The organism is Arcicella sp. LKC2W (genome assembly GCF_034931005.1).
In the GTDB taxonomy this organism is placed as follows: Bacteria; Bacteroidota; Bacteroidia; order Cytophagales; family Spirosomataceae; genus Arcicella.
The window spans coordinates 1-57671 of the sequence record NZ_JAYGIN010000025.1 but is presented as its reverse complement, the minus strand read 5'-3'; the positions used below and the strand labels follow the sequence as shown (position 1 = coordinate 57671).

At 35.5% G+C, this 57671-nt stretch carries 43 protein-coding genes (1 of these 43 running past the window's edge); 25 read left to right on the top strand and 18 right to left on the bottom strand.

Going from position 1 to position 57671, the window contains the following annotated elements:
* From VB796_RS19120 to VB796_RS19110, 3 genes are all read right to left on the bottom strand, one after another.
* Window positions 1–350, bottom strand: partial view of a hypothetical protein gene (locus tag VB796_RS19120; protein WP_323348189.1) — the 5' portion only. It extends 163 nt beyond the left edge of the window; 350 of the gene's 513 nt are visible here — the first part of the coding sequence; the start codon lies at window positions 348–350; its stop codon lies off the left edge, out of view.
* A gap of 127 nt (window positions 351–477) precedes the next feature.
* Entirely contained in the window at window positions 478–2961 is a 2484-nt protein-coding gene (lon, locus tag VB796_RS19115; protein WP_323348188.1) for an endopeptidase La, read from the bottom strand.
* 289 nt (window positions 2962–3250) lie between these two features.
* A complete protein-coding gene (locus tag VB796_RS19110; protein ID WP_323348187.1) occupies window positions 3251–7066 on the bottom strand; it encodes an SNF2-related protein in 3816 nt (1271 codons plus the stop codon).
* A gap of 171 nt (window positions 7067–7237) precedes the next feature.
* On the opposite strand from VB796_RS19110, the gene VB796_RS19105 reads away from it, so the two are divergent.
* Both VB796_RS19105 and VB796_RS19100 read left to right on the top strand, forming a co-directional pair.
* Window positions 7238–9397, top strand: a complete 2160-nt coding sequence (locus VB796_RS19105) for a ComEC/Rec2 family competence protein (RefSeq protein WP_323348186.1) — start codon at window positions 7238–7240, stop codon at window positions 9395–9397.
* 119 nt (window positions 9398–9516) lie between these two features.
* A complete protein-coding gene (locus tag VB796_RS19100) occupies window positions 9517–9948 on the top strand; it encodes a Dabb family protein (RefSeq protein ID WP_323348185.1) in 432 nt (143 codons plus the stop codon).
* 127 nt (window positions 9949–10075) lie between these two features.
* Here VB796_RS19100 and VB796_RS19095 read toward each other — a convergent pair whose 3' ends face one another.
* On the bottom strand, window positions 10076–11977 hold the full coding sequence (locus VB796_RS19095) for an ABC-F family ATP-binding cassette domain-containing protein (RefSeq protein ID WP_323348184.1): 1902 nt from the start codon (window positions 11975–11977) through the stop codon (window positions 10076–10078).
* 102 nt (window positions 11978–12079) lie between these two features.
* On the opposite strand from VB796_RS19095, the gene VB796_RS19090 reads away from it, so the two are divergent.
* The 7 genes from VB796_RS19090 (at window position 12080) to VB796_RS19060 (ending at window position 22260) form a co-directional block, all read left to right on the top strand.
* Window positions 12080–12286 (top strand): hypothetical protein, encoded by a 207-nt coding sequence (locus VB796_RS19090; RefSeq protein ID WP_323348183.1) that lies wholly within the window; start codon window positions 12080–12082, stop codon window positions 12284–12286.
* A 6-nt stretch (window positions 12287–12292) separates the two neighbouring features.
* Window positions 12293–12568, top strand: a complete 276-nt coding sequence (locus VB796_RS19085; RefSeq protein ID WP_323348182.1) for a type II toxin-antitoxin system RelE/ParE family toxin — start codon at window positions 12293–12295, stop codon at window positions 12566–12568.
* Between the two features lie 50 nt (window positions 12569–12618).
* Complete coding sequence (locus tag VB796_RS19080) at window positions 12619–13833, top strand: NADH-quinone oxidoreductase subunit D (protein ID WP_323348181.1); 1215 nt, start codon at window positions 12619–12621, stop codon at window positions 13831–13833.
* Between the two features lie 228 nt (window positions 13834–14061).
* Window positions 14062–15990, top strand: a complete 1929-nt coding sequence (locus tag VB796_RS19075) for a KUP/HAK/KT family potassium transporter (protein WP_416233531.1) — start codon at window positions 14062–14064, stop codon at window positions 15988–15990.
* 216 nt (window positions 15991–16206) lie between these two features.
* Entirely contained in the window at window positions 16207–19146 is a 2940-nt protein-coding gene (locus VB796_RS19070) for a DEAD/DEAH box helicase (RefSeq protein WP_323348179.1), read from the top strand.
* 259 nt (window positions 19147–19405) lie between these two features.
* Window positions 19406–20767 carry a sigma-54 dependent transcriptional regulator gene (locus tag VB796_RS19065; RefSeq protein ID WP_323348178.1) on the top strand — a complete coding sequence of 454 codons (1362 nt, stop codon included), beginning with the start codon at window positions 19406–19408 and terminating at the stop codon, window positions 20765–20767.
* Between the two features lie 158 nt (window positions 20768–20925).
* Window positions 20926–22260, top strand: coding sequence for a HAMP domain-containing sensor histidine kinase (locus VB796_RS19060; RefSeq protein WP_323348177.1), 1335 nt, complete (start codon window positions 20926–20928; stop codon window positions 22258–22260).
* A gap of 108 nt (window positions 22261–22368) precedes the next feature.
* Here the strand turns inward: VB796_RS19060 and VB796_RS19055 are convergent, their stop codons facing one another.
* Window positions 22369–24321 (bottom strand): hypothetical protein, encoded by a 1953-nt coding sequence (locus tag VB796_RS19055; protein WP_323348176.1) that lies wholly within the window; start codon window positions 24319–24321, stop codon window positions 22369–22371.
* A 141-nt stretch (window positions 24322–24462) separates the two neighbouring features.
* Between VB796_RS19055 and VB796_RS19050 the strand changes: the two genes are divergently transcribed.
* Window positions 24463–25743 carry a HAMP domain-containing sensor histidine kinase gene (locus VB796_RS19050; protein WP_323348175.1) on the top strand — a complete coding sequence of 427 codons (1281 nt, stop codon included), beginning with the start codon at window positions 24463–24465 and terminating at the stop codon, window positions 25741–25743.
* A 107-nt stretch (window positions 25744–25850) separates the two neighbouring features.
* Here the strand turns inward: VB796_RS19050 and VB796_RS19045 are convergent, their stop codons facing one another.
* A complete protein-coding gene (locus VB796_RS19045; protein WP_323348174.1) occupies window positions 25851–26990 on the bottom strand; it encodes an acyl-CoA dehydrogenase family protein in 1140 nt (379 codons plus the stop codon).
* 174 nt (window positions 26991–27164) lie between these two features.
* On the opposite strand from VB796_RS19045, the gene VB796_RS19040 reads away from it, so the two are divergent.
* Complete coding sequence (locus VB796_RS19040) at window positions 27165–27926, top strand: enoyl-CoA hydratase/isomerase family protein (protein ID WP_323348173.1); 762 nt, start codon at window positions 27165–27167, stop codon at window positions 27924–27926.
* Between the two features lie 131 nt (window positions 27927–28057).
* Here the strand turns inward: VB796_RS19040 and hisH are convergent, their stop codons facing one another.
* The 3 genes from hisH to VB796_RS19025 form a co-directional block, all read right to left on the bottom strand.
* A complete protein-coding gene (gene hisH, locus VB796_RS19035) occupies window positions 28058–28642 on the bottom strand; it encodes an imidazole glycerol phosphate synthase subunit HisH (protein ID WP_323348172.1) in 585 nt (194 codons plus the stop codon).
* Window positions 28643–28816: 174 nt separating this feature from the next.
* Window positions 28817–29743, bottom strand: coding sequence for an AraC family transcriptional regulator (locus tag VB796_RS19030; RefSeq protein WP_323348171.1), 927 nt, complete (start codon window positions 29741–29743; stop codon window positions 28817–28819).
* Between the two features lie 341 nt (window positions 29744–30084).
* Window positions 30085–31239, bottom strand: a complete 1155-nt coding sequence (locus VB796_RS19025; RefSeq protein WP_323348221.1) for an acyl-CoA dehydrogenase — start codon at window positions 31237–31239, stop codon at window positions 30085–30087.
* A 242-nt stretch (window positions 31240–31481) separates the two neighbouring features.
* On the opposite strand from VB796_RS19025, the gene VB796_RS19020 reads away from it, so the two are divergent.
* The 4 genes from VB796_RS19020 (at window position 31482) to VB796_RS19005 (ending at window position 36601) form a co-directional block, all read left to right on the top strand.
* Window positions 31482–32882 (top strand): MBL fold metallo-hydrolase, encoded by a 1401-nt coding sequence (locus tag VB796_RS19020; protein WP_323348170.1) that lies wholly within the window; start codon window positions 31482–31484, stop codon window positions 32880–32882.
* Window positions 32883–33166: 284 nt separating this feature from the next.
* Window positions 33167–34447, top strand: a complete 1281-nt coding sequence (locus tag VB796_RS19015) for a DUF349 domain-containing protein (protein WP_323348169.1) — start codon at window positions 33167–33169, stop codon at window positions 34445–34447.
* Between the two features lie 285 nt (window positions 34448–34732).
* The gene (locus VB796_RS19010; RefSeq protein WP_323348168.1) at window positions 34733–36160 is read left to right on the top strand and encodes a DUF1800 domain-containing protein; all 1428 of its coding nucleotides are present in this window, start codon (window positions 34733–34735) and stop codon (window positions 36158–36160) included.
* Window positions 36161–36223: 63 nt separating this feature from the next.
* On the top strand, window positions 36224–36601 hold the full coding sequence (locus tag VB796_RS19005; RefSeq protein ID WP_323348167.1) for a MerC domain-containing protein: 378 nt from the start codon (window positions 36224–36226) through the stop codon (window positions 36599–36601).
* 59 nt (window positions 36602–36660) lie between these two features.
* Here VB796_RS19005 and proC read toward each other — a convergent pair whose 3' ends face one another.
* The 4 genes from proC to gatB form a co-directional block, all read right to left on the bottom strand.
* Window positions 36661–37461 carry a pyrroline-5-carboxylate reductase gene (gene proC / locus VB796_RS19000; RefSeq protein WP_323348166.1) on the bottom strand — a complete coding sequence of 267 codons (801 nt, stop codon included), beginning with the start codon at window positions 37459–37461 and terminating at the stop codon, window positions 36661–36663.
* Window positions 37462–37511: 50 nt separating this feature from the next.
* Entirely contained in the window at window positions 37512–37898 is a 387-nt protein-coding gene (locus tag VB796_RS18995; RefSeq protein ID WP_323348165.1) for a four helix bundle protein, read from the bottom strand.
* A gap of 98 nt (window positions 37899–37996) precedes the next feature.
* On the bottom strand, window positions 37997–39139 hold the full coding sequence (locus tag VB796_RS18990) for a TlpA disulfide reductase family protein (RefSeq protein WP_323348164.1): 1143 nt from the start codon (window positions 39137–39139) through the stop codon (window positions 37997–37999).
* Between the two features lie 89 nt (window positions 39140–39228).
* On the bottom strand, window positions 39229–40683 hold the full coding sequence (gatB, locus tag VB796_RS18985) for an Asp-tRNA(Asn)/Glu-tRNA(Gln) amidotransferase subunit GatB (RefSeq protein ID WP_323348163.1): 1455 nt from the start codon (window positions 40681–40683) through the stop codon (window positions 39229–39231).
* Between the two features lie 228 nt (window positions 40684–40911).
* On the opposite strand from gatB, the gene VB796_RS18980 reads away from it, so the two are divergent.
* From VB796_RS18980 to VB796_RS18955, 6 genes are read left to right on the top strand one after another with little or no spacing between them, the layout of a single operon-like run.
* On the top strand, window positions 40912–41451 hold the full coding sequence (locus tag VB796_RS18980) for an RNA polymerase sigma factor (protein WP_323348162.1): 540 nt from the start codon (window positions 40912–40914) through the stop codon (window positions 41449–41451).
* Entirely contained in the window at window positions 41448–42050 is a 603-nt protein-coding gene (locus VB796_RS18975; protein ID WP_323348161.1) for a hypothetical protein, read from the top strand. The genes VB796_RS18980 and VB796_RS18975 overlap by 4 nt, the downstream gene beginning before the upstream one ends.
* Before the next feature lie 53 nt (window positions 42051–42103).
* The gene (locus VB796_RS18970; protein WP_323348160.1) at window positions 42104–42628 is read left to right on the top strand and encodes a hypothetical protein; all 525 of its coding nucleotides are present in this window, start codon (window positions 42104–42106) and stop codon (window positions 42626–42628) included.
* A gap of 25 nt (window positions 42629–42653) precedes the next feature.
* On the top strand, window positions 42654–43037 hold the full coding sequence (locus tag VB796_RS18965; protein ID WP_323348159.1) for a hypothetical protein: 384 nt from the start codon (window positions 42654–42656) through the stop codon (window positions 43035–43037).
* Window positions 43038–43052: 15 nt separating this feature from the next.
* Window positions 43053–44348 (top strand): hypothetical protein, encoded by a 1296-nt coding sequence (locus tag VB796_RS18960; RefSeq protein ID WP_323348158.1) that lies wholly within the window; start codon window positions 43053–43055, stop codon window positions 44346–44348.
* Window positions 44349–44361: 13 nt separating this feature from the next.
* Window positions 44362–44991: a hypothetical protein gene (locus VB796_RS18955; protein ID WP_323348157.1), complete on the top strand. Its 630-nt coding sequence runs from the start codon at window positions 44362–44364 to the stop codon at window positions 44989–44991.
* 104 nt (window positions 44992–45095) lie between these two features.
* Here the strand turns inward: VB796_RS18955 and VB796_RS18950 are convergent, their stop codons facing one another.
* Complete coding sequence (locus VB796_RS18950) at window positions 45096–47666, bottom strand: zinc-dependent metalloprotease (RefSeq protein ID WP_323348156.1); 2571 nt, start codon at window positions 47664–47666, stop codon at window positions 45096–45098.
* A gap of 219 nt (window positions 47667–47885) precedes the next feature.
* On the opposite strand from VB796_RS18950, the gene VB796_RS18945 reads away from it, so the two are divergent.
* Window positions 47886–51059, top strand: coding sequence for a glycoside hydrolase family 3 N-terminal domain-containing protein (locus tag VB796_RS18945; RefSeq protein ID WP_323348155.1), 3174 nt, complete (start codon window positions 47886–47888; stop codon window positions 51057–51059).
* Window positions 51060–51229: 170 nt separating this feature from the next.
* Here the strand turns inward: VB796_RS18945 and VB796_RS18940 are convergent, their stop codons facing one another.
* Together VB796_RS18940 and VB796_RS18935 are read right to left on the bottom strand one after the other, a co-directional pair.
* A complete protein-coding gene (locus tag VB796_RS18940) occupies window positions 51230–51517 on the bottom strand; it encodes an antibiotic biosynthesis monooxygenase family protein (RefSeq protein ID WP_323348154.1) in 288 nt (95 codons plus the stop codon).
* A gap of 35 nt (window positions 51518–51552) precedes the next feature.
* The gene (locus VB796_RS18935; RefSeq protein WP_323348153.1) at window positions 51553–52608 is read right to left on the bottom strand and encodes a ferredoxin--NADP reductase; all 1056 of its coding nucleotides are present in this window, start codon (window positions 52606–52608) and stop codon (window positions 51553–51555) included.
* Between the two features lie 338 nt (window positions 52609–52946).
* On the opposite strand from VB796_RS18935, the gene VB796_RS18930 reads away from it, so the two are divergent.
* Both VB796_RS18930 and VB796_RS18925 read left to right on the top strand, forming a co-directional pair.
* Window positions 52947–54176 carry a D-alanyl-D-alanine carboxypeptidase/D-alanyl-D-alanine-endopeptidase gene (locus VB796_RS18930; RefSeq protein ID WP_323348152.1) on the top strand — a complete coding sequence of 410 codons (1230 nt, stop codon included), beginning with the start codon at window positions 52947–52949 and terminating at the stop codon, window positions 54174–54176.
* Between the two features lie 93 nt (window positions 54177–54269).
* Window positions 54270–55067 carry an alpha/beta hydrolase family protein gene (locus tag VB796_RS18925; protein ID WP_323348151.1) on the top strand — a complete coding sequence of 266 codons (798 nt, stop codon included), beginning with the start codon at window positions 54270–54272 and terminating at the stop codon, window positions 55065–55067.
* Between the two features lie 31 nt (window positions 55068–55098).
* Here VB796_RS18925 and VB796_RS18920 read toward each other — a convergent pair whose 3' ends face one another.
* Window positions 55099–55719, bottom strand: coding sequence for a hypothetical protein (locus tag VB796_RS18920; RefSeq protein WP_323348150.1), 621 nt, complete (start codon window positions 55717–55719; stop codon window positions 55099–55101).
* Between the two features lie 84 nt (window positions 55720–55803).
* Complete coding sequence (locus VB796_RS18915; protein WP_323348149.1) at window positions 55804–56049, bottom strand: hypothetical protein; 246 nt, start codon at window positions 56047–56049, stop codon at window positions 55804–55806.
* A 237-nt stretch (window positions 56050–56286) separates the two neighbouring features.
* Here VB796_RS18915 and prfA point away from each other — a divergent pair, with 237 nt between their 5' ends.
* Window positions 56287–57363 (top strand): peptide chain release factor 1, encoded by a 1077-nt coding sequence (gene prfA, locus VB796_RS18910; RefSeq protein WP_323348148.1) that lies wholly within the window; start codon window positions 56287–56289, stop codon window positions 57361–57363.
* The last annotated feature ends 308 nt before the right edge of the window (window positions 57364–57671 follow it).

Here is a 57671-nt window from a genome sequence, read left to right as displayed (position 1 = left end):
TAGTCGCCTTCGCCATGAATAAAGCTTAATCTACAAGCAAAGGCAATTAAACAGCCTGCAACTTTATCATATTTTCGATTTTCACTTTTATTATGGGGTGCTACTTCTATAAATGCCATATAAGGTTCAATCTTATCCTTCATCTTGAATATTAGACAGCCTTCTATAATATTGGATGTTTCTTCACAGATTAGGACAAATGTTTTAAACCCCTTTGTTTTTGAGTGTTTTTTAAAATTAAACCTCCACGCTTCGGTTATTGAAGGAAGAACTATTTTGTTTTGTGCAGTATCTATAATCTCTGCATCAACAAAAATATTATCATTTACATTTAGTATTTTTATTTTCATTTATATGTGTCAACTAAGCATACAAAGATATAATATTTAATTATACAAAATGTATAATTTTGTGCAAAAATAGTTGCTATTCTATAAAAATAAAAAAAGCCCAAACGTAGTCTGGGCTTTTCGATTCTTATAATGCTAATTCCTTCTTTTCTTCTGGAAAAATAAAATGAATGGGTTTCGATACCTTTTCTTTCAGCAAAGCGATTTCTAACACTTCATCTACATAATCTACATAATGAAATTTAACGTCTGCAATATACGAAGGCGTAATTTCCTCAATGTCTTTTCTGTTTTTATAACAAAGGATAACTTCTTTAATACCAGCACGTTTGGCAGCTAAAATCTTCTCTTTGATACCGCCAACAGGTAAAACTTTTCCACGTAGCGTAACTTCGCCTGTCATTGCTAAGTGTGGTCTTATTTTACGTTGGGTTAATGCCGATGCAATTGAGGTTGTCATGGTAATACCTGCCGATGGCCCATCTTTTGGCACTGCTCCTGCGGGTACGTGAATATGAAGATTATAATTATCAAAAATTCTGTAATCAATTTCATAATCATCAGCATGAGCCCGTAAGTATGAAAGTGCCGCCATTGCCGATTCTTTCATTACATCACCTAACTGTCCAGAAAGCGTTACGCCACCTTTTCCACGATTTAGAATTGATTCGATAAATAAAATATCGCCTCCAACGGGTGTCCAAGCCAAGCCTGTTACTACGCCTGCGGTATCGCTGGTTTCGTATAAATCTTGGTCATACATTTCTTGACCTAATAATTTAACAACTTCTTCGGGTCTAACTGTTTTCGGATATTCCTCTTCCATCGCAATTGATTTGGTGATTTTCCGAATCAATTTTCCTACTTGTTGCTCCAATTTACGCACGCCTGATTCTCTGGTATAACCTTCTACCAATTTTTGCAAAGCTGCATCGGTAATGGTCAAAGATTTATTGTCTAAACCATGTTCTTGTTTTTGCTTTGGAACAAGGTGTTTTTTGGCAATCTGCACCTTTTCTTCCATCGTATAACCACTGATGTCAATGATTTCCATACGGTCACGGAGGGCAGGATGAATACTGTCTAATGAATTGGCAGTGGCGATGAACAAAATTTTAGAAAGGTCGTATTCAACCTCTAAATAATTATCCATAAATGCACTATTTTGCTCAGGGTCAAGGACTTCCAAAAGTGCTGACGATGGGTCGCCACGGTGGTCTGCTCCAACTTTATCAATTTCGTCTAAGATAAAAACTGGATTGGCTGAACCTGCTTTTTTAATGTTCTGAATAACTTTTCCTGGCATTGCACCAATGTAAGTTTTGCGGTGTCCTCTGATTTCAGATTCATCGTGTAAACCACCCAATGCCATTCTTACGTATTTTCTACCTAATGCTTTGGCAATTGATTTTCCGAGAGACGTTTTTCCAACTCCTGGAGGGCCATAAAGACATAAAATTGGGGCTTTCATATTGCCCTTAATTTTCAGAACTGCTAAATATTCAATGATTCTTTCTTTGACTTTTTCAAGTCCAGAATGGTCAGAATCAAGAACCTTTTGAGCTTTTTTGAGGTCGAAATTATCCTTCGTGATTTCGTTCCAAGGCAAATCTGTCAATAATTCAACGTAATTCATCAACATTGGATATTCTGCCGACATTGAGTTGGTACGTTGTAATTTATTCAATTCTTTCTGAAAATGGTCGCCAACTTCTTTATTCCATTTTTTATTAGCTCCCTTTGCTCGAACTTTATCAAGTTCAGCTTCTGGATTTTCAACGCCTAATTCCTCTTGCAAAACTTTTATTTGCTGACGAAGGTAATAATCACGTTGTTGTTGGTCAATGTCGCTGCTTGCTTTGCTCTGAATTTCTCGTTTAATTTCTAATAAATCAATGTCATTCATCATCAATTCTAATAAACGACGAGCTTGGTCGAGTCCATTCGGAATTTCTAATAATTGCTGTTTTTCAGAAACTTCTGCGTTTACATTGGCAGAAAGAAAATGAATTAGAAAGTTGGGCGATTCGATATTATCGAGAGCAATTTGAGCTTCACGAGGTATTTCTGGATTCAAGAATAAAATTCGAGAAGCCATTTCACGCAAAGATTGAATTAAAGCTTTATTTTCTTTATTCAATTTTGCAGGAAGATTATCTTCAATATAGGCAACTTTTGCAATGAGATTTGGCTCTGTTTTGGCGTATTCTTGTACCTCAAAACGCTTGCGTCCTTGCACAATAATCGTAGTATTTCCACCAGGTAAAACAATCATTTTTAAGATATGTGCTACCGTTCCGATTTTATATAAATCTTCTCCTGTTGGTTCTTCTTTATTAGGATTTGCCTGTGCAATTACTCCCAAAGTACGATTTCCTTTATATGCTTTTTTAACCAAACGAACCGATTTTTGTCTTCCAACGGTCACAGGAATGACCATGCCTGGAAATAAGGCAATATTGCGAACAGGCAAAATGGGTAATTCATCTGAAAGTACCCCTAATTTTTCATCATCAATTTCTTCTCCTCCGAGCGGGATTAGCTCAATGTTATCAAAATCAGTTATTTCGGCAAGTCTAAGATTATTCAAAAAATTTTTATCGTAACTCATATTGTTCTGAAAGTAATTAAAATTGGTTGGTGAATAGCGTTTGAGGTATGGCTATTTTTAGTGGTTTTGATTTTATAATTTTTTTGCAAAAAGCTTTATTTATGATTCTCAATATTTAAACTGAAATTTCTGCCACTATGACATAACATATAAAATTAATGTTAAAATTCCCAATCACAAAAGTGATTTATTAAATGGTCAAACCCTGTGCCATTTGACAAACTGGCAGGGCTTGAATGTGCGGTAAGTCTCAAGTTCCAACACTAAATCCCAACGCCTACTCAGTACATTAAGAAAACAAATCAATAATATCATTTTGAGATAACTTTTTCAAGAAACCGTCCTCTGTACTAATAATATCTTTGGCGATGTCTCGCTTTTTATCTTGAAGCAGTAAAATTTTCTCCTCAATGGTATCCTTACAAATCATACGATAAGCAAATACCTTCTTCTTTTGTCCAATACGGTGCGTTCTGTCAATGGCTTGTTGCTCAACCGCTGGATTCCACCAAGGGTCAACTAAATATACGTAATCCGCCTCTGTAAGGTTGATTCCGACACCACCCGCCTTCAAACTCATCAAGAAAACACGACATTCATCGTCTTCTTGGAAGTGATTTACACGGTCTGCACGATCAGTTGTTTTTCCATCTAAATATTCAAATTTGATTTTATGTTTTTCTAAATGTCCTTTTATTAAATCCAACATTTTTAGGAATTGGCTGAAAATCAATATTTTATGATTTCCTGCATTCTCTTCAATCTCACGAATGATTTCGCCTAATTTTGCTGAAGTTTGGTCATATTCGCCCTGTTCATTTAATAAGGCTGGGCTATCACAAATTTGACGAAGTTTTAAAAGTGCCTCTAAAATCAAGAAAGATGATTTTTCCTTTCCATCGGTTGCCATTTTGTCCACCAATTTCTGACGATAAAGTTCTCTGAATGTATCATAAACTTTGCGTTGTTTGGTGTCCATTTCGCAATAAATGATACTTTCTGTTTTATCTGGTAAGTCTTTGGCAACTTCTTCTTTGGTACGCTTCAACATAAAAGGATACACAATTTTACGGAGTTGTGCTGCCTTCTCTTTATCCTGAAGTTTGTCAATTGGGTTGGCAAATTCAGTTTTGAAGAATTCTCCGCTTCCCAATAAACCTGGATTGATGAATTCCATTTGAGAATATAAGTCGAAAGTATTATTCTCAACGGGTGTTCCAGTCATTACCAAACGATTTCTTGAGTTTAATAATTTAACCGCTTTGGAAATTAATGAATCAGGATTTTTAATAGCCTGAGACTCATCAAGAATAATATAGTTAAAATGGAATTCACGGAAAAGTTCAATATCTGAACGAACCATTCCATAAGTTGTTAGAATAATATCATACTCTCTCCAATGTTCATTTGCCTTCTGACGAGTACCGCCACGATGGACGTACAACTTCAAATCTGGACAAAATTTAGCGGCTTCAGCTTGCCAGTTGAATATCAAAGTGGTTGGTAAAACTACTAAATTTACAGCCTTTGAATCACGGTTTTGTTGTTCCTGCAAGAAGGTTAGCATTTGTAAGGTTTTACCAAGCCCCATATCATCTGCAAGGATTCCACCCCATGAAAATTCATCCAAGAAATTCAACCACTTGAAGCCCTCTACTTGATAATCTCTAAGTTTAGCTTCAATGTTATTTGGTAATGGAATTTCTGCCATTTCCTTGAAATTCAGCAGTTTGCTTTTCTTTTCAAATAATTCCTGTTCAATTTCAAAGCTATCAATATCTTTGCTCAATTCATCAATTAAAGAAAAATGAAGTTTTGAAACTTGTAATTCATCTCCCTTAATTCGTCCAAATTTTAAAATATTTTCGTATTTTTTTAACCATTCTTCAGGTAACATTCCTAACGTACCATCTTTCAATTCAACGTAGTTTTGTTTCTTTAAAACTGCTTTTTGAATTTCTTTAATGCCAACCATTTGGTCGCCAAATGTCACTTCAATGTGCATATCAAACCAATCAATTCCAGAACCAGCTTTAATGTTAAATACCGCTTTATTAGGATTATATTTGAATTTCTTTAATTCTTTGAATCCCAAAATAGTTATATTCTGTTCTTTCATGGCTTCAAAGAATTTGAATAACCAACCATCTTTTAAAACGTCATTAAATGGCAAGAAAAAGAAAGGATATTGTTCCTGACTGTTGAACTCAATGTTTTGTTCACGGATGATATCGTAGAAATATTTTTCTGCATCGGCGTTACGTTCCTGAATCATAATTTTTTCAGAATCGTAATTGATTTTATTCGTTTTATAATCGTGGGCAAACTCAATTATTACAGGATTTTCAACGACATCCTCTGCATCATTTTTTGTATATTCATACACAGGAATCAACATTAAATTTGATTCATCTTCCTTCAAATAAATTTTAGCTTCTTTGAAATTAAGTGACTGATTTTCAATTGATTGAGAAACTTGTAGGTCGATTGTGAATTTCTCTGCAAGTGGTAAAACAAAGTCTTTGAAAAAGCCAGCAAAGTTTGATTTTCTAACTTTTATAAGTCCATTTTTTGGTAAATAACTTAATAAATTGGCAACTTCTGGGTTGGCTAATTTATAAATTGTTTTGCCAAAAGAGCGTGTCCAGTAACTTCCAGGATTTGTTAAGGATGCTAATTTTACTTTTTTGCCATGTAATTTGGTAAAACCTTCTAAAATAACAAAGTCTTCATCTTCTCGAAGTGTAAAAAACGGAAGAATCTGCTCTGTAGAAATTTGTGCTTCTTCAATATCCGTTTGGTTGGCAACATAAGAAGTTGAGCTTGTAAAAACTTGCTTTTCAGATAGAAAACGGAAAATTTTGTTTAGCTTTTTATTAATGTATTCCTCAATAATTGGAGCATCATTAGCTGAAATTTCTTCTCTATTTAGATAATCATAAAAGAATGGTAAACGAAGTTCTTTCTTCTTGCCAAAATTCTTTAAGCCATCATCTTTTATGCTATTTGATAAATTAATGATTTGATTATCAGAGTCTTCCATTTTAGGGAGGCTTTCAACATCACTATCTTTTAGGGAACGGATATAGGTCATTTTACCATTTCCCGCAGCTTTATACGAGTAGGTATCAACCGCAACATCATTGACAAATTCTTCACCTTTGCATCTGATAACATATAATAATTGACGTTGTTCTCTTTGTCCTTCGCTTGCACCTATACTAAAAATGGTTTCTGGCTTTCTAAAAATACTATTATTTACAGCTCTCCAGTTTTGATATTGACTGATTTTCTGAATGCTTGCATCTAATTTTATTAACTGAAGGTCGCCATTAGCTTGTAATTTAAAGTCAAATTTTCCCTTTAAATCATCCTCCATCGTAAAACCATATTCTGCCAGAAGTTTATCTTTTTCGATTGTATAATCTCTCATCCTATCGAAAGGATTATTAGCTCCGAATGCATCACGAACAGCAATAAAAGCCGCTAATTTATGGATACAAGCCTGATTTTCAAGGTCTTGTGAACAAGAACAGTGAGTAGATAATTCACTATTAAATTTTAATTGTGTAAATTTTACCTCAAAATCTTCACCCTTATAATTTACATCTAAAGTAGCTTCACCGTTGAGAGCAGAAAGAATTTGTACCTTTTTTACATTGGTTCTGTTTTTCCAGTCATCTAATGATACTAAATTTTTCAGCGTCCAATCATCAAAAGAACTAATACGAATAATGTGTTGTGAGGTTGGGTATGTTTTTTTCTTGGGAGCAAAAATATTGGCATTTGTAGCTGTATATTTTATAATCTCATTTTCAAGAACCATCAAAGCCGCCACTCTGTGCTTGCAAATTCCACCCCAATCATAATCACAACTGCAATTTGTACTCAATATAGGTGTGTTCCAATTTTTGACATTAACGGTGTAACTTTTTGAACCTGTGTCACTTTTGACTTTGAAAATGCCTTCACCTTTCTCTACATTTGAAAACTTCTCGACACTTACTTTTCCGTTTGCAAAAATTGTTTTTCCCTTTGAAACGCTTTGTGGAAGTGCATTTGACTTGAGGTATTTTTTTAATTTCTCTATAATAATTGAAGACATATCTAATGTGCTAAATTTTAAAAATCGCTAATCTGCAAAGGTACTGAATTTAGAGGGTAAAAAGGCAATGGAAGGAAAAAAGGTGCATTATTTTCTTGTTTATACGTCCGAAAATGTAAAAAATAAAGAATATTTACTAATTTCAATTAGTTAACTACAACTTAGATAATAATGAATCATTTTTCTACATTCCCATTTGTTCGGTATGTTATTTTGCTCATTGGAGGCATTTTATTTTACCATTTTTTCCCGTCTCTCCCTATATATTTTGTATTTGGGTGTTGGATTTTTTCCGCCTTTCTGTATGCTATTCTTTTTAATTTTAGGAGAAAAATTACAAATCATTTTTTTGCAGGTTTTGCAGGAAGTCTTTTTTTGATTTTGACTGCTTATGAAATTTCATTTCTAAAGCATGAATCCAATTATCCACAACATTATACACATTGGGTTGAAAATGTTCAATATTATGAAGTGATTGTGGATAACTTGGTCGAAGAAAAAGAAAATTCTTGGAAAAGTGTCGGTGAAGTTCATTCGGTCATTACCAATAATGAGATTTTACCCACATCTGGCAAAATTCTACTTTATTTTGACAATCAGACTGTGGAAAAACCTTGCTATGGAGATATATTTTTTGTAAAAGGAATTCCGCAAGAAATTGCTTCACCCAAAAATCCAAAAGAATTTGATTATCAGCAATATATGCGAAATCAAAATATTAGTTATCAACAATATTTACGTTCTGAAAATATTGAAAAAGTAGGAAATAAACCGCCTGAGATTTTAATAAATTTTGCTTTACGAATAAATGCTCATGTAGATTCAATTCTCACGACGTTCGTTGAGGGCAAAAATCAGTATGGAGTTGCCATTGCTATGATTTTGGGACAGCGTGATGATTTGTCAAATGATTTGATGCAGGCATATTCTGCGGCTGGAGCTATTCATGTACTTTCTGTTTCTGGTTTACACGTTGGTGTGATTTATGGAGTTTTGCTCTGGATTTTTGGTTTTATGCGTAAAAAAGGGAAAACAGGAAAATTTATATTATTTTGGTTAATCTTTCTCATTTTGTGGAGTTACGCATTTATCACAGGTTTGTCTTCGCCCGTTTTGCGTTCTACCATTATGTTTTCTATTTTTCTGTTTGCAAAAATTTTTCAGAAAAATAAAGATGGTTATAATACCACCGCTTTTTCTGCTTTTTGTATTTTACTTTATAATCCCAACTTTTTATTTAATGTAGGTTTTCAATTGTCTTACTTAGCTGTTTTCGGAATGATATTTTTTCAGCCATTACTAAATCCACTTTTTGTAATTGATAAAAAGAAAAATTGGATTTATTGGCTTGGCGATAGAATTTGGAAAATTACTACGGTAGCCGTTGCTGCTCAGATTGCTACGCTTCCTGTTACGATTTATTATTTTCATCAATTTCCAAATTATTTTCTATTTGCCAATCCCGCTGTTATTGTATTGTCTTCTATTGTGTTAATTTGTGGATTAGCCTTCGTTATTTTAGCTAAATTATTACTATTATTTGATTTAACAACAATTACAAATATTTTAGGTCAATGTTTGAAATATACAATTTTGTCGCTAAATAAAACTGTACTTTGGTTTGAGAATTTACCATTCTCAATCACTAAATTTTTATGGATTTCTACTTATGAAATGTGGTTAATGTATGGTTTGATTTTTAGCTTAATTGCTTTATGGAAAACCAGAAAATACGTTTGGGTGTGGATAAGTTGTGGATTTGTGGGTAACTTATTTTTTTTGAATTTTCACGAAAAATTACAAAGAAATCAACAAGACTTATGCACAATTTTATCAACACCTAAACATTCTGCTATTACCTTTGTAAATGGAAAAAATGCTATCATATTGGCTAATAAAAGCTTTTTAGATAGTAGAAAGGATGTGGGTTTTCGGGTAAATAATTATTGGTCAAGTCTTGGTGTGAGAGATACCTTAAAACTTAATTTATTAGAAAATTACTATTCCAAAAACGATGTGGTCAACGTTCAAAGTCAAGATTCTATCGCTGTGATTTCGTGGAAAGATAAAACATTTCTGTGGATTGGGAAGAACTTGAAGCATAAAGATTTTGAAGCTAAAAACGTATCAGTTGATTATTTGATTTTGGCAAATAAATCAGTGAAAGACTTAAATCAAATTATTGGTAAAGTACAATTTAATAATTTGATTATTGATGCTTCATATACTCGTTGGTACGCTGATAAGTTGTCCACTCAAGCAGAAGAAATGGGTTTGAAATATTTTGATTTGAGTAGGAGTGGAGCGTTGAAAATAGAGAATAATGAATAGATTTTAGAGAATAGATAGGGGCGGATTAGAGAAGTTGGAATTTTGATTAATTTTACTAAATAGGTATTTAAACAAAATTTTAAGCAAATCGCTTTTTCGCTTATTTATATTCAAAAACTATGGAAAATTCATCAAGAAGAGAGTTTTTAGAAAAATCAACCGCTGCTTTAGTGGCAGGAACTGTTATGACAACTTTAAGTAGCTCAGAAGCTGAGGCAAACACTGTAAAAGGTGAAGTTTTGCCATTTGTTCATCATGTTTTCTTTTGGTTAAAAGACCCGAAAAATCAACAAGACCACAATAAATTATTAGCTGGTTTGAGAGGTTTGGGCAAAATTAAGGAAATCAAAATGGCTCATATTGGTTTGCCATCAATTAATGATTTTGATAAGCCTGTAACCGATGCTTCGTACTCGTTTTCGGTGCTTTTAATTTTCGGAAGTAAGTCGGACGAAGAGAAATATTTAGTACATCCTTTGCACAAACAATTTATTGAAGACCACAAAAATCTTTGGTCGAAAGTGGTAGTTTATGATTCTTCGGTGATTTAGAGAAAATAGACCACTGATGTTACAGATTTAACGGATTTGCACAGATTTTTTAATTTTTATCCGTGTAAATCCGTGTAAATCCGTGTAAATCCGTTAAATCTGTGTCATCAGTGGTCTATTTCATCGACTACATATTCTCAGAAATCTCCAACCAACGTAATTCCTTTTCGTCTAATTCATTGGTGATTTTTTCGATTTCTTTTGCCCAATTTGCTAAATCTTCATACGAACCGCCACCGTTAAGTTGCCCAGTAAGTACTTCTTTTTTAGCTTCTAATTGTTCAATAGCTTTTCCTAAATCGTCGTATTCTTTTTGTTCTTTGAACGATAATTTCTTTTTAACAGGTTGAATAACAGATTCTTGTGTTTTGCTAACCGTTGTTGAAAGATTATTGGCACTTGACTTTTTAAACTCTTCCGCTTGTTTTGCTCCTGCTTCAATTGCCTCTGGACTATCTGCCCAATCACGATAATCAGTGTAGTTTCCTGGGAAATCACGAATGACTCCGTTTCCTTCAAAAACAAAAAGGTGTTCAACTAATTTATCCATGAAATAACGGTCGTGAGAAACCAACATCAAACAGCCACCAAAAGCCATCAAAAAGTCTTCTAAGATATTAAGTGTCTGAATATCAAGGTCGTTGGTAGGCTCATCGAGAATCAAAAAGTTTGGATTTTTGATAAGCACTTTCATCAATTGCAAACGTCTTTTTTCACCACCCGATAGTTTTTCAACCATGCCATATTGCACTTTTGGGTCGAATTTGAAGTGTGTCAAAAACTGACTTGCCGAGATGGTTTCGCCCGTTCCTACGGTTACCACTTCGGCAATTTCTTTGATTACATCAATAACTCTGTCCTCTGGTTTGAAGTCCAAATCTCCCTGTGTGTAATAACCATAAACGACTGTTTCGCCCGTTGTGATTTTTCCCGAATCTGGTTTTAGATTTTGGGTAATCATGTTCAAAAATGTTGATTTTCCGATACCATTTTTTCCGATAATTCCTACACGGTCGCCACGTTGGAAAATGTATGAAAAGTGGTCAACGACTTTCTGTGTTCCGAAAGATTTACACAAATCGTCAATTTCCAAAATCTTACTTCCCTGACGAGACATTTTTACATTTAACTGTACTTTTGAATCATCTTTCGTTTGCGAAGCTTTGTCTTTCAACTCATGAAAAGCGTCAATACGGTACTGAGCCTTTGTTCCACGGGCTTTTGGTTGGCGACGCATCCATTCCAATTCAGTACGAAGTGTGTTTTTTGCTTTGTCGATACTGGCAGCTTCAGAGGCTTCTCTTTCGGCTTTTTTCTCCAAGAAATATCCGTAATTTCCTTTGTAAGTATGGATATTTCCGTTCTCTAATTCAACGATATTATTACAAACTCTGTCCAAGAAATATCTATCGTGCGTTACCAAAAGTAGCGTAATATTTTGGGCAGAAAGTGTTTGCTCAAGCCATTCGATGGTCTCCAAATCCAAGTGGTTGGTAGGCTCATCAAAAATCATGAAATCGGGTTCTTCAATCAATACTTTCGCCATGGCCACACGCTTGCGTTGCCCACCTGAAAGTGCCGAAATTTTACGGTCGAAATCATGAATTCCCAATTTTCCGAGAATCTGTTTTACTCTACTTTCATAGTCCCAAGCTTGGTATTTATCCATCATTTCCAAAGCATCCGACATTTGTTCCATGTCTTCGGGATGAAGTAATGATTTTTCGTAAGCTTTAATGGCTTGATTGGCAGGAGATTCGCCCGAAAAAAGTGTATCCATCACCGATAAGTTTTCGTCGAAAGATGGATTTTGGAATAAATAACCCACCGAAATGCCTTTACGGATGGAAACCGTACCTTCGTCGGCAGGAATAATACCCGCCAAAATGTTCATCAAGGTAGTTTTACCCGTACCATTTTGCCCGACCAAAGCCACCTTGTCGCCTTTGAGGATACCAAAGTTGATTCCTTTAAACAACCAACGCTCGTTATAATTCTTAGAGATGTTCTCTGCTGATAAATAATTCATAGTACAAAGTTAGGGGTAAATTGGGGATTTGGGAATGCAATTGTTTGAAATAGATTCGCTTATTCAAAAAATCATTATCTTTGTTTACAAACAAGTTTCACCATGACAGCAACTACAATAAAAGAAGGAATCAGCTATTTGACCAATAATAAGGGCAAAAAAACAGCCGTTGTTTTTGACTTGAAAAATAAGGCTGTGAAAGAATTGATGGAAGATTTTATGGATACTTTAGATGCCATTGATTCATTAAATGACCCAACGCCAAGAAAATCATTGGCGGAGATTAAGCAGAGTCTTTTAGGAAAATAGAAAAATATGCTTTACACCATTGAATTTACCAATAAAGCGGAAAAAGAATTAGGGAAATTACCCAAACAGATTTTAGCTAAAATTTTAGATAGAATAGCAGAACTCTCCAACGACCCAAGACCTACGGGGCATAAAAAACTCACAAATTTTCATATTCCCAATGCTTCTGATGAACTTTATCGGATTAGAATTGGTGATTATAGAGTCATTTATGAGATTGAAGATGAGGTTGTGACAGTTACCATCGTAAAAGTGGCTCATCGTAAAAAGGTTTATGAATAAAATATTCGTAGCAATAACCTAAAAACTCCCGCCCTCCGTAATTTTACAACATGAACAAAATCCAATATCAATATAAACCCGAAAACTTCAAACTTTCTGACCCAAACAAGTATCGTTTAGAAAACTTGCGGTCGGAAGAAATGATTTTGTCTTTAGGGCCTCAGCACCCTTCTACGCACGGAGTTTTACGAATGGAAGTAATTTCTGACGGTGAACTTGTGGTGGATGTTATCCCGCATTTGGGGTATCTGCACCGTTGCTTCGAGAAGCACGCAGAGTCTTTGCCATTCAATCAAATTATTCCCTACGTGGATAGAATGGACTATTTGGCGGCGATGAACTCCGAACACGCTTACGTAATGGGCGTAGAAAAAATGCTGGATTTGACAGGAAAACTTCCTAAACGCCTTGAATATATCCGTGTTTTGGTGGCAGAGCTGAATCGTATGGCTTCGCATTTTGTGGCTATTGGTACGTATGGTTTGGATATTGGTGCATACACGGCATTTTTATGGATTATGCGTGACCGTGAGCATATTCAGCGACTTTTGGAATGGATTTGTGGAGCAAGAATGCTTTATAATTATATTTGGGTGGGTGGATTATTTTATGATTTGCCCGTAGGTTTTGAAGAACGTTGTACGGAATTTATCAATTACCTAAAACCTAAAATGGTAGAATTGCGTCAGTTAATCATTGAGAATAAAATCTTTGTGCAACGGACGGCAAATGTAGGCGTTCTTCCAATGGATTTGGCAATCAATTACGGTTGTACAGGCCCTGTTTTGAGAGGTTCTGGTTTGAAACTTGACCTTCGGAAAGTAGATGGCTATTCGGTTTATCCAGAAATGGATTTCGATATTCCTGTCGGGAAAGGTGAAATGGGAACAGTTGGCGATTGTTGGGACAGAAATTACGTGCGGGTGCAAGAATGTGATGAGTCTATCAAAATTATTGAGCAATGCCTTATCCAACTGAAAAATGACCATAAACGCACGCAAGATTTTGAACCGCAGGGATTAGTACCCAAGAAAATCCGTCCGCAAGCAATGGATTTTTACGCTCGTGCCGAAAACCCGAAAGGCGAACTAGGGTTCTTCTTCCGTACCGATGGGCGTTCAGATATTCCTGTACGCTTAAAAGCTCGTGCGTGTTCATTACACAATTTATCAATTATTCCAGAAATTAGTCGTGGAGCGATGTTAGCGGATTTAGTGGCGATTATAGGCTCAATGGATTTGGTGATGGGGGAAGTGGATAGATAAGTACAGATTAAAATTAAAATAAAAGAAATAGCCGTTTCAAAATCAAATTTGAAACGGCTATTTTATGAAAATAAACCATTAGAAATATTATATTTGCTTTTGATAGTAAACAAATCGTAATATTGTTTGATTAAATTTTTACAAACCCTAAAAAATCGTAATTTTTCAAGGAATAATTATTTTTCTGCTTAAAAATTACTTTTAGCGTCCTTTATGGAACACAAAAACATGGACAAAGCCACCGCAGCGGGTCTGCTGGTAGCGATGGGAATTATTTATGGCGACATCGGAACTTCTCCGCTGTACGTTATGCAGTCTATCATCGACAAAGAAGCTATTGATGAAAGAACTGTTTTGGGTGGTTTATCTTGTATCTTCTGGACACTCACCCTCCAAACAACCCTCAAATACGTAATCTTGATTCTGAGAGCCGATAACCGAGGTGAAGGTGGAATTTTGGCACTCTTTGCATTGGTTCGTCGCCATGCAAAATGGCTGACTATTCCTGCAATAATCGGGGCAGCAACGCTTTTGGCGGATGGGGTTATCACACCACCAATTTCTGTGGCTTCGGCAGTTGAAGGTCTTCTTAAACTTTATCCAGATTTACAAACCGTTCCCATTGTAATTGCTATTATTACGGGTTTGTTTATGTTCCAAATTTTTGGAACAGGTGTTGTAGGACGTGCTTTTGGACCAGTAATGTTGATTTGGTTTTCGATGTTGGCAATCTTTGGAATTATCTGGATTGCTCAAGATTGGACTATTTTAAGAGCATTGTCGCCAATTTATGGATATGAATTATTAACTAATCCACACGGAAGTGAAAGTGGTTTCTGGATTTTGGGGGCAGTTTTCTTATGTACAACGGGTGCAGAAGCACTTTATTCAGATTTAGGACACTGTGGTCGTGGTAATATTAGAATTAGTTGGGTTTTTGTAAAAATCTGTCTTATCCTTCAATACTTCGGACAAGGAGCTTGGCTTTTAACACAAAACGGACAATTATTAAATGGACGTAAACCAATCTTTGAATTAATGCCAGAATGGTTCTTGATTTGGGGAATTGCCATAGCTACGGCGGCAGCAGTTATTGCCAGTCAAGCCTTGATTTCGGGTTCATTTACCTTAGTGTCTGAAGCGATTCGTTTAAACTTTTGGCCTAAAGTTCGTTTGCATTATCCATCAGACCAAAAAGGACAATTGTACGTGCCAAGTATGAATATCTTTTTGTGGTTAGGCTGTATTGGAGTGGTTTTGTGGTTTAAAGAATCAGCTAATATGGAAGCGGCTTACGGTTTGGCAATCACGATGACGATGTTGATGACTACTGCTTTGATGGCTTATTACTTACACATCAAAAAATTTGATATGTGGTGGGTTGTTGGTTTTATCATTGTTTATGTAGCTATCGAAGGAGCGTTTTTAGTTGCCAATCTTCGCAAATTTGTACATGGCGGTTATGTTTCCTTGTTTATTGCCGCTGCAATTATTGCTTTAATGGTGATTTGGTACAGAGCCAATATTATTAAAATGAGATTGACTGAGTACGTGAAAATGGCAGATTATATCGAACCTCTCAAAGAATTGAGTCAAGATATGAGTATTCCAAAATATGCAACGCATTTAGTGTTTATGTCCAATGCAGCTCGTACTTCTGATATTGAAAATAAAATTATTTACTCTATTTTCCAGAAACGTCCGAAAAGAGCAGATATTTATTGGTTCGTCCATGTTGATACCTTAGATGACCCTTATACAATGGAATACAAAGTGAACGTCATTGAGTCGGATGATATTATCAAGGTTAATTTCAGATTAGGCTTTAAAGTTGAACAAAAAATTAACCTCTATTTCCGTAAAGTTGTGGAGGATATGGTGAAAAAAGGCGAAGTGGATATTACTTCTCGATATGAGTCATTAAACAAACAAAATGTTATTGGCGACTTCCGATTTGTAGTGTTAGAACGCTTCCTTTCATTCGAAAACCAACTTTCACTTGTGGAAGGTAGTATTATGAAAGCGTATTTCTTCATCAAAGATTTTACGCCGTCAGAAGATAAATGGTTTGGACTTGATACTTCAGCCGTAAAAGTTGAAAAAGTGCCGTTAATTATCCGTCCAGTAGAAAATGTTCACTTAAAGCGGATTGACTAATATATATAAAATGAAAGCCGTTTGGAAATTCCAAGCGGCTTTTTTATGCCTTAGAAAATAGGATTATTCTTGTAAAATCTACTTCAAATTTTGGATTTACCATTTTAAATTTTTATATTTAATATTCGGAAAAATTTAAAAAGTGAAAAATCTTTAGCTTTTGATTGCTTCCTTCAATCACTCATTCAGAAATAACTACCTCTTTTAGCTTTTAATATGAAGGTTTCCACTTCGCAACCATTCCAAATAATTTATTCCATACTTAATCACGAGTATCTTGGTTATCTTTTTGAGGCTTTTGTCATTCAATTGGACTCAAAAGGGGAACTTACTTTATTGAATCAAAACGTTTCTATCAAAAACATAAAAGAGTTTAGTCATGGTTTAGACGAAAGTGATTTACAGATTGTAAAATTGATAGATTCTCTTCAGCCTGAAAATGTCTATAAAAAATACGTTGGTACAAAAAAACGTACTGTAACGGATTTTTACCTCAAAGTTTATGACCCACAAAAAGGCGAAAAACCAATTCAAGAATTAATTGCTGGCTATGTAGAAAAGGTAAAAGCTGAAATGCTTCCTTTGCTTTTGGGTAAACAGTTATTCATTATGGGTGGAGACGGAAATCCGATTTGGCAAAAAATTGAAGTTCTTCCCGAAAAAGCAACTGTTCTCTTTCATTTTATGCGAAATGAAGACAATACGCACTATTTCCCAAGAATAAAATATCAAGGAGAAAGGGTAGAATTTCAGTACAAAAATGCCTTTATCGTTTGCGATGAACCCGCTTGGATGATTCTGGAAAATAAACTTTATCACTTCGCCAAAGACGTTGATGGGAAAAAGCTTCGTCCGTTTTTGCACAAGAAATTTATCGTTATTCCCAAAACCATTGAGGAAGATTATTACCGCAAATTTGTCACGTCAATTATTACCATGTTTGATGTTTATGCAAAGGGTTTTGAAATTCGCTCGGAAGCATTTTCATGTATTCCAATGTTGAATTTATCGGAACATAAGCGTTTACAAACGACACTTTTTGATGCCTCAGACGCTGACAATGCTTATGATGATGAAGATTCGGAAGTTACTTTAGGACTTTCTTTTCAATATGGGCAATATTCATTCCGCTTCGATAGTTTTTCGGCTTCAGCTAATGTGAGTATGGAAAAACAGGGTGATGATTATGTTTTTCATAAAGTACGCCGAGATTTAAAAAAGGAAAAGGCAAATTTGTCGATTTTGAGAGAATTGGGGCTTGATTTGAAAAATGGGAAAATCATTTTGCCCAAAAGTGAAGCTTTTATGTGGTTGCAAAAAAACTACGAAAACCTGACAGATGCAGGTTTTGAAATCTCTCAAAATGTACAAGATGATGGCAAAAAATACTTTTTAGGATATTCAAAAATTGAGGTAAATATCGTTGAAGGAAATGACTGGTTTGATATTCACGCAAAAGTAATTTTTGGGGATTATGAGATTCCATTTTTGAAACTTCGTAACCTAATTTTACAAAAGAAAAGGGAGTTTGCTTTGCCAAATGGAGAAATTGCCGTTATTCCAGAAATATGGTTTTCTCAGTATTCTGAACTATTTGCTTTTATTGAACAAGATACTGAAAGTGAGCGTTTTATTCTGAAAAAATACCATATTTCCTTAGTTCAAGATTTACAGAATGAATCTTTGGCTATGGCAGTTTTGAGCAGAAAATTAGAGAAATTACGTGATTTTGAGGAAATACAAGCCTATCAATTACCAAAAGATTTTAATGGAGAACTTCGTCCTTACCAAAAGGCAGGTTACGATTGGATGCGTTTTTTGAATGATTATCATTTTGGCGGTTGTCTTGCCGATGATATGGGGCTTGGAAAAACAGTACAAACCCTAACCTTGTTGCAGTCTCAAAAAGAGCAAGGAATCCAATTGCCAAGTTTATTAATTATGCCAACTTCCCTGATTTATAATTGGGAAAAAGAAGCTCAGAAATTTACGCCAAATCTCCGAATACTCACTTATACAGGTACATATCGAGATAAAAATATTGAACATTTTGATAATTATGATGTGATTTTGACTTCTTATGGAATTGTCAGAATTGATATTGATTTACTCAAAAATCATCGTTTCAATTATGTGATTTTAGATGAATCTCAGGCAATAAAAAACCCATCTTCGTACATTACAAAGGCAGTAATGCAACTCAATACCCGCCACCGTTTGGTGCTTACGGGTACGCCTTTGGAGAATAGCACAATGGATTTATGGTCGCAAATGACGTTTATTAATCCTGGACTTTTAGGAACGCAACATTTTTTCAGAAATGAGTTTCAAATTCCGATTGAAAAAAAGGCGGACGAAGTAAAGCTCAGACGATTGTATTCTATTATTAAGCCATTTATGTTGAGAAGGCATAAGTCGCAAGTAGCAACCGAATTACCGCCTAAAATTGAGGCAATTCATTACGCTCAAATGACGGAATTACAGGAAAAAGAATACGAAGAAGCAAAATCGTATTACAGGAATTTAATTCTTCAACATATTGAAAATGAGGGGATTGCTAAGTCTCAAATGGTGGTTTTACAGGGTTTGACAAAATTACGTCAATTGGCAAATCACCCACGTATGACCGATGTTGATTATGATGGAGATTCGGGGAAATTAGAAGATGTTTTGCAGAAATTAGAAGCCGTTTTAGAAGGAAAACATAAGGTTTTGATTTTTAGTCAATTTGTAAAACACCTCGACCTTTTTAGGGAACATTTAGACAAACAAGTTTTACCTTATGCTTATTTGGACGGAAGTACACAAGACCGACAGGCACAAGTGGAGTTATTTCAGAACGATGAAAAAGTGAAAATTTTCTTGATTTCGCTGAAAGCAGGAGGTTTGGGTCTGAATCTTACCGCTGCTGACTACGTCTTTATTTTAGACCCTTGGTGGAACCCAGCCATTGAAGCCCAAGCGGTTGACAGAGCCCACAGAATTGGACAACTCAATACCGTTTTTACTTACAAATTCATCACCAAAAATACCGTCGAAGAAAAGATTTTGGCTTTGCAACAAAGCAAAAAACGATTAGCCAATGATTTGATTACGACAGAAGAAAGTTTTGTGAAATCATTATCAAAAGACGATGTTTTGGCTTTGTTGGAGTAGAATTGATTTGTGGATTCTACATACCATTGCAACTTTTGGGCTAAATTAGGCATCTTTAAAATGTGACATAAAATTGATAAACTTCTCTAAATTTTCAAGTTAAATATACACTGTTTAATAAGCTTTCTGAATGATTTTATCCAAAAAGCTTTGACTACGAAACTTCCAGAAAGTTCTTTACCCGCAATGGATATTGTTTCGGGAAGTTAATAATGACTGTATTAAACAGGTATTTAATACCATATAAATTAAACGTTTCATGCTCTTAAAAAATGCCAAAATATTAGCCGTTGATGATGACCAAGACGTACTGGTGGCTGTAAAAATGCTGCTTCGCCCAGAGGTTAAGGAAATTGTTACGGAGAAAAATCCTGAGAAACTATTATCCCTTTTGGCTCAGAATCAATTTGACCTCATTTTGTTGGATATGAACTACAAAAGTTCCTTGAATACAGGAAATGAAGGGATTTTTTGGCTTCGTAAAATCCGAGAAATTAATAAAACTGTTGCCGTCATTATGATTACGGCTTACGGTGATATTGATTTGGCGGTGCGTTCGGTGAAAGAAGGTGCAAACGATTTTGTTCTGAAACCTTGGCGTAATGAAAAACTATTGGTTACGTTGGAGGATATTCTTGAAAAAGTAAATGATGGCAAACCTAAATCTGCTAAAAATAAAGCTCAAAATACAGATGGACTTCAACTTTTGGGGGAATCCGAGGCGATGCAAGATGTGCTTTATAAAATTGATAAAATTGCCCCAACCGATGCCAATATTTTGATTTTAGGTGAAAATGGAACGGGAAAAAGTGAAGTTGCTAAATTGATTCATCAAAAATCACTCAGAAATAAAAAACCTTTTGTTCATGCTGATTTGGGCTCTTTGACCGAAAGCCTTTTTGAATCTGAATTATTTGGGCATAAAAAAGGAGCTTTTACCGATGCCCGAGAAGACCGTGCGGGACGTTTTGAGGTTGCCAATGAGGGAACGTTATTTTTAGATGAAATTGGTAATATTTCGTTACCGCAACAGGCAAAATTATTAACTATTCTTCAAAATCGAGAAGTTATTCGGTTGGGAACAAATACCCCGATTCCAATTGATATTCGTTTGATTTCTGCAACCAATGCCCCAATTAAGGAAATGGCTTCGCAAAATCAGTATCGAAAAGACTTAATTTATCGACTGAATACTATTGAAATTACGCTTCCTCCTTTGCGTATGCGTGGCGATGATGTGGTTGTTTTGGCAAATTATTTCATGAAAATTTATGCCGAAAAATACCGAAAGACGCTCTTTGGTATTGATGAAAAAGCGAAGGATAAATTACGCAAATATGCTTTTCCTGGAAACATCAGAGAATTACAACACAGCATCGAAAGAGCTGTGATAATGTCTGATAATCAAGAACTTATATCGAGAGATTTGGACTTGAATTCTTCTATTGAAACGCCTGTTACAGTTGTTTCAGAGACTTCTACGTTACGAATTGATGAACTCGAAAAATCGACTATTCTAAAAGCTATTGAACGCCACGATGGCAACATTACCAAAGCCGCCCGTGAGTTGGGCTTGACTCGCACGGCATTGTATAGACGTTTGGGTAAGTATGATATTTGAGTTTTTGAGGGAATGAGGTTACACAGAGCCTAAGTAGAGAACCACAGAGAAAAATACTTATCCTCTTTGTGGTTCTCAATTTGTAACTCTGTGGTTCTCTGTGTAACCTCATATTGCAACTCTCTAAAAATTAAAACCGTTTACCAAAACTATCATTAATGAAAACACGCTATGAAATAAGCCTGACCATTCGGGTCGTTTTGTTGCTTGCCAGCATTACGGCGGCGGCTTTTTGTATTGTGAGTGCTAAATATTCGCTCTTGGTATTTGCCATTTTAGTGCTTGTTTTTCAGATATTTAACTTCGTTCAATTCATTAATAAAACCAATATTGAACTTACTCAGTTTATTGAAGCGGTTCGGTATCGAGATTTTTCTTTACAGTTTACCGAGAAAAATGCTCCCGTTTCTGTTCGACAACTTCGTCGTGCTTTTAACCAAATCAATGCAACTTTCAAACAATTATCTTCCGAAAGAGAGGAGCAATATCAGTATCTCCAAAAAATCTTAGAGTTGGTTGATACAGGTATTCTCTCGTATAATCAAGAAGGAGAAGTTGGTTGGATAAATGAGTCGTTTAAGCGAATGATGAATGTGCCTTACTTACGGAATGTTTCTTCCTTAGAAAAACGTGATATGGTTGTTTATCAGGCAATTATGAGTCTTGAAAATGGAGATAGTCAATTGGTTAAAATTAATCAAAAACAAGTTTTATTAGCTAAAACTACCTTTTTGAATGAAGATATTGAGACTAATTTGATTGCTTTTCAGAACGTTAATGAAGCCATTGAAGATACCGAAGCACAGGCTTACCAAAAACTTTTGCGAGTAATGACACACGAGATTATGAACTCTGTTGCTCCGATTGCTTCTTTGGCAGAAACGATGGAGAAAGCAGTAGCAAGGAAGAAAGGAGAAAAGGAGAAAGGAGATAAAGGGAATGAGGATTTTGATGATATTTCATTGGGAATTTCTACCATTCGTAGGCGTAGTGAAAACTTACTGAAATTTGCGGATACGTACCGCCAATTAGCTAAAGTGTCAATAACTTCTTTCTCCGAATTTTTTGTACATGACCTTTTTGAAGGCGTAGAAATCCTTTTGGAAAATCAAATTGAGCAAAAAAAAATTGAGTTTGATGTTCTAATTAAAGATTTTGAAATGACGATTGAAGGCGATATGGTTTTGATAGAACAAGTGCTTATTAATTTGATTATCAATGCAATAGATGCCGTTAAAAGTCAGGAAAACCCTAAAATAACGCTTGCTACTTATCGAGGGCAGGACGAAAGACCAGTTATTGAAGTACGGGATAATGGCGTAGGAATGTCGCCTGATTTGATGGATAAAATCTTTGTGCCTTTCTTTACTTCAAAACCAAACGGTTCTGGTATTGGCTTGAGTTTGTCGAAGCAAATTATGACACTGCATAAAGGTACTATTTCGGTTCATTCGGAAGAAGGAGCGGGAACAGTTTTTAGATTGGGGTTTTAAATGTTTTGATTATTTAATTTGATTTTTGTAGGGACGAATAGCATTCGTCCAACTCCAGAACTACGGACGAATGCTATTCGTCCCTACAAAAATATCAATCTTATACCTTTACTTTGTCCCTTCCAAAACCTTCAATCCATTCAAAGCATCTGCATAGTTTGGGTTAAGTTTTAAACTTGCTTTAACATCTGTTAATGCCCCAGTTTTATCATTGAAAAGTTTAAGCCGAGCCACACCACGATTAAAATAATGAATGGCATCTTTACTATTTTCTTTGTCAATAGCGATATTCAAATTATTAAAGGCTTCCGCAGCTTTTCCAACGTTTAATTGTGCCGTTCCTAATCCTCCAAAAACAGAAGCTCTATCTTCTTTTTTCATGGTCATAACACTTGCTTTTTCTAAATCTGGAAGTGCTTTTTCGGGTTGTTGAGTTTTTAAATATTGAAATCCTCTATTCATGTAATGTACGCCAACTTTTGGCTCTTTTTTGATAGAAGAAGTATAATATTCAATGGCTTTTGGATAGTCGCCTTTTAAAGAATAAGCTGTTGCAATATTCGCCCAAACATCAATTAATTTAGTAGAATCGGTATTTTCAAGACATTTCAAATATTCGCTAATACATAACTCGTAATTGTTTTCTTTCTCGCCAGAGTATTTTGCAATGTTATAATGAGCTCTATCGTCGGCAGGTAATAAATCAACTCTTTGTGTCATTAAAGTTCTGGTATTTTCCCAAACCTTAACCTGATTTCGAGTTTTTACCAAGAAAAAAAGCATAAATCCTATCAGAATGGCTAACAATCCGTATTTCTGAGAATTACCTTTTTCAAGTATATCTGCAAGAAAATAAAATACCATAAATGCCAATCCAATGTAAGGTAAATAGGTATAGCGGTCTGCCATAATAGCCCCACCAACCAATAAAATTTGCGATACTAAAAAGAACGTAATTCCGAAGAAGGCAATCCCAAAAAATATCACTTTGGATTTTTTAAAGCCATAAGCAAAAGCCCCAACAACGAATAACGTAAAGACAATTCCAAACGGAAAATTATAAGGAAGTGGTCCTTGTTTCCATAGCGTTACAGGGTAAAATGAAGATAAACTGTACGGAAAAAAGAATTTTACCCAATATTGCGATAAACCATAAGCCGAATATTTAATCCCGTTCCATAAGTTATGTTGCGTATTGACCGCTACATAATCGCCATTGTCAAGACTTTTGATTAATCCATAAAAATTATCGCCTGCCTGTATGCTCGAAGCAATTACCCCGAAAAGTAAGGAAATGAGGAAAAATGGAATTTTTTCGATGATAGTTTTTGTATCAAATTTGCGGTCGTTCCAATAGTCTAAAAGAAGGAGAACAACAGGAAATACCACCGCTTGCCCTTTCGATAAACATGAAAGAATGAATAATAAAAAGCTATAAGTCAGGTATTTTTTTGTTTGAGGATTGTGTAAATATTTCAAATAATTGATAGAACCCAAAAGAAAAAATAAGCTATAAAGCACGTCTTTTCGTTCCGACACCCAAATGACAGATTCTACTTTTAGAGGATGAATAGCAAAAACTAAAGCTGTGAAAAATGCCACAAAAAGCGGTTTCCCTGTCATTGGAATACTTTCTTCGTCTTTATTTTTGAGTAATAAAAGCACAAACCAAAAGACCAATAAAGCATTTAATAAATGAATTAAAGTATTGGTAACGATAAATGGACGAGCATTGTCTGCCCCGAAAATATCCGAATTTAACATTAAGGACGTGATAGTCAGTGGGTGATAATTGAGAGCAACGTGAGTTGTCCAAGCTTTGCCCCAATTGCCGTTTGGTTTTTGGACAATCTGATTATTGGTTACATACGCATTGTCGTCCCAATCCACAAAATTATTGTTGAAACCGCCCGAAAAGGCAATAAAAACGGCAACTACCAATACGCCAATGCAAGCCCAAAACCAAATTTTAGGATTTTGTGTTTTAGCTTCATTATGTTGATTGACAGGATTTTGTAGTTTTTGCGTTGATGGTTGAGTAGCCTTGTTTTTCTTCGACATATTAGGTTGATATTATGGGTTTTACAAGCAGGAATATTTCAAAAACTATTCCAAATTAAGATAAAAGAATAGCTAAAGAAAATATTACATAATATATGAAGCTCATAATCAGTTAATTTTGTAGAAATACACATTAATTCAATGAATGCAAAAACACTTAGAATATTCGTAGCCTTGTCGGTTTTATTATTGGGGAGCGTTGTGGTGGTTCAATATTTTTGGTTTAAACAGGCTTATAACCTCGAAGACCGTGATTTTGACCAACGAGTTACCACTGCTTTGCGGGTGGTGAGTAAAAGATTGTTGGAATTTAATAAAAACCCCAATAGTCAATTGTTGAAACCTGTCGAACGAGTTACGTCCAATTATTACACAGTTCAGGTAAACGATACCATCAATAATTTGATTTTGGAGGAATTTATTAAGCAAGAATTTGCTCAGGCTGATATTCGCTTGAATTTTGAATATGGAATTTACGACTGTTCGAAAGATAGAATTAGATATGCTTCTTTTGTTTGTTTTTCTGAAAACTGCGACCGTTCCGATTCAACTGCCAATTACCATTTCCCAGCCTTGGATATTCACAATTATTATTTTGGGGTTCATTTTCCTGATAAAAAACGCTTTTTGTTGGGTGATTTGAATAACTGGTTCGTTTCATCGGCGATTCTTTTGGTAGTGATGGCATTTTTTGTGTATTCATTGATGCTGATTTTCAAGCAAAAACGTCTTTCTGAAATTCAGAACGACTTTATCAACAATATGACGCACGAGTTCAAAACGCCCATTTCTACGATTTCTATTTCGAGTGAAGTATTAATGAAACCCGAAATTGTAAATACGCCCGAAAGGTTATTAAGTTATGCCGCCATTATCAGGAAAGAAGCTGCTCGCCTCAAAAAGAATGTAGATACCGTTTTGCAGACCGCCAACATTGCTCAAAAAATAGATAAACTCAACCTTGAAGAAGTAGATGTTCACGAACTTTTAGAAGATTTAACGATAAGTTGCGAACCACTATTTAAAGAAAAAAATGGAGAATTGATTGTGAATTTAGGAGCAAAAAATGCACTGATAAAAGCTGACCGTCTTCATTTTACCAATATCATTCATAATTTGATTGATAATGGAATGAAATATTGTGAACGAACACCAGTAATTCGAATTACTACCGAAAATATGGGTAATGATTTGATTGTCAGTATAAAAGATAATGGAATTGGTATTGCCGACCGTGACCAAAAACAAGTTTTTAATAAATTTTTCCGTGTGCATACGGGCGACGTACACGATGTGAAAGGCTTTGGTTTGGGTTTATATTACGTAAAAGAAATGGTAGAAGGACACAAAGGAAAAATTGAACTCAAGAGCAAAATAGGAGAGGGTAGTGAGTTTAAATTGGTTGTGCCTGTCGTGGCGTGAAAATGGAACACGGATTGAACAGATTAGACACGGATTTTAAATTTTATCTATTATTTCAATCCGTGTCTAATCCGTTTAATCCGTGTTCCATTTTCATAATACAAGAATCAATATTCCTTCAAAACCTCTCTCGCAATCACAATTTTCTGGATTTCAGAAGTACCTTCGCCAATGGTACAAAGTTTAGAATCACGATAGAATTTTTCTACTGGAAAATCCTTTGTGTAGCCGTAACCACCAAAAATCTGAACGGCATCGGTTGACACTTCAACGCAAATTTCCGAAGCATAAAACTTTGCCATCGCTGCTTCTTTTGTCATGCTTGTGCCTTCCATTTTCAAAGCCGCTGCCTCACGAGTCATTAATTCTGCGGCGTGTACTTTTGTTGCCATTTCGGCTAATTTGAAGCTAATTCCTTGAAAATTGGCAATCGGTTGTCCAAATTGTTGGCGTTCTTGAGCATATTTTGCCGCCGCCGACATAGCACCTTTAGCAATTCCCAAGGACAATGCCGCAATAGAAATCCGTCCGCCGTCCAAAATCTTCATGGCTTGTTTAAAACCGTCGCCTTCTTCTCCTAAACGAGCAGAAATCGGTACTCGGCAGTCTTCCAAAATTACCTCGGCAGTTTCAGAAGCTCTCATGCCCAATTTATTCTCTTTTTTACCGTATTTTAAGCCAACATTACTACGTTCTACAATAAAAGCGGTCGAATTATTTTTTGCTCCAATTTCCCCCGTGCGAGTCATCACAACAACCACATCGCCAGACTTTCCGTGTGTAATCCAACATTTTGAGCCATTCAAAACGTATTCATCGCCTTCTCTACGAGCTACGCACATCATACGTGCCGAATCAGAGCCAGTGTTAGCTTCGGTCAAAGCCCATGCTCCAATCGCTTGTCCTGTGGCGAGTTTGGGCAAGTATTTTTGTTTTTGTTCTTCCGAACCGAACTGTAAAATATGGTTGGTACACAAAGAATTATGAGCCGCTACCGACAAGCCGATTGAGCCACAAACCTGAGCAATTTCATCAATAACCGATACATATTCTTGATAGCCTAAACCTGCTCCTCCGTACTCTTCAGGAACTAAAACACCCAAAAAGCCATGTTCACCTAATTGGTGCATTAATTCTATGGGAAAAATTTGGGCTTCGTCCCATTCCATAATATGTGGACGAATAAAGCGTTCAGCAAAATCTCGGGCAGATTCACGTACTAAGGTTAATTGTTCTGATTTATACATTTTAAATTGTTGATTGAGATTGTTTTTGAATATTGTTGATGATTGAAATATTAAAAAAGTCCTAAATTGTCATAAGCTAATTTTTATCAACCTTGCGATTAATTATATAGTTTTAACCAATTTTAATGCCTCATTTCTTAATATTGTAATGTAATTTCTTAAAATATTTTTATTATGCAAGACAATTTATCAAGTTCTATTGTGGTAGAAAATGAACAAAAAGGAGTGTTGAGAATCATTTTTAGCAATCTTCCAAGTAATTCTATGCCGATAGATTTATTGCAAGAATTAGCAATGACCATTGAAAATTTGGGGGAAGATGAAAATGTCCAAGCGATTATTTTGCAAAGTGGAGGAGAGCGTACTTTTTGTTCGGGGGCAGATTTTAACCAATTATTGCAAATCGAAGATGAAAAATCAGGGAAAATATTTTTTAATGGCTTCGCAAAAGTTATCAATGCGTGTAGAAAGTCACCTAAAATTATCATCGGAAGAGTGCAAGGAAAATCCGTTGGCGGTGGTGTTGGCTTGGCAGCGGCGACTGATTATTGTTTCGCAACGCAATTTGCTTCTATAAAATTGAGCGAGCTAAATATTGGAATTATACCAGCCGTGATAGAACCTGCCGTCGAGCGAAAAATCGGACTTTCGGCATTTTCAAAACTGACATTTAATCCAAATGATTTTTTTTCGGCAGAATGGGCAAAGGAAAATGGGCTTTTTATGGAAGTTTTTGAAGACATCAAGTCGATGGACGAAGCCGTAGAAAATTTGGCAAATCGACTCACAACCTACAATCCAGAAGCATTAAAAGAGTTAAAGAAAATTCTTTGGAAAAACACCGAACATTGGGACGAGCTACTAACTGAAAGAGCAGAAATAAGCGGACGTTTGGTTTTGAGTGAGTTTACGAAGCGGACTTTGGGAGAGAAGTAACACAGACTTTAGTCTGTAATCAAGTAACGCAGACTTCAGTCTGTAATCAAGTAACACAGACTTCAGTCTGTAATCAAGTAACGCAGACTTTAGTCTGTACTTCTAAATTACAGACTAAAGTCTGTGTTACTTTAAACCTTCAAAAAATTCTCAATAATACGTTGTCCTTCTTTTCCACTGATTTCTGTATGGAATTGGGCTGCGTAGAAGTTATCTTTCTGTAACATTGCCGAAAACGGTTGAACGTAGTCGCAAGTAGCTACCGTATATGGACTTAATTCTGCGTAATAACTATGAACAAAATACATAAAACTGTTTTCATTCAAGCCTTCAGTCAAGCCATTTTTGAAATTGTAAATATTGTTCCAACCCACGTGTGGCACTTTGTATTCACTTGATTGAAAGCGTTTTACGTCAATCTCAAAAATGCCCATGCAGGTCGTGTCGTTTTCTTCCGAATGACGGCACATCAACTGCATTCCTACGCACGTACCCAATACAGGTTGTGTAAGCGAAGGAATCACTTTGTCCAAACCTTTTTCACGTAAATAACTCATAGCGGTACTTGCCTCACCTACGCCTGGGAAAATCACTCGGTCGGCAGAACGAATTTCTGTTTCGTCGTCTGTCCAAAGATAATTTACGCCAATTCTATCCAAAGCGTACATCACCGACTGCACATTGCCTGCATTATATTTTATAATTACTGTTTTCATTTATTTTTAGGTATTAGTGGTTGGGTATTAGGGAATAGTCAAGATTATTAAATCCAAAAGCCCAACTCAAGGATGAATCGGGCTTTTTGACTTTTATTTTAATTAGTATTTAAGGGATGCAAAATGTTTATTGATGGCTCTTACCCCTAAAACCTAATTCCTAAAACCTTACTTCTACAAATTCATCAATGATTCTCTTCTACGCATTTTTCCTGCTGGAATACCAAACATCATTTTGAAACGACGACAGAAGTAAGCAGTATCTTTATAACCTACATCAGCACCGATGGCACGAATAGATTTTTTAGAAGTTCTCAATAAACCAACGGCAGCTTCCATTCTTTGATATTCGATATAATCTTGTGGATTGATACCTGTCAACATTTTGAAATACTGTCCAACGTAATCTTCAGAAACGTTAGCAACGTTAGCCAAAACCTTGTTTGACAAATCTCCGCCGATATTATCTTTGATATAAGCAAAAATATCAATTAATCTTGGGTCTTTGAAATACGTACTATTGGTAGCTAATTGCTCAACGAATAAACGGTTTTTAATGATGTAACGAATAATCTCGATAACGATTTCTTCGGTTTTAATCTTAATAACACGTCCTTTCCCTAAATCATCCGTCATATCTTCTTTCAAGATTTCAGCTAACATAAATGCTAACTTATCATCTTTCTTGATTAAGAATGGAGGAATATCAAGAGAAGTGAAGAAATTCACCGAGTCAAAAACCTTTGCTTCAAAAGCAACCATACCGAAAGAGTTTTCGATTTGACCAATTCTGGCAGGTTCAACGTTGGGTTCAAAATATAGTTCACGATGAGTCATAAACTCTTCGTTTGAAATAGCTTTTGGTCTATCTGCATTTCCGTAAGTAACAGAAAGCATTTTGCCGCCAGGAATAAAAAGCATATCACCAACCTCTGCATGAACTGCTTCTTCTCCGAATGAAACCTCACCATTGTACAAAATCAAGAGTGTGTTTTCAACATCGTAGAAGTTTTTGATACGGATAGGTTGTAATATTCTAATGTTGCGTGACTTTATAAACTTCACACCGAGCGACTCAATTATCTTATTATAATCTTCCATCTTTGCGGCTTTTTTTAATTATATTCAGTTATACTATGTTTAATTTTGGACAAAACTAATAAATCCATGTAAAATTCCAAAATATAATTAAAAAAAGTGTAAAATACTTATTGAATGGATACCTTGACTTTTGAATATTATTTTATTGTAATATCCTAAGAATGGAGAAAATGAAAGGGGGCATTTAGGAAAATGATTATTTGTAGTTTTAAAGGAAAACTGAGAAAATATAGAAGTATTTTGTTAAACGTTGAAAACAAAACGAAATGAAAATATTGTGATTGAGTGGTTTAGAAATGAAAAAGGCGGAAAATTTATTGAGTTTTCCGCCTTTTTTTGAATTATTTGAGAATTTCCCGAGCTATTACCATTTTTTGTATTTCTGAAGTCCCTTCGTAAATCTGGGTGATTTTAGCATCTCGCATGAGCCGTTCTACATGAAATTCTTTGACAAAACCATATCCACCATGCACTTGGACGGCTTCAATGGTTGTATCCATTGCCACTTGCGAACAAAATAATTTTGCCATCGCTGCCGATTTTACATAATCTCTGTGATTATCTTTGTCCAAAGCAGCCTTGAAACATAATAAACGTGCGGCTTCGATATTGGTTGCCATGTCCGATAATTTGAATTGAATTGCTTGATGCTCGCAAATTGGTTTTCCGAATGATTTTCTTTCCTTTGAATATTTGACCGCTAATTCGTAAGCACCCGAAGCAATGCCTAAAGCTTGCGAAGCAATTCCAATACGCCCACCATTGAGCGTTGACATGGCAAACTTAAATCCAAAGCCATCTGCTCCAATTCTGTTTTCTTTCGGAACTTTCACATCGGTAAACATTAAAGAGTGTGTATCCGACCCACGAATACCTAATTTTTGTTCTTTTTTCCCAATTTGAAAACCTTCCATTCCTTTTTCTACTATGAGACAATTAATCCCTTTATGTCCCAATTCGGGATGAGTTTGAGCCATCACTAAATAAACACTCGCACGTCCGCCGTTGGTAATCCAGTTTTTTGTTCCATTCAATAGGTAATAATCGCCCATATCTTCTGCAATGGTATGTTGCGAAGTTGCGTCAGAACCTGCTTCTGGTTCAGACAAAGCAAAAGCTCCTATAATTTCTCCTTTTGCCAAAGGCACAAGATATTTTTGTTTTTGTGCTTCTGTACCAAATGCTTCTAAGCCATAACAAACCAAAGAATTATTGACCGAAACCATTACCGATGCCGATGCGTCAATTTTTGAAAGTTCTTCCATCGCCAAAACATACGAAACGGTATCCATACCACCACCACCGTATTCTGGCGAAACCATCATGCCTAAAAAACCTAATTCTCCCATCTTACGGACTAATTCTTCAGGAAAATATTCTTTGTCATCACGTTCAATTACTCCAGGTAATAATTCTGTCTGGGCAAAATCTCTTGCTGCTTGCTGAACAGCCAAATGTTCTTCTGTTAAATCAAGGTTTAATCCTTCTAATGCCATCGTAAAATCAGTTAATGGTAAGTGGTGAATGGCAAACAAATTAATTGGTATGATCATTTTTCCAAAATCCGTTTACCGTGTACCCTTCACCTTAAATAAAAAGTTTTCAAATATACAAAATAGTATGCTTGCATAACAAATTTGTATAATTTTTTTAAATAATTGTTATATTGCAATGAATATTTCAGTCTGTCTTATTTCAAACAGGCTGAAGTCTGTCTTACTTTTACTTAAACAATAACATGAAAATTCAATTTCACGGGGCAGCTCAACGAGTTACAGGCTCTAAGCATTTAATAATTACAGAGAAAGGCACAAAAATATTGTTGGATTGTGGTTTGTTTCAAGGACTAAACACGCAAGAGTTAAATCAAAATTTTGCTTTTGACCCAACCGAATTAAACTATGTTATTCTTTCTCACGCTCATATTGACCATACAGGTTTGTTGCCAAGATTAATTAAAAAAGGATATACAGGTAAAATTTTCTGTACTTCGGCTACTAAAGATTTATGTTCAATTCTTTTAGGTGATTCTGCCAGAATTCAAGAAACTGATTTGGAAAGAATTAATAAACGTCGTGTGAAACGGGGAGAAACGCTCTTAGAAAATTTATATTCACAAGAAGATGTAGAACAAACACTTAGTCAGATGGTTGCGGTTAATTTTAGAGAAGAATTTTGGCTTAATGAAGAAGTGAGTTGTTATTTTACCGATACAGGACATATCTTGGGTTCGGCGGCAGTTTCATTGACTATTAAAGAAAATGACAAAGATATTAAACTCTTTTTCTCTGGAGATATTGGTCGTCCAAATGATAAAATATTAAATTCTCCAGAGGCTTTCCCACAGGCAGATTATATTATTTGTGAGTCAACTTATGGAGCAAGATTGCACGAAACAGAAACCGATGTAAAAGCCCATTTGAGAGCAATTGTTCAGAAAGTATGCGTTGAACAAAAAGGAAAATTATTGATTCCTGCTTTTTCTATTGACCGTACACAAGAATTAGTTTATGCTCTCGACCAATTGGAAAACGAAGGTAAATTACCTACAATCAAAGTTTTTGTAGATTCGCCACTGTCGGTAAATGCTACACAAATTATGAAAAATCACCCAGAATGTTTTAATCCTGAAGTATTGGCATATTTGAAAAAAGGTGATGGCGATGCTTTTGGATTCCCTAATTTATTCTATATTTCTTCGACTGAAGATTCTAAAAAATTGAATGAATTAAACGAGCCTTGTATCATCATTTCATCGTCGGGAATGGCAGAAGCAGGGCGTATCAAACATCATATTGCCAACCATATTGAAGATATTCGCTGTGCAGTGCTTTTAGTAGGATATACATCGCCTGATAGCTTGGGAGGGCAATTAAAAGTAGGGGCAAAAAAGGTAAATATCTTCGGAAAAGAATTTGATGTGAGAGCCGAAGTTATTGTGATGGATTCATTTTCTGCCCACGCTGATTATCAAGAAATAATACAATATTTGGCTTGTCAGGATAAACCAAAAGTAAAGAAAATATTTTTGGTACACGGTGAGCTTGATGTTCAGACTATTTTCAAAGAAAAACTTTTAAAAGAAGGCTATTCAAGTGTTTATATTCCAGCTCATCAAGAAGAAGTAACCATATCATAAACATTTCATATCGTATTTAAAGTAATAAAAACATCGGTTTGACTTTTAATTTTGGTCTGGTTGTTGTATTTTAGAAACCGTAGAACTAAAAATTAACCACTCAATGGATTATGTGGTTAAAAGATTAGATTTTTTATTGAAAATCAGTAACTTGCAAAAAAATATTCATAACAACCCAAAACAACTGTAAATTAATAAAACTACTAAAAATTTAATTAACCTAAACCATGAATCCCTTAGAGTAATGAGCCTTGCCAGAAACTCTATTCATGTAATGTAAAACAATGGAAAACTCAATTAAGAATCCAGCCGATTATGGCTACTGTAAAGACGGTAAGGTCTATTTAAAGGCCTACTCTGAGTACGAAGACCGACAAATTGGTGTAGTCAGAAATACCGAAGAAGAAGCATTACAATACTTTATTAATCGCTTCTCTATTGCCGAAAACAAAGTAAGCACCCTATTTGAACAAGTAGAAGAGGCCCAAAACAAAGGGTCGTATCTAACTAAATTGCTTCAACTACGCAAAAGCCTCACTGAATTTGATGGTTTAGGAAATTTCATCCCTTTGCTTGAACGCTTGGATGGATTGGAGCTTGAATTGAGAGAATTGATTTTGAATAATCAAATCAAAAATCTTGAAATCAAGAAAGCGTTGATTGAAGAATTGAAAGAAGCGGGACAAATTGAAGATTGGGCAGTGGCGACTGAAACCATTATGGAAATCAAAACCAAATGGTTAAAAACTGGCCCAGTAGATAAAGCTCTTCAAGATGGTGTAGAAGGAGAGTTTAATGAAATTGTAGATGAGTTCTTTGTTCGTCGTCGTGAATACTATTCAGAGAAAAACAGAATTATTGATGAGAAATTAGCAACACTTCAACGTATCGTAGATGACGCTCGTAATTTACGTTATGAAAAAGATGTTGATGTGGCTTTTGAAGTCATCAAAAACTTACAACGTGAGTGGAAAACAATTGCGAATGTGCCACCAAAGAAGCAAAGTATGCTTTGGAAGCAATTTAAACGTTCAAATGACTTCTTCTTCGAACGTTATAACCGTGAGAAAGGTATCGTAATGACGGTACGAATTGACCCACGTGTACAACAAATGAAGGAAATGACTACTGAATTGGAAAGTTTATTCAAAATCCAGTCGGAGATTCCATCAACTTCAGAAAAAGCAAAAGGTTATTTAGTAAAATGGAAAGAATTAGCCACACAAACCAAAAACCTCGACCGTAATATTGCTGAGCGTTTCAGAAATGTTTGTGATAAGATTTTTGAAATGAACTACCTTTTACGTGTAATCAGTTATCGTCATCCAGCTTTGGATGAAAAGCCAAGAGTTGAGCAATTGAAGATTATGATTAACCAAATGGACTATATGACCAAAAAAGAGAAAAACGAATTGGATGCTTTCATTACGGATTCTCAATACAGTGGTCAAATGGGGGATAAATTGGTTATGAATAAAATCAATACGCAAAAACGTAAAATTTCAATGAAAGAAACTCTTTTAATCGAATTCAAGAAAGAACTTGAAATCTTATTGGGTCAATAATCATTTAAGAATATTTAAAAGCCTTCTCAATTCTGAATTGAGAAGGCTTTTTGTTTTTAGTAGGGTTTGGGATTTAGGGGTTAGGATTTAGTATTATCAAATTCATGGTAATCATAATTCTTAAATAGTCACTGTACTTACTTATATGAATTTTCAAATTTATTGGGTAGCTCCACAAAATATATAAATGGGTATAAGGTCCCTACCAATTTCTAATCACCAATAACTAATTCCCAAACTTAAACCTTTCTATAAAAAATGTGTCTTATTGAAAATGACAAAGACATGAAAATTGACAATCAGATAAAAATTGAGCATTTATTTATGCGAGCGGGTTTTGGAGCTACACCTGCCCAAGTGAAGGAATTTGGAAAGAAATCTCCTGATAAAGCCTTAAAATCCTTATTGAACAATTCTGAGAAAATAACTCCTTTAGTCGTAGTAGATAATGAATATAAAGAAGTTATCAAGAAAAAAGCCCTCAAGACTTTATTAGAACTAAAAGGTGCTTCTGCTGATGAAATTAAGGAAAAGTTGAAAGAAGCCCGTGAGAAAATCTCAGAACTGAATTATTTGTGGATTAATAGAATGGCATCGGGAGAAGGAATGCTCAGAGAGAAAATGACGCTATTTTGGCACGGACATTTTGCTTGTCGAGGAAGAAGACCGCTTACTGTTCAAATTCAACATAATGTAATGCGTGAAAATGCGTTAGGGAAATTTGGCGATTTGCTTTTGGCAATTTCAAAAGACCCTGATATGTTGCAGTTTTTGAATAATCAGCAAAATAAGAAAAATTCGCCAAACGAAAACTTTGCCCGTGAAGTGATGGAATTATTTACTTTAGGGCGGGGTAATTATACTGAAAATGACGTAAAAGAAGCCGCCCGAGCTTTTACGGGTTGGTCTTCAAATTTGCAAGGAGAGTTTGTGTTTAGACCTAATCAGCATGATGATGGGCAAAAGACTTTTCAAGGGAAAACAGGGAATTTTAAAGGCGAAGATGTTTTGAATATTATCCTTCAAAACCCTCAAACTTCCACGTTTATTTGTACGAAAATATTTCGCTATTTTGTTAATGAAGTTGTTGATAATCAATTGATTGAAAAAATGTCAAAACGTTTTCGTTCTACCGATTATGATATTGCAGACTTGATGGAATATGTTTTTAAAAGCGATTGGTTTTATAATCAAGAAAATATTGGCACACGCATAAAATCTCCAGTTGAATTATTGGTAGGTTTACAACGGAATTTTGGGATAGATTTTCAACAAAAACAAGCAGTATTATTTATTCAAAAGTCGTTGGGACAAGTTTTATTTTATCCGCCAAATGTTGCAGGTTGGTCTGGTGGAAAAAATTGGATAGATTCTTCTACCTTAATGACCAGAATGAAATTGCCAGAAATCATTTTTAAAGACTCTGAAATCAATATTAGACTTAAAGATGATGGCGATGTTAATACTGAAAACCTGAGTAAAAAACTAAATAGAATGCAAGCTGTAATTAATTGGTCTGCATTTCAAAATGAATTTTCTGACGAAAACAGTCAAATTGTTCTTAATAAATTAGAGTCATATTTATTGCCCAGAGCATTATCTCCTCAGCAAAAAGAGTTTATTTTAAAAAAAGTAGAAGGAAAAACAGGAATTGAGTTGTTGAAAATGGCTTCACAAAGTATTGCATCATTGCCTGAATACCAGTTGTGTTAAAAATATTGGTTTTTCTTTTGCAATCATGTTGCAAATTGTTATTTTTGCAACATGATTACAACAATGAACCATTCGCACGACAATAATAAGATAGAGAAGTTGGGTTTTTACCTTTCGGTGGCTTGTGCAATTCACTGTATTGCAACGCCTGTGTTAATAACTGTACTTCCATTTTTAGGGAGTAGCTTAATGAACCATTCGTGGGAAATTTGGTTTATTGGCGGAAGTTTGATTTTGGCAGGAACACTTTTATATAATGATTTCCGTAAGCATCAAAATTATTTGCCTTTAATGTTATTGGGAGCGAGTTTATGCACCAAATTGGTAGAAATATTGTGGTTAGGAGAGAGTTTTGAATTTATTACTGGAAGTGTCGGAGCATTGTTTATTGCTGCCGCTTATTACTTTAATTGGAAATATAAGAAAGCTTGTAGCTGTTGAGTTATAAGTTGTTAGGGGTTAGTTGTTATTGTAGTATTTTAACCCCCAACCCCTAACGCTTATTTAGAAAGCTCTGTTGCTCTTTTTTGTGCCGCAAAAATACCTTCTTTTAGATTTTGAGCTAATAATCCCTCTTCAAAACGTTTCAAGGCAGCTTCTGTCGTTCCTCCTTTTGAGGCAACCGCTTTAATTAATTCATCTAAACTTTTCTCGGAGTTATTAATCAAATGAAACGAACCTAACATTGTTTGTTTCACTAATAATGAAGCCATTGAGTCTTCAAAACCTAATTCTTTTCCTGCTTCAATCATGGCTTTTACTAAATAGAAGAAATAGGCTGGCCCACTTCCACTTACTGCTGTAACGGCATCTAAAAGACTTTCATCTTCTAAGAAAACTGCTCTTCCTGTTGAGTTGATGAGGTTTTCTATTTTCTTCAATTGACTTAAAGTAATATCTCCTGCCGCCGAGAATGCAGTCATACCCATACCTAATAATGCGGGTGTATTAGGCATAGCACGTACTACCAAATTATGATTGAGGGATTCTTTGATTTTATCAATCGAAATACCCGCCATGATGCTCAAAACCAATTGATTAGGCTGGATAACAGACGCAAGTTCGTCTTTTAAGGAAGCGAAATCTTGTGGTTTAACAGATAAAATTATCAAATCATATTCTCCGAGTTTAGGAGAAATAGTGTCAATGACAACGCCTGCTTTTTCTTGACGAAGAGCTTCGGCACGTTCTGCATTTTTTTCAATCAAAAAGAGGTTTTCTTTTTTTACTAATTCGTATTGGATAAATGATTTGGCAAATGCCATGCCCATATTTCCTGCTCCAATGATGGCTACTTTCATGTTATTAGATGATAGATAATAGAGTTTAGATGATAGTGTTTATCGCTTTGCTATTTCTGATTCTCATTATCTTTTTTAATTGTTTTTAGATTAGTTTTGGCTGTTTTTATACTTGAATTAAGCAGTTTTTGTAATTCTTCGCAATCAAGGAGAAAAGAGTTGGCTAATTTAGTATCTATCAAATTGCTATCTCTCAAAAGCATAATCCAATAATGGGTTTCGTTCGCTTCTTTATTAGAAATAGCTAATTTATGAATAAAATCTGCTTTACTTTCTGCACATTCAGCTTCACGAATTAACGCCCCAATAGCGGTTCCGCTTCTCAATATTTGTTTTGAAATAACATATTCTTGTTTTTCTTTCGACAATAACTGATAGAGTTTGATTATTCTTAAAGCAAAAGAATAGCTTTTGTGATTGGCTATTTTATTAGTCATCTCAATTAATTTTTAAGTGTAAAGTATAATTTCTATGATTAATCAAGTGTGAACAATAACTCTCTATTCTCTTTTCTCTAAAATCTATTCTCTGATACCTATTTCAATACCTCTTCTAATTTCCTTTCTAAGTCGTCTCCTCTTAAAAATTTAGCAATTACTTTTCCTTCTTTGTCTAATAAAAAGGTTGCGGGGATTGCTTGTACACCATAAGCTGCTGCGGCGGCGGAGTTCCAAAATTGGAGGTCTGAAACGTGATGCCAAGGTAAACCGTCTTTTTCAATGGCTTTTACCCATGATTCTTTTTCTTGGTCGAGACTTACTGAGAAAATATCAAAACCTTTGTCTTTGAATTTGTAGTACATTCTTACCACATTTGGATTTTCTTTTCTACAAGGTCCACACCAGCTTGCCCAAAAGTCAATCAGAACATATTTTCCACGAAGTGAAGAAAGTGCCAATGTACTATCAGAAGGCGTTTTCATAGCGATTTCTGGAGCTTCTGAACCTACTTCTACGCCTTTCAAACGCATAATTTGCTGATGAAAAGTCTTGATGTGAATATTGGGTGAATTTGGTTTTTCTGCCTTGAATCTTTCCGAAACTTGCGTTAATGTTTCTAAATCATTTTCAGGATTCAAGAAATTTCCTGCCGTCCATAATGCTACCAAATTTGTTCCCATTTCTGGAATCATCGCTTTGATTTTGTTGATATTAGCTTGCTGTGCAGCTTGAAAATCATTTTGGATTTTCTGTAAAGTGGTTTCGTCTTTTTTAGCTTGAGCGGCTGCCACTTGTTTGTTCCAAGTTTCAACTTTGGCTTGTAAATCGGTATTAAGTTTCAGAATTCTATTAAAATACTCAATATTTTTAGAATTTCCCGTTAGTTGGAATGCTCCACGTTTGTTGGGTAAATCCATACCATCGGCAATTACATTTACGGTTTCGCCACCTTCTAAAATCAATAAAACCTTTTGGCTCAATTCCATTCCGAAGAAATTAAGTAAATAATAACCGCCTCCATCAATAATATTTGCATTGAATTTGAAGGTTTTATCAACCGCAACATTGGCAGAGTCCATCGTTACGGGAGTTCCTCTGCCATTGATAAATTGCAGATATACTTTTTTATCGGGAACAACATTATTGACTTTTCCTGTAATAAGCACAGGTTTACCACCTTGTCCAAAGGTAAGGGTAGAAATCATGGCGAATATTACGCCTAAAAATATTTTTCTCATATCTCTTTTTGAGTTTAAGTGTTTATGAGATTAAAAGTTAAAAGTATCGTTTTACCCTATTAACTCATAAACCTTTTACTCATAAACTCTTATAAATCTAATGATTTTTGCAATAATGCCGTTGTTACTTTCGGGTCAGCAGAACCTTTTGATTTTTTCATGATTTCGCCCATGAACATCGCTAAAAGCCCTTTTTTGCCTGATTTGTATTCTTTAACTTTGGCAGGATTATTTGCTAAAACCTCATCAATTAACGATTGAAGTGTATCGGTATTGCTTTGCTGAATTAGATTCTTTGTTTCTGCAATTTGTAAAGGCGTTTTGCTCGAATCTTGTACCAATTCTGGGAAAATTTGTTGTGCAGCAGTTGAGGTACTTACTTTTCCTTCATCAATCAGATTAATCAATGCTCCTAAACGTTCGGGAGAAATTGTTAATTGACCAATTTCTAAATTATTATCGTTCAAATACGACTTCACCGTACCCATAATCCAGTTAGAAACGGCTTTATAATTTTTCGTAAATTGACAAGTTGCTTCAAAATATTCTGCTACTTCACGAGTTTCTGTCAAAACGTTAGCATCGTATTCTGGTAAATTATATTGCTTCGTGAATTTCTCAAAAAGCTCCCAAGGCAAAGCGGGCATCATGTTTTTTACTTCCGAAAGCCAAGCTTCTGAAATTGTTAAAGGCACTAAATCTGGCTCAGGGAAATAACGATAATCGTTTTGAGTTTCCTTCTCACGCATACCCGAAGTACGTCCCGTTGCAGGGTCAAAACTGCGAGTTTCTTGGATTAATTTTTCGCCATTTTCTACGGCATCAATCTGTCTAACTACTTCATATTCAATGGCTTTTTGGATAAAACGCATTGAATTCATGTTTTTGATTTCAACTTTCGTACCAAATACTTTGCTACCAACAGGCATCACCGAAATATTGACATCACAACGTAGCGAACCTTCTTCCATATTACCATCGCAAATACCCAAATAACGCACCAATTTACGAACCTCATTCATAAAAGTAGCGGCTTCTTCGGCAGACTTAATTTCGGGTTCAGTAACCATTTCGATTAATGGCGTACCTGCACGGTTATAATCAATCTGACTATCGGTCGAACCTTCTGTATGGAGCGATTTCCCTGCGTCTTCTTCCAAGTGAATATGGTGAAAACGAACGGTTTTTTCTCCCGTCGAAAGTTTTACTTTTACGCCACCGCCCATACAAATTGGCGTTTTGTCTTGCGTAATTTGATAACCTTTTGGAAGGTCAGGATAAAAATAGTTTTTACGGTCGAAATATTGATTTTCAGTAATTTGAGAATTACACGCCAAACCCATTTTGATAGCATATTCTACCGCTTTACGATTGAGTTTTGGAAGAGTTCCCGGATGCCCAAGCGTAATAGGTGAAATATGTGTATTCGGCAAACCACCAAAAGAGGCAGCATCAGCCGCAAAAATTTTACTTTCAGTTTGTAACTGAGCGTGTACTTCTAAGCCAATAACGACTTCGTATTTATCTCTGATTTCTTGTTTCATTGAGTATTTCAAAATTTCTATTTACAAAGATAAATGATGTTAGCCCACAGATGACACAGATTGGGCGGATTTACACAGATATTTGTAAGTTGTAAATTGTAATCCGTGAAAATCTGCTAAATCCGTCCAATCTGTGGTCTAATTTATTCTTTGGGTAAGGAAATATTTTAAACCACATTCCAACCGTTTTAACTTAAATTGAGTCTTTATAAAAATGAAGATTGAAATTTGCTAATTTCTTTGGAAACTGAAGCTCAACTAATACAAGCCTGTTTACAAAATGACCGAAATGCCCAACGAAAGCTGTATAATGCCTACGCAGGGCGGATGTTGGTCGTGTGTAACCGCTATGCCCAAAGTCAAGCTGAGGCTGAAGATATTTTGCAGGAAGCTTTTATTAAAATATTTCAAAATTTAGACAAATTTCGCTCAGAAAGTACATTAGGTGCTTGGATTAAACGAATTGTGGTAAATACTGCCATTAATCAAATTCGTTCCCAACAGCATTTTCAGGATATGGGCGATGTACAAGATTACGAAAATCATATCAGTGATTATCAGTCGGGGATAGAAGGAATCCATTTTAAAGAATTGCTTGAAATGATTCAAAAATTACCCAAAGGTTGCCAAACAGTATTTAATTTGTTTGCTATTGAAGGATATAAACACAATGAAATTGCCGAGATGTTGAATATTACCGAAGGCACTTCAAAATCACAATATTCTCGTGCCAAAGCAATTTTACAGAGTATTTTGTCAGTGAAATGAATATAGACGATTTATCACATAATTCTTTTGAGGAACAATGGCAAAATGCCTTTGACGATGCCTCCATGACTCCACCTGATGCGATCTGGGAGAAAATTGAATTGGGTTTAGATAAAAACGTCCTGCCAAAATTAGGTAATAATTCGTATTACTTTGGAGCAATTTCAGCATTAATTTTAAGTATTGCTTTGTGGTATTTTGTTGGAAATAAAGAAGAAATAAAACCAATGCCAGCGATAGAAAATAAGCCAGTTGTTATAGAGAAAAAAGAAGAAGTTTCGTCTAAAATCGATGAAATAATAGCAGTTAAACCTAAAGATAAAATAACAATCAAAAAAGTAATTATTCCAAAAGAGGAAATAATTATTGAACCTCAATTGGTAGAAATACAACCTGAAAAAGTAGAAAGAATAATCATCGATTCTGTCAATTTTATTATGCCAATTGCACCGAAACCGACAAAGTTGGATTTTACCACCATTACACCCGAAATTCAAACAGAACAAACGCCTTATTATGAAAAGCCTAAACCAAAACCTAAGAAAAATTCTATTTTCAAGAATGTGAGAATTTCGGGAGGAATAGGAGTTTATCAGTAAAGTAATCAAGGTTTTAGGATTTGAAAATATACTAAACTTAAAAATATACAACGATGAAAATTGTCACTTTTTTAACGCTCTTTATAGCAGTTTTATCAATTAAATCTTGTAAAAAAGATGAGATAAATATTGTACAATCTACCTTAGCGACATCTTCAGATTATCTGGTTTTTGGTTACGTTGGTTTGGGTAGAATTTGTGGAGCAGATGTAATTTATAAGATTGAAAATGGAAAATTATACGCTGATACCTCAAAAGTATTTTGTAAATACCAAGAAAATTATCAGTTTTCGGGCTATCAATTGCCTGATAGTGAATACAATAAAGCTAAAATTTTTGTAAATAGCTTTCCCGCTGAACTCTCCAAAGAATCGAGCAAAACTTTTGGCTGTCCTGGTTGTGCAGACGGTGGAATGTTTTTTATTCAACTAAAAACAGGAGGTCAGGAAATAAAGACTTGGCGAGTTGATGATGCCGTTTTTAGAAGTGATAATGATGTAACGAATCAACCGTTTCCAGCTTATTTGGCTAAATATGGACAAACAGTTGGCGATGTTTTTGCAACAATTAAATATTAAAATAAACTATAAACTCACCCTTAAAATGAAAACGCTCTTTTTAAAACTCTCTATTATTGGTTTTGTACTATTTTTTTCTTGTGCAAAGGATGAAACTTTATCGACTGTTACAGAAGACCAACAATTGGCAAACTTGGCAACTGAAATAGAAACTTTTGCTAAAAATAAAGCCTGTGCAGGTGGCGACGATTGTAAAGTAATGGCAATGGGAGCAAGACCTTGTGGAGGGCCTTCGAAATTCATTATTTATGCTTTATCAAAAACAGATGAAAAGCAATTGACCGAAAAAATAACGGCTTACACTAATTTAGAAAAAGAACTGAATATCAAGTATAACAGAATGGGTACTTGTATTGCTCTGACACCACCAACGGTTGATTGCCTCAATGGAATTTGTACTTCAAAATAATTAAATTTTAACGTCATGAAAAAGGTAATTTTTAGAACGCTCCAAATGGTGGCGTTGGTGACTGCTTTTGTCTCTTGCAAAGATAATTGTACGCAAACTGTCACTTATCGAGGTACAGAATCAGTGAAAGTGACTCTTTCAGAATTACGAAGTGGTGTAAAAACACTTCCTGCTCAGGCTTTAGAAAACCCTGGAAAAATCTACGTGAAAGATAACTTTTTGTTTATCAATGAAGTCAAAAAAGGAATTCATGTAATAGATAATACTAATCCGTCTGCTCCGAAGGCGGTTTCTTTTATTCAAATTTTAGGCAATATTGACATTGCTGTCAATGGAAATATCCTTTATGCTGACAGTTATACCGATTTTGTGACTCTTGATATTAGTAATCCTAATGATGTAAAAGAGGTGTCTCGGAATAAAGACGTTTTTAATAATGGACAAGTGGATGGTATTACTTGGAGCTATAATGCAGGTGACCAAACCATTTATGACTCTAAGTATAAATTGTACACTACAACGCAAGAAGTAGCCTGTGAGCCTCAAAATCCCATCTATTATTATGGAAGTGGAATTGCTTTTGACCAAACTTTATTTTCTGGTGGTATCAAAACAGGTTTGCCTGCTGCTAATGGTACAGGCGTTAGTGGGTCAACGGCTCGTTTTGCCATTGTGGATAATAGATTGTATGCCGTGACGCAAAGTGATATGAAACTTTTTAACCTCAAAAACCCTTCAAATCCTTCTTTGGAAGGCAATATTAATTTGGGTTTTGGCATTGAAACCATTTTTCCGTACAAAAATAAATTGTTTTTAGGAACATCGACAGGGGTACAAATTTGGGACAATGCCAATCCACAAAAACCAATGTATTTATCTCGTCTCGACCATGCCAGAGCCTGTGACCCTGTGGTGGTTGAAAACGATATTGCGTATGTAACGCTCCGTTCTGTCAATAATTTTTCGAGATGTGGAGCAGCGAGTGCCAATCAATTAGATGTTATTGACGTATCAAATCCTGCAAGTCCAGTTTTGAAGAAAACATATCCAATGGATAGCCCTTACGGTTTGGGAATTGACAATAAAAAACTTTTTATTTGCGAAGGAACAGGCGGTTTGAAGACATTTGATGCCAATGATGTGATGAATATTAAACAACTTCAACACTTTAAGGAAATGAATGCTTTTGATGTTATTCCGCTTAATAATACGTTAATGTTAATCGGCAAAGATGGTTTGTATCAATATGATTATTCAAATCCGAATAGTCTGAAATTATTGAGTAAAATAGCAGTGAAAACGGCATCTTAACGCATTGACAAATATGAAAAAGACAATCACGCTTATATTCTTGTTTGTATGCACAATGGCGTATTCGCAGGAGAAAAAACAAAATTCTTTTAAGAGTTTTGTAAAAGAAAATTATGTCAATTTTACCGATATTGGGGGCTTATTTGGAAAATCATATCAAATAACGCCAAATGTTGTCCAGAATCCGAATTATAGCTACACCGTAAAAGCAAGTACGAATTTTACCATTCAAACATTTAATGGCTTGAAGGTTTATAAAAATTTGGCAGTAGGAGCAACCGTTGGAGTGGATTGGTTTAGTAGTTATCAAATCATTCCGATTTCATTGGGTATTCGTAATACATTTGGAGACATAAAAACGAAAAAGGTAAAAACTTTTGCAGGAATAGATGCAGGCTACGGATTTATGTGGCTCAATGATGCAACTTCTTCAAGTAATGAAATTAATGGAGGTTTAGCAATAAGTCCAATGGTAGGCTTGTTAATTCCGACGGGTGGAAATGCCAATTTTACGTTGAGTGTTGGGTATAAACATAATCGGTTCAATAGTAAAATTGATAATGGAACATTGGAGTATCCTTATCTTATCGAAAATAAATACAGTTTTAATCGTATGGCGATAAGATTAGGCGTAAATTTTTAGGAGATTAGTAAGTATGAATTTATAACCTCGTCAGCGGTTATCTTGACGAATAAAAAAAGGCTTGATTCTACACAGAATCAAGCCTTTTTTGTTTTAATCAATCACTATTTCGGGTCAAGACCTTTGTCAATTCTGAACAAACAATCTTGTAAATGATATTTGCTCATTTTGTCTAAAGTTGGTTGAGTCAATGCACTTTTGATTTCATCCTTCAACGTCAATAAATGACCACGTGTTACTGATATAATATCTGTTTTGCGTGGGTCAACTGCCGCAGGAACAACCGTTCCTCTGAAACTGAATCCTCCAGATGGGGCTACACCAGTTGCGTTTAATGTTGCAATCATTTTCTCGACGTAAATTTTCTGTAAATTTCTACGAGAAGCATCAATTGTTTTACGTGAACGTACTTCTGACCAAATAGAAGTACGAACGTCTGTAAACATTTCATCTAAGCTATATGAAGCAGGATATTTAGCATTAGTTTCGATAAAACGTTGTAAACGGTCGGTCGTAAATAAATTATTCAAAGTTGCTTCTTGGATACGGCTGATGGCATCAATGCCTTGGTCTGGACGAATTTGAGCCATAATTTTTCCATCTAATAACCACGTTGGTGTGTCAAAAACCTGACGACCTAACCATAAAACGGCATCTTTTTGAATAGTACGAGGCGTTGGTTCATAAACAAGCCCTGCTTCGTCCACTGTTTTTGGCGTTTCATAAACACCACCGACATTTTTAGTAACGTGACCAATATAACGACGATATTGTGTAACAATTTCGCCATAACCTTCTGTCAACATATCATAGTCTTGTCCTTCTTCTTTAGTCCAATCAATCAAATTTGGTAAAATTCTTTTTAAGTTTTTAATACCATAATCACTCGCCAACATATTATTATCTCCCAAACATTCCGACTGTGTACGTGGGTCATACGGGTTAGTTTCTGTACCGAACCAAATTCTTGGATTCTTAGCATATTCAGCAATAAACTGTTTGTTCAATGTTTTTTGGTCGTCTTCGGCTGTTGCACCTTCAAGCGTTTGATATGCCCATTTTACTGCCCAAACGTCGTATTCTCCAATACGTGGATACAAATCTTTTACGCCATCTTCTGGTTGTGCCACGTAGTTAAAACGAGCATAGTCCATGATTGAAGGGGTGTGTCCATGTTCTGCAATCCATTTCGGATTACGAAGATTTTCAACTGGCACAGTGCTACTTGAACCAAAATTATGACGTAAACCAATCGTGTGTCCAACTTCATGAGATGACACAAAACGGATTAAATCACCCATCAATTCATCATCAAATTTATTTTTTCTTGCTCTTGGGTCAACAGCCGCTCCTTGAGTCATGTACCATTTTTTCAACAATTTCATTACGTTGTGATACCAACCGATATGACTTTCCAAAATCTCGCCTGAGCGTGGGTCATGTACGTTTGGTCCATAAGCATTCTCAATGTCTGAAGCGAAATAACGAATAGCAGAATAGCGAGCATCTTCCAAGCTAATAGTGGTGTCATTATCCGCTAAAATTTCTGCTCTGATTGCATTCTTCCAACCAGCGGCTTCAAATGCTTTTTGCCAATCATCAACGCCTAATTTCAAATATTTTCTCCATTTCGCAGGTGTTGCAGGGTCGATATAATAAACGATTGGTTTTTTAGGTTCAATCAATTGACCTTGTTTTTGCTTGGCTGCATCTTCGGCATTTTTAGGTTCTAAACGCCAACGAACGGCAAAGGTACGGTCTTCGGTACGTTGTGAGCCTTCATCGTAAACAGTATATCCATTAGCAAAATAGCCAATACGTGGGTCAAAATAACGTTGCTTCATGGTTTCTTTTGGCAACAAAATCATTGACGTGTTGATTTCCATCGTCACTGCACCCGATGCAGCAATTGCAGGAATATTCACGGAAGGAATTGGGCTTGGGGCACCTCCAAAAGATGGCATTGGTGGCGTTCCGTTGAAAGTTTTCACCGTTCTAATTTCCGTATTAATTGGGAATGTTTTAATACTTTGGATATAAGAACGGTCAGCAGCAATAGAAGTGATTTTGTACATTGTCTTCGTAAAAGAAGGCAATGAAACAATTTGATTATCTCCTTTGAAGAAATCCGTAATATCAATTACCGTAGTTCCTTGTTTACTAACTGAGTCCTTCTTAAATGCTTTAATATCAAATGCTTGTGCAATTGGCTGAACATTAGAGTTCTTTACGGCTTTGTACATAGGAGCCGTAGAATCTGGTGAAACGTTGATGTATTGAATGGCTCTTAAAAATACTTTATTTTCTGGTCCTTTTTCAAAATTAATAACCTGACGATTCAACATTTCTCCACCGTAAGTTCCTGGAATTGTGGCTGCTTTGGTGATACGAGTTACCGTCATAATTTCACGCCCCATCAATGAATCTGGAATTTCGAAGAAAAATTTGTCTTCTACTTTATGAACCGTAAAAAGTCCTTTGGTCGTTTTTGCTTTGTCCGTAATTACCTCTTTATATGGTTTTGGACCTGTTTTTGGGGCTTCAGCGGGTTTTGCGGGAGCAGTTGGTGCTGCCGCAGGTGCTTTAGCATCTCCTTTTTTATCTTGGGCTTGTGCGGATAGGGTTAGGCAAACCGCTGAAGCTAAGAGTAAAGCTTTGTGGGAAATTTTTAGCATGATGATTAGTGTTGTTAATTATTTGTATAAACAACGAAAATACAGAAGAATGGTTTTATTTAAAAACGTTCTGTGATGAATGGGCAGAGAAGAGCGACGTAATAGTTTAAGAGAGCTTATTAAAACGGAATACTCAACAGGTTCATGACTATGATTCTTATTTTGGCAGGAAAATCTAAACTACTTCGTAAATTGCAAGGCAAATAAATTAAATATCTTATGAAAATAAATCACTTCATCAAAAGTATTTTTCTCGTTATTATTTTACCATTATTACCCTTGTCTGTTTTTTCACAGAAGAATAATTCAACAATAATTGCTCCCACCAATTCAACTGACCTTTTCCCAAACGCCAATTTACGTTGGGTTGATTCGGTTTTCAATACGCTTTCGGTCGATGAAAAAATTGGGCAATTGATGATGCCACGTGGCAATTATAGCTACGAATATGATACCGCCCGACTGAACAAAATTGTTAGAGATTATCACGTCGGTGGATTTGTGCTTTTTCGTAACCGTCCAACGGCTCAGGCGTTGTTAGTCAATCGTTTACAGGCAATGAGTAAAGTACCCATGATGATTGGAATGGACTTGGAATGGGGTATGGAAATGCGTTTGGACAGCACCATCCGTTTTCCTTACCAAATGACTTTGGGGGCGATGCAGGGCAATGAAAACATGATAGAAGAAATGGGTTTGCAATTGGCTCAACAATGCAAACGTATGGGCGTTCACGTGAATTATGCCCCTGTGGTGGACGTAAATAACAACCCGAATAACCCTGTAATTAATTTCCGTTCGTTTGGTGAAAACCGTGAGAAAGTAACTTCAAAAGCCCTTGCGTATATGCGTGGCTTGCAAAAAGGTGGCATTATCACTTCTGCAAAACATTTCCCTGGACACGGTGATACTGGCGTAGATTCGCATACGGATTTACCCATAATTGGACATTCTCGCAACCGTCTGGATTCGCTTGAATTATTCCCATATCGTGAATTAATTAAGAATGGTTTGCAAGGCGTAATGGTGGCTCATTTAAGTATTCCGTCTTTGGATACGACCAAAAATTTAGCTTCGACTTTGTCCCAAAAAATCGTAACTGATTTATTGCGTAAGGATTTAGATTTCAAAGGTTTAGTTTTTACCGATGCGATGGATATGCAAGGGGCAGTGAAATTCTTTCCAGAAGGAACGGCAAATGTAAAAGCTATTTTGGCAGGAAATGATGTTTTAGAAACTTTTATAGATGTTCCTGCGGCATTTAATGCGATAAAAAAGGCGTTGGAAAAAGGAGAAATTGCTCAGGCGGATATTGATTTTAGAGTAAAAAGAATCCTAACGGCTAAGGCTTGGGCTGGTTTAGATAAATACAAACCCATTGAAATTAAAGGCTTAATTGAAGATTTGAATCCAAAGAAATCAGAAGCTCTTAATCGCCAATTTGCGGAGGAAACTATTACGCTTTTGAAAAACACAAACAACATTCTTCCACTTCAAAATTTAGACACTTTACGCATTGCTTCTTTGAATATTGGTAATCCAAGTTTTGGCTCAAAATCTCCAACGGATTATCAAAAAATGCTTTCGAATTATACAGATGTTACGCACTTTAATTTAGATGAAAACTCAGATGAAGCGGCTATTCAAAAAGTGCGTGAATCTTTGAAAAATTATAATTTAGTTTTGATGGCAGTTAATGGACAGTCGGTTCGTCCTGCGAAAAATTATAGCATCAACCCTAAAATTCAGACTTTGGTAGCGGAGTTTGCTAATTCTTCAAAAACGGTAGTTTCTTTATTTTCAAATGCTTATACCTTGTCGAAATTTGAGAATTTAGATAAAGCAAAAGCCTTGACAATTACTTACCAAGAAAGTCCACAAATGCACGAAGCCGTTGCCACTGCCGAAGTTATTTTTGGAGCGATTGGAGCAAAAGGGAAATTACCCGTTTCGGTAAATATGACTTTCAGATATAATGATGGAATTACGACTGAACCCATCAAAAGATTCCAATACGCTCTTGCCGAAAACGTTGGAATAGATTCTAAATTCTTGAATTATAAAGTGGATTCTATTGTAAATGAGGCGATTAAGCAAAAGGCAACGCCTGGAGCAGTGGTATTAATTGCTAAAAACGGAAAAGTGATTATGCACAAAGCCTACGGAAAACAAACCTACGAAGGCACGCAAAAGGTGCAATTGACCGATTTATACGATTTGGCTTCGATAACGAAAATCAGTACCTCCGTACCGTCGATGATGAAGATGGAAGACGAAGGAAAATTCAATTTAGATTACACAATGGGCGACTTAGTGCCTTCGTGGCAAAATTCTAATAAAGCAGGTTTAGTTTACCGAGACATTTTTACGCACCAAGCTCGCTTAAAAGCATGGATTCCGTTTTGGATGGATTGTATTGACTCTACCAAAATGGTCTTGGCAAGTAAGATTTACAAAGAGAAGTATTCTGAGAAATATACTATTAGTTTTTGGGATAAATTATTCAGAAAGAAGAAGGCTTTGCAAAGAATGTGTCAGGCAATTCAGACCGATAAACAGCTTTGGAAAGACTGCGTAAATCTTTCGAAAGACCCAACTTTATGGAAGCCAAAAACCTTTGCGTATAATAAATCAGATGAATTTTCGGTACAAGTCGCAGATAATTTGTGGTTACACAAAGATTACCACAATACGCTTTATAAAGCTATTGAAGAGTCGCCTTTACGTGAGAAAAAGGAATACGTTTATTCAGATTTATCGTATTATCTCTATCCGCAAATTATTCCACGCCTCACAGGTAAAGATTTTCAGAGCTATTTAAAAGATACTTTTTATAAACCTTTGGGAGCAACAACGCTGACGTATAATGCCAGAGATTTTTACCCATTGTCAAGAATTGTTCCGACGGAATATGATTCTCTTTATCGTAAAAATCTCATTCATGGACGAGTACACGACGAAGGAGCATCTATGTTAGGTGGAATTTCTGGACACGCAGGTTTATTCGGGACGGCTCAGGATTTAGCAAAATTGATGCAAATGTATTTGCAAAAAGGGTATTATGGAGGCAAACAATTCATCAGCGAAAAAACCATGAACGAATGGACAAGCTACCCTTTCCCGATGGAAGTAAATAGCAGAAGAGGTGTTGGTTTTGATAAACCTGACCGCAAACGTGCAGGTATCAGTGCCGCCTCAAGTGCAAGTCCAAGTAGTTTTGGACATTCGGGTTTTACGGGTACATACACATGGGTTGACCCCGAACATCAATTAGTTTATGTATTTCTTTGTAACAGAGTTTATCCAACCCGCAACAACTCAAAATTATCTGACTTAAACGTGAGAACAAATATCAACGAAGTAATATATCAGGCGATAAAGAAAGGTAAGTAACATAGGTTTTCAACCTGTAAGCATTGTTTAGTTAAGCCGATTAACTTCCCGAAAGTAAAACAACTTTCGGGAAGTTTGTCCACAAAAAATCCCTTCAACTAATAGTTAAAGGGATTTTTTGTTAGCTTGACCTCTTTATTGCTTAAAAGAAATATCATACGAATTAAATACTACACCGCAGTATAATGCACAACCACAGGAGCTTTGTCAAAATATGGCCCAATAATAATTCTCCATCTTTGGAATAAATCTGACTCTCTAAAACCTACAGTATGGTCTTCCAACGTTTCCCAAGTAATTAATAAAATGTAGCGGTTTTCTTGCTCGATACACTTTTTGAATTCGTGTTTAACGTATCCTTTTGCCGTTACCAAAACCTCTTGGGCTTTCACTAAAGCTGCTTCAAATTCTGCTCCTTGTTTCGCTTTAATATCTATTGTTGCGAGTTCTAAAATCATGTTTTTGTTTTTCAATTGTAAATAATCACTAAATATTACTCCACTTCAATAACCACTCCCGCAGTTTTTGGGTGAGCTACACACGTAAGAATATAGCCTTGTTGAATTTCTTTATCTGTTAATCCGTCTTCTTCGTCCATGTGTACACTTCCAGAAACGCATTTACCCATACAAGCCGTACACATTCCTGCCTGACATGAATACGGAAGGTCTATGTCATCACGAAGAGCTGCTTCTAAAATCGTTTCGTGTGGTTTTACCACAACTTGATAATCTGTTCCTTCGTATTGAATCGTAACGGTTTGTTCTTTGATAGAATCGTCAGCATCTTCTTCAACGTGTAAAATACCACTGCCAAAATGCTCTTGGTGGATATTTTCAGCAGGAACATTAAAGATTTTTAATGACTTTGTTACTTCGTCCATCATGCCTTCTGGTCCACACAAAAAATACTCTGCCTTGGCAATATCAATCGCAAAATCTTGTTTCAAAAAGGTAACTGCTGATGCTTGGTTGATACGAGTTTTATAACCCGTCCAAGTATAAGAAGGCTTTGTTAAAACGTGCAATACACGAAAACGACCTTCGTATTTTTGCTCTAATTCAGCAAATTGCTTTTTGAAAATGATATTTTCTTCATCACGAGAACCATACACTAAAAATACATTTGTGTTTTGTTCTACTGGTAAAACCGACTTGATAATTGACATCAATGGCGTAACGCCTGAACCTCCACCAAAAAGAACAATGGTACGTTCTTTATTAGGGTTAGGTTCAACCACAAAATGCCCCATTGGTTCCATTACCTCAATGGCATCCCCAACTTTCACGTGGTCGCACAAATAATTGGAAACTAAACCATTTGCTACTCTTTTTACCGTTACCGCAATGGACGCATCTTTATTTGGAGAAGACGACATTGAGTAACTACGACGTACTTTCTGCCCATTAATTACAGGCATCAAGGTAAGGAATTGACCAGCTTTGTAAGATACTGCTGCGTGAATTGGGTGCCAAAATGTGAAAGTTTTGGTATCGGGGGTTTCTTCAATAATTTCTTTTACTGTAAGATGAAAATATTTTACGGACATCAGCGTTCGACTTTTTGTAATTGAATGTAAGTTTCAAGAATAACGTTCAGATTAATCTTCTGGTTTAGACAATTCATGAAAAACTGTTACAAAGTTAAGCAAGATTTTTTGTTGTTGAGGTTTGGGCATTGAAAAGAACGACAATCACATTTGCCAAAAAATAAAATTATCACTCATTAATAGTAATTTTCAAAGGAAATATTTAATTTCAATTGAAATACAACCGCCACTTTGTATCACTATTTATTTTAAAAAAATCTGCATTGAAGTTTCTCTCTAAATTCATAATTATCTCCTCAACGGTACTTTTGTTGGCGTGCGATGCCTCCAAAGTTAGCATGAAATCGGTATCTCGAAAGCTGAAACAATCATCAACTTTTACCCAGAATCATACAGGTTTTGCCCTTTATGATATTTCGGCACATAAAATGTTGCTCGAACATAACGCTGAACGTTATTTCACGCCTGCATCCAATACAAAACTATTTACTTTTTATGCAAGTTTGAAAACTTTAGGAGATTCAATTCCTGCTTTGCATTATCAGGTTTCGGGTGATTCTTTGATTGTTTGGGGAACAGGCGACCCTTCATTTCTCAATCCTGATTTACCCAAAAGTAAAGTGTATGATTTCTTGAAAAATCGTCCAGAAAAAATCTATTTTTCCAATGATAATTTCACGAGTTCATTTTACGGACAAGGTTGGGCTTGGGACGATTATAATGATGACTATGCCGCAGAAATTTCTTCTTTCCCAATTCATGGAAATGTAGTCAGATTTACAGGAAATAAAGAAAATGGATTAGATATTCAACCTAAATTCTTTGCTGAGAAAACCTATAATTGGTCCAAATCTGAAAAATTTTCTGTTCAAAGGGATTTAGGAACGAACCTATTTAGTTATCCCGCAGGAAAAGAAATAAAAACAAATTATAAACAAGATGTTCCTTTCAAAACTGGCGTTGAAGTAACGACGGTTTTATTGGCGGATACATTAAAAAAAGAGATTACACTGATAAATAAGCCATTAGAAAGGTCAACAAAAACAATTTTCAGTTTGCCCGCAGATAGTTTGTATAAGCGAATGTTGCACGTGAGCGATAATATGATTGCTGAACATTTAATGCTTTTGAATGCCGATGCTTTAACAAATGAATTGAATGTAAACGTTGGAATTGCAAAAGTAAAAGAAACGCTTTTGACAGATTTACCCGATGTTCCTCGTTGGATTGATGGCTCTGGTTTGTCGAGATACAATCTTTTTACGCCACGTAGTATTGTAGCGTTATTAGGTAAAATTCATGAAATTGTACCCGAAGAAAGGCTCTTTAAACTTTTGCCTGCTGCTGGAAAATCAGGAACGCTTAGAAGTATGATGAAGATTGACGAACCCTTCATTTTTGCCAAATCGGGTTCATTGAGTAACATTTATTGCTTGAGTGGTTATTTGGTAACGAAGAAAGGAAAAGTTTTCATTTTCAGTATGATGAATAATGATTTTATTAATTCGACTGCTGATATTCGGAAAGAAATCGTCAATATTCTTACTGAAATACATCAAAATAATTAAGGCTTGACTATCAATAAATTGGCTTTAAAACTCACGTTGTTTGGCATAAAATTTGAACATTTTACACTATTATTTAACCCAAGAATTTAAAATATGAAGTCCCTAATTATTACGATAGGTATTTTCTTGACTTCCTTCTCTATGTTTGCACAAGAGCAGTTGTATTTCAACCCGCTTTATGTGCCTCATACAGATACGACCTTAGTTTTTACACCCAAAGATTATTCAATGGCATCTGGTAAAAAGTATCCTGTGATGTATCTTTTACATGATTATGGGGCAACTTACCGTCAGTGGAGTACCATAATCAATGTCCAAAAGTATGCAGATGCTTACGGTTTTATCGTTGTTTGTCCTGATGGTTTAAAGGACTCATGGTATATTAATAGTCCACGCAAGCAAATGAGTAAATTTGAAGATTTTTTCTTTAAAGATTTATATCCTGCCATCAAGCAAAAATATCGTGTAGAAGATGAACAGATTTTCATTACAGGTATTTGTTCGGGCGGACACGGAGCATTGAGCTTATTTGCTAAAAGACCAGAACTTTTTAAAGCAGCAGGAAGTTCGGGCGGTGTTGTGGATTTAAGTGTAGAGGCTACTAATGCGAGTTTGCAAAATATTTTAGGGTCTGGGGAAAGTGATGTTTTACGGAAGTTTTCTGTCATTAATAATGTTGGAAAATTAGCCGCTTCTCAAAAAGAAATCATTTTTGACTGTGGAACAGAAGACGTTAATTATGAAGCAAATAACGATTTTAGAAGACGTTGCGATGAATTGAAAGTAAAGGCAACTTATATTTCTCAACCTGGGAAACACGATAAAGCCTATTGGCAAAAATCAATCAAAGTGCAGTTTGATTTCTTTAAACGAATTGTGAGAGATATATGACTTATCTAAATGTGTCATATATCCCTATTAATTATTTTTCGCTCAATTTTTTCAAATGTTTTGGGTCAGCTAAGCGAACAACTTCTTTTTTCGAGAATTTTACCATCCATAATCCAATGAAATCCCCTTTTTTGCGGAAAGCTAAACTGTCTAATTTACCAATTTTACCTAATTCTTCAATTTTAGCTTTTTTCAATCCTTCAAATTGATTTTTGAATAAAATGGGAGCAGTATAATAGAAAAATTTCTCATCGTCTGATTTTTGAATATTATCAATTTGTTCTAAATGTCTTTCTGCATTATATTGATAAGCATCCAAGATTTGATTGATTTTATCTCCCAAAGCTGGATTTTTTAATTTTAGAGGACTTCCTGACGAAATCTCAACTCTGTATTTGTTTGAAAGGGAATCAATCAACACTTTCTTTTCAAGGTTTTTTACTAAATTCTCATTCAGAGAATCTACAATTACTTTGCCCCATTCATCTACTTGTGCCGTAAATTGTGCAGGGGTAATTCGTTTTACTTCACGTTCATGAAGTTCTTTTACGGCTGCGGTTGTGTCAATGCGTTTGCTAAAGTCGCAGCTTGCCAAAAGGCTACAACAGATAGTGACTGTAAAAAGATTTCTGAGTGTATTGTTAAGGTTCATGTTGAATCATTGATTTTTCACAAAGATACAACATTGACCAATAAAAAAGCCGTAGCACATTGCTACGGCTTTTTGAGTTATGAATTAACCTCTTCTACCATTTCCTCTACCTCGATAGGCTCGTTGTGGAGGAGGGCAATATCTCGGCACAACGACTACTCGTTGTGGTGGAGCATAACGATAAGGGCGTGGTGGAGGATAATTATAATATGGACGACGATAACCATAATCTCCACGAACATACGTTGGTCCGCAAGAAACAACCAACATCGCAAGTCCAATTACTAAAGTCAAGACTGCAAGGGTTTTATGAATTTTTAGCTTTCTCATAATTTTGAAATTTTGTACATTAGAAAATATAGAGTTCGAAAGGTTTAAAAAGTGTAAAACTATTTACTCAGGTATCTGAATAATAGACAACAAGTCTGTAAAATACCCCTATTTGGTTTTGAAAATTTTTAGATAGGATAGTCCAAAACAAATCTTTTGTATCTTTGCACCCTAATTTCAATTATAGAATAAAAAAAACTGAAATTTCTATTCGAAACTCCCGCAATTAATTAAGATATGTTAGAACAATTAGAAGCCATCAACGAACGATTCAATGAAGTTGCCCAGCAAATGACGCAACCTGAAATCGTTTCGGATATGTCAAAATACAAAACGATTAGTAAGGAATATAAAGACCTTGAAAAAATCGTTAATCAATATAAAGAATACCAAAATGTTTTGTCGAATATTGACTCTGCCAAAGAAGTGATTTCTACTGAAAAAGATGAAGATTTCAGAGATATGGCAAAAGCTGAATTGGACGAACTCCTCCCAAAGAAAGAAGAATTGGAAAACGTTTTGAAAGAAATGTTAATTCCGAAAGACCCTAACGATTCTAAAAATATCATTATGGAAATTCGTGCTGGTACGGGTGGAGATGAAGCAGGTATTTTTGCAGGAGATTTATTTAGAATGTACCAACGTTTTTGTGCTAATCAAGGCTGGCAATTTCAAATTATCGACTTCACGATGGCATCGTCTGGAGGTTATAAAGAAATTATTGCTAATATTCAAGGGGAAGATGTGTACGGAAAAATGAAATTTGAGTCGGGCGTACACCGTGTACAACGTGTGCCTGCCACAGAATCTCAAGGACGTATTCACACGTCAGCGGCAACGGTGGCAGTTTTACCCGAAGTTGATGAAGTGGATATCCAAATCAATATGAATGATATTCGTAAGGATACATTCTGTTCGTCGGGTGCGGGTGGACAGTCAGTAAACACGACTTACTCAGCGGTTCGTGTGACTCACTTGCCTTCTGGCTTGGTGGTACAATGTCAGGATGAGCGTTCACAAATCAAGAACTTTGATAAAGCAATGACCGTTTTACGTTCTCGTTTATACGAAATTGAAGCAGCCAAAAGACAAGAAGCCATTGCAGGTGACCGTCGTTCGATGATTGGTTCGGGTGACCGTTCTGATAAAATCCGTACTTATAATTACCCACAAGGACGAGTTACTGACCACCGTATTGGTTATACAGTTTATAATTTGCCTGTGGTAATGGACGGAGAAATTGGTGATTTTATTGACCAATTAAGAATTGCTGAAAACGCCGAGAAGTTGAAAGAAGGGGCAGGAGCTATTTAATAAAAACGGAACTATCTACAATTTGTCGCAGAATAAAATTAGCCCACAGATTGTACTGATTCAACGGATTTACAGGGATAAATTTAAAGAAAAATCAGTGTAAATCTGTTTTATCCGTGGTCTAATTTTGTCTTGCGACAAATAGTAGATAATTCCGAATAAAAATAAACGGAATGAACTGTGTTAAAAAACTATATACTTATTAATGCAAAACCGCTGACGGGGTGAAAAACCGCCGTCAGGGTTACGGAAGAAGACCCTGACGGCGGTTTTTCACCCCGTCAGCGGTTAATTTGGGTCAAATTTGC

Excerpts from the sequence above, each read along its gene's own strand:
- VB796_RS18990 (WP_323348164.1), bottom strand. The coding sequence starts at position 39,139 with ATGAGAAAAATATTTTTAGGCGTAATATTCGCCATGATTTCTACCCTT.
- VB796_RS19110 (WP_323348187.1), bottom strand. The coding sequence starts at position 7,066 with ATGTCTTCAATTATTATAGAGAAATTAAAAAAATACCTCAAGTCAAAT.
- VB796_RS19060 (WP_323348177.1), top strand. The coding sequence starts at position 20,926 with ATGAAAACACGCTATGAAATAAGCCTGACCATTCGGGTCGTTTTGTTG.
- VB796_RS18940 (WP_323348154.1), bottom strand. The coding sequence starts at position 51,517 with ATGATTTTAGAACTCGCAACAATAGATATTAAAGCGAAACAAGGAGCA.
- proC (WP_323348166.1), bottom strand. The coding sequence starts at position 37,461 with ATGAAAGTAGCCATCATTGGAGCAGGAAATATGGGCATGGCATTTGCC.
- VB796_RS19015 (WP_323348169.1), top strand. The coding sequence starts at position 33,167 with ATGGAAAACTCAATTAAGAATCCAGCCGATTATGGCTACTGTAAAGAC.
- VB796_RS19105 (WP_323348186.1), top strand. The coding sequence starts at position 7,238 with ATGAATCATTTTTCTACATTCCCATTTGTTCGGTATGTTATTTTGCTC.
- VB796_RS19100 (WP_323348185.1), top strand. The coding sequence starts at position 9,517 with ATGGAAAATTCATCAAGAAGAGAGTTTTTAGAAAAATCAACCGCTGCT.
- VB796_RS19075 (WP_416233531.1), top strand. The coding sequence starts at position 14,062 with ATGGACAAAGCCACCGCAGCGGGTCTGCTGGTAGCGATGGGAATTATT.
- VB796_RS18960 (WP_323348158.1), top strand. The coding sequence starts at position 43,053 with ATGAAAAAGGTAATTTTTAGAACGCTCCAAATGGTGGCGTTGGTGACT.
- VB796_RS19005 (WP_323348167.1), top strand. The coding sequence starts at position 36,224 with ATGAACCATTCGCACGACAATAATAAGATAGAGAAGTTGGGTTTTTAC.
- VB796_RS19080 (WP_323348181.1), top strand. The coding sequence starts at position 12,619 with ATGAACAAAATCCAATATCAATATAAACCCGAAAACTTCAAACTTTCT.
- VB796_RS18950 (WP_323348156.1), bottom strand. The coding sequence starts at position 47,666 with ATGCTAAAAATTTCCCACAAAGCTTTACTCTTAGCTTCAGCGGTTTGC.
- VB796_RS19095 (WP_323348184.1), bottom strand. The coding sequence starts at position 11,977 with ATGAATTATTTATCAGCAGAGAACATCTCTAAGAATTATAACGAGCGT.
- gatB (WP_323348163.1), bottom strand. The coding sequence starts at position 40,683 with ATGAAACAAGAAATCAGAGATAAATACGAAGTCGTTATTGGCTTAGAA.
- VB796_RS19085 (WP_323348182.1), top strand. The coding sequence starts at position 12,293 with ATGCTTTACACCATTGAATTTACCAATAAAGCGGAAAAAGAATTAGGG.
- VB796_RS18975 (WP_323348161.1), top strand. The coding sequence starts at position 41,448 with ATGAATATAGACGATTTATCACATAATTCTTTTGAGGAACAATGGCAA.
- VB796_RS18915 (WP_323348149.1), bottom strand. The coding sequence starts at position 56,049 with ATGAGAAAGCTAAAAATTCATAAAACCCTTGCAGTCTTGACTTTAGTA.
- VB796_RS18935 (WP_323348153.1), bottom strand. The coding sequence starts at position 52,608 with ATGTCCGTAAAATATTTTCATCTTACAGTAAAAGAAATTATTGAAGAA.
- VB796_RS19065 (WP_323348178.1), top strand. The coding sequence starts at position 19,406 with ATGCTCTTAAAAAATGCCAAAATATTAGCCGTTGATGATGACCAAGAC.
- VB796_RS19070 (WP_323348179.1), top strand. The coding sequence starts at position 16,207 with ATGAAGGTTTCCACTTCGCAACCATTCCAAATAATTTATTCCATACTT.
- VB796_RS19030 (WP_323348171.1), bottom strand. The coding sequence starts at position 29,743 with ATGGAAGATTATAATAAGATAATTGAGTCGCTCGGTGTGAAGTTTATA.
- VB796_RS19090 (WP_323348183.1), top strand. The coding sequence starts at position 12,080 with ATGACAGCAACTACAATAAAAGAAGGAATCAGCTATTTGACCAATAAT.
- prfA (WP_323348148.1), top strand. The coding sequence starts at position 56,287 with ATGTTAGAACAATTAGAAGCCATCAACGAACGATTCAATGAAGTTGCC.
- VB796_RS19020 (WP_323348170.1), top strand. The coding sequence starts at position 31,482 with ATGAAAATTCAATTTCACGGGGCAGCTCAACGAGTTACAGGCTCTAAG.
- lon (WP_323348188.1), bottom strand. The coding sequence starts at position 2,961 with ATGAGTTACGATAAAAATTTTTTGAATAATCTTAGACTTGCCGAAATA.
- VB796_RS18970 (WP_323348160.1), top strand. The coding sequence starts at position 42,104 with ATGAAAATTGTCACTTTTTTAACGCTCTTTATAGCAGTTTTATCAATT.
- VB796_RS18945 (WP_323348155.1), top strand. The coding sequence starts at position 47,886 with ATGAAAATAAATCACTTCATCAAAAGTATTTTTCTCGTTATTATTTTA.
- VB796_RS19055 (WP_323348176.1), bottom strand. The coding sequence starts at position 24,321 with ATGTCGAAGAAAAACAAGGCTACTCAACCATCAACGCAAAAACTACAA.
- VB796_RS18925 (WP_323348151.1), top strand. The coding sequence starts at position 54,270 with ATGAAGTCCCTAATTATTACGATAGGTATTTTCTTGACTTCCTTCTCT.
- hisH (WP_323348172.1), bottom strand. The coding sequence starts at position 28,642 with ATGAAAACAGTAATTATAAAATATAATGCAGGCAATGTGCAGTCGGTG.
- VB796_RS19025 (WP_323348221.1), bottom strand. The coding sequence starts at position 31,239 with ATGGCATTAGAAGGATTAAACCTTGATTTAACAGAAGAACATTTGGCT.
- VB796_RS18920 (WP_323348150.1), bottom strand. The coding sequence starts at position 55,719 with ATGAACCTTAACAATACACTCAGAAATCTTTTTACAGTCACTATCTGT.
- VB796_RS18955 (WP_323348157.1), top strand. The coding sequence starts at position 44,362 with ATGAAAAAGACAATCACGCTTATATTCTTGTTTGTATGCACAATGGCG.
- VB796_RS19045 (WP_323348174.1), bottom strand. The coding sequence starts at position 26,990 with ATGTATAAATCAGAACAATTAACCTTAGTACGTGAATCTGCCCGAGAT.
- VB796_RS19050 (WP_323348175.1), top strand. The coding sequence starts at position 24,463 with ATGAATGCAAAAACACTTAGAATATTCGTAGCCTTGTCGGTTTTATTA.
- VB796_RS18930 (WP_323348152.1), top strand. The coding sequence starts at position 52,947 with ATGAAATCGGTATCTCGAAAGCTGAAACAATCATCAACTTTTACCCAG.
- VB796_RS19010 (WP_323348168.1), top strand. The coding sequence starts at position 34,733 with ATGAAAATTGACAATCAGATAAAAATTGAGCATTTATTTATGCGAGCG.
- VB796_RS18995 (WP_323348165.1), bottom strand. The coding sequence starts at position 37,898 with ATGACTAATAAAATAGCCAATCACAAAAGCTATTCTTTTGCTTTAAGA.
- VB796_RS18965 (WP_323348159.1), top strand. The coding sequence starts at position 42,654 with ATGAAAACGCTCTTTTTAAAACTCTCTATTATTGGTTTTGTACTATTT.
- VB796_RS19040 (WP_323348173.1), top strand. The coding sequence starts at position 27,165 with ATGCAAGACAATTTATCAAGTTCTATTGTGGTAGAAAATGAACAAAAA.